This window comes from Pseudonocardia hydrocarbonoxydans, from assembly GCF_006539565.1.
In the GTDB taxonomy this organism is placed as follows: domain Bacteria; phylum Actinomycetota; class Actinomycetes; order Mycobacteriales; family Pseudonocardiaceae; genus Pseudonocardia; species Pseudonocardia hydrocarbonoxydans.
The window spans coordinates 1-56,328 of sequence record NZ_BJNG01000037.1; the positions used below are offsets into that span (position 1 = coordinate 1).

The window sequence follows — 56,328 nt, forward strand, 5'->3', positions numbered from 1 at the left end:
CCGGCGAGCAGGGCGCCGGGACCGGACGTCGGGACGTCGTCGCGGTCGGCCGGGCCGGCCTGGACGGGGATGAGGCCGGGGGGCTCACTGGGCAGCGACGGGCGGCTCGCGAGCTCGCTCACCACGTACCTCCCCGGACCATGATCGGCCGTTCCGCCCCGGGCACAGCCTACGTCAGCCGCGGGTCCCATGACGAGGAATCCGGCGCCCGGCGAGGCGTGACATCCGGGTGAACAGGCCGTCGACCTCGCGGACCCTGAGCAGCCGCATCGCGGCCAGCGTGGCGGGTGCGGCGACGAGCAGAGCGACGACCAGCGACGTCCACGCCGTGGCGGGGGCGGGCCAGCCTGCGGGCAGCGGCAGCACCGTCACGACCCCGAACGCGACGAGCGTGCCGAGCAGGGAGGCGACCGTGACCGACGCCATGCTGCCCAGCACCTCCAGGGTCGGCAGCCGGCCCAGGCGCCGCCGCAGCAGGACCTGCCCGAGCACCGCCCCGAACACGAACGAGGCGCTGTTGGCGGCGGACAGGCCGAGCACGACCTGCTCCGGCGGCAGCGCCACCCCGGCCAGCAGAAGCATCGGGATCTTGACGCCGACGGTGAACACCTGCACCAGCGTCGGGGTCCGGCTGTCGGCCAGTGCGTAGAACACCCGCAGCTGCAGCATCGTGATGGCGTAGGGCAGCAGGCCGAACGCGGAGACGGCCAGCGCGCCGCCGAGCACCTGGGCACCGGGCACGTTGTCGGGGTCCCAGGCGAACAGCGCCAGCGCGATCGACGTGCCGAACACCGTGATCAGGGCCGAGATCGGCAGCAGGAACACCGCGGAGAGGCGGCTGCCCAGCGCCAGGTCGGACACCACGTCGGCGGTGCGGCCCTCGGCCGCGGCGCGGCTCATCCGCGGCATCAGCGCGGTGAGCAGCGAGACGCCGAGGATGCCGTAGGGGACCTGGAGCAGCAGCCAGGCGTACGTGTACGTCGCAGGTCCGGACGCCGAGGCGCCGAATGCGATCCTGATGGTGATCGCCAGGCCGATCTGGCCGATCAGGACATAGCCGACGACCCATAGTGCAAGCCCGCCGGTCTCGGTGAGGCGGCGGTCCCAGCCCCAGATCGGGCGGTAGCGGAACCCGATGCGGGATATCGCCGGGATCAGCACGGCTGCCTGTACGACGATTCCCAGCGTGGTGCCGATGCCCAGGACCAGGAGCTTGGGTTCTCCCATCCGCACGGGGTCGACGCTGATCTCGCCCGGCATCAGCGCGAAGACCCCGAGAACGACGAGTACCACGACGTTGTTGAGGACGGGGGCCCACGCGAACGGGCCGAACACACCGCGACTGTTGAGGATGGCTCCGAGTAGCGCGCCCAGGCCGTAGAAGAAGATCTGGGGCAGCAGTAGGTAGGCGAACGCCATGGTCAGGGGCGAGGCCGCGGCATCGGACGAGGGGCTGACGTAAGCCCGGATGATCAGCGGGGCTGCTGCCATCGCCACAAGGGTGCCCAGCAGGAGGGCCGAGCCGGCCAGGGTCAACAGCCGGCGGGTGTAGGTCTCGCCGCCGTCGGCGTCCTCGGTCTGGGCTCGAACCAGCAGCGGGACCAGGACGCTTGACAGTACGCCGCCGATGAGGAGCTCGTAGACGATGTTGGGCAGAGTGTTCGCGACCGTGTACGAGCTGTTGACCAGCCCAAGTCCGAGCACACCGATCAGCACGATCTGGCGCAGGAACCCGGTGACCCGCGACACCAGGCTGGCGACCGCGATCAGGCTGCTGGACCGTCCGAGCGACGGAGCGGGCTCGGCGTCGGTGACCGGCGCGAAGATCTGCGTGATCTCGTCCGACGACGGGGGCGGCGCGTAGCGCGGGCGGATGATCCCGGTCGGCTGCTCGCCGATCGGGTCGGGCCGCGGGGCGCCGGGGCGGCGCGAGTCGGCCCACGGGGGCGGGACGCCGGGCAGCCCGGGCGGGGGGCCCTGCGGTCGGCGGATCGGCCCGCGCGGGTCGGGCCCACCCGGCCCGGCGACGGGCGGGTGCCCGTCCGCGCGGAACCGGTGCGGGCCCCCGGGGTGCCCACCGGGAGGTGGACCGCCGGGCTGGGGGTGACCGGCGGGGTGCGGGGGGCGCCCGGCCGGTGGGTGCGCGGGGGGACCCGACGGGGGACGGCCGGGCTGGGGACGGCCGGAGGGGCCCGGGGCGTGCCCCGGCCCGCCGGGTGGGACCGGGCCGGGTGGTGTGCGTCCGGGCGGCGGGGGCCGGTCGGCGTGCGGGCGTCCGGGTGGGGGTGCGGCGCCGCGCGGGGTGCCGTACGGGGGTGGTCCGGGCTGTGGGGGCCCGGGATGCGGGGGTCCGGTGTGGGGCGGCGCGCCGGGGCGCGGTGCGGCCCCGCCGGGCGGGACCGGGCCACCGGGGCGGCGTTCCACCGGCGGCGGCGCCGCAGCGCCCGCGGGCGGCGGACCGGGCGTGCGGGGACCCCGCGGCGCGTCGGGGCGGGCGGTCTCGTCGGGGCGGCGGTCGTCGGGGTACGGGTCGTCGGGGTACGGGGCCCCGTCCGGCCCACCGGGCTCTATCGGGACCCCGGCGGACGGACCGGCGGGCGACCGGGGGGCTGCGGGGCGGGCACCACCGGCGTCCGACCGGGGAAGTCCGGTCGCCGGGGTGGAGGCTCGGACGGTCCGGACCGGGCGGACGGCGCGGGTCGGTTCCGGCCAGTGGGCGGGCCAGCCGGGATCGGTCCGCTCGACGCCGGAGGACCGGTCGTCGACGTCGCGTTCGCCGGCGCCGCGCGGGTGGGCGTCGTGTCCACCGGCGTGGCGGCTCCCGGAGGCGGGTTCGGGAGCCGGTTCGGGGGCGGGCCGTCCGGTGGAGCCGTGCGCCGGGGCCGGGCCGGCACCGGTTGCGTCCGGGCGTCGACCGGCGCCAGGAGCCGGTCCGCCAGCACCACCGTCTCCGCCGTGTCCGGCAGGCTCTCCGGGGAGCCCGGGCGGGGCGGGCGGGGGGTGCTCCGGCCCGGTTCGCTGCGGACCCGTCGCAGGATCCGGCGTGCCGCCAGCACCACGAGCAGCACCCCCGCGGTTCCCGTCAGCCACAGGGTGATGGTGCCGTAGGCGGTGGACCGCACCTGCAGGCGGCTCGGCGTGCCGAGCAGGCCGCCGTCGACGGTCCGGACCGAGGCGTCGACGGTGAACACGCCGGAGCGCTGCACCTCCGCGCTCGCCTGGATCTGCCGCCGTCCGAACGGGGGGACGTCGACGTCCGGGATCGGGGCGACCCGCAGCCCGGTGGTGCTGGAGACCTCCACGCGCACCCGCACCGTCACCGGCAGCCCGTTCGCCACCGTCAGCAGCAGCGGCGAGGTGGAGGTCCCCAGGGAGAACGGGCTCGGGGGTTCGAGCACCTCGACGGTCCCGCGCAGGTCCCCGATCCGGCCGGCCAGTGCGGCGGCCGCGTCCGACGCGAGCCCGGGGGTGCCCCGCCACGACGACGATGCCGGCCGGACGGCCCCGAGGCGCAGGGGGTCGAGGACCTCGGCGGGGGCGAGACCGAGCTGGTCGTCGACGACGGAGGAGGCGAGGTCGGCGATGTCGTCGAGCGCCGGTCGGATGGCGTCGACGGCGGCGGGGGCGACCTCGCGCGCGCCGGCGTCGACCGGGTAGACGAGCTCCCGCTCCGTCGTGTCGGTGGGGGTCGTGAGCGTCGAACCGAGACCGCGGGCGGTGAGCAGGCCGTCGGCGACCAGCGTGCCGAGCCCCTCCAGCAGCCCGCGGCCGCCCGCCCCGTCGGCCGCCCAGCCGCGCGGCGGCGCGATCACCAGCGGGCCGCCTGCCGGGGCGTCCTCGGTGGCCCGGAACGCGACGGCGCCGAGCACGTCCTGCCCGGCGAGCGGGCCACCGGCCGGGGTGACGGCGGCCGCCCCGCCCCGCCCCGTCGGCACCGCGGTCGCCGTGGAGGCGCCCCCGGCGGCGAGCGTGACCAGCGGGTCGGTGACGACCGCGGTGGTGGCCGGTCCGGCGGTGGCGACCGGCAGCGTCCCGACGGGGTCGGCACTGGAGGGCAGGTCGAGCCCGTCGGCGGAGAGCACCAGCGAGCTCACCCCGGCCTCGGTCAGGGTGGCCAGCCCCGGCTCGTCGACGACGCCGTCGGCGGGCCAGGCGGTGGCGGGCAGCACCGGGGTGCCGAGCAGGTCGGTGACCAGGTCCCGCCCCGCGGTGACGGCGGTGACCGCCTTGGCGGCGAGGTCGCCGCGGGTGAGCGCGACGACGTCGGCGTCGGCGAACGGGAGGGCGAGCACGCACATGCCGCGCGCGGCGGCGGCGAACGCGGCGAGCCAGGCCCCCGCGGCCTCGGCGCCGCGTCCCGGGACGAGCCCGCCGTCGGGGCCGCGCACCTGGTAGCCCTGGCTCATCTGCTGCGCGGTCTGCAACAGGTCGGCGTCGGCGACGACGCAGGTGGCGGTGCGCACCGGCGATCCGGCCGGGGCCGCCTCGGCGAGCGCCGCCACGAGCCCGCCGAGCCGTCCGCCCGGGGCGAAGGAGTCGGCCAGGGTGTCGTCGGTGAGCTGCACCGGTTCGCCGGGGACCGTCGCCAGCCGCCGCGGGACGTCGACGACCGGGTAGAGCAGCGAGAACGGTGTGGCGGCCGGGGGTGGGGCGTCGGTCGTCGCCGTGCCGTCGAGGTCGGGCAGCCCGACCACCGGCAGCAGCATGCGCACGGCGGCGAGCCGGGCGCGGTCGCCGTCGCCGGGGACGCCGTTGACGTTGACCAGCAGCTCGTAGACCCCGCCCGTCCGCAGGGCGAGTGTCGTCTCGGGGGCGCCGCTCAGCGGCACCGTCAGCCGGACGGGCACCTGCTCCCCCACCTGCAGGGCGTCGGGCAGCTCCTGGAACTCCGGGGCGATGGCGTCGGTCGGGGCGCTGCCGCCGAGCGCGTCGCGGACGGCCCCCTCGGTGGTGAGCGGCCGGCCGCGCTGCAGCCGGACCCCGATGTCGGAGACGGTCTCGTCGCCGGTGTTGGTCAGGGTGCCGGTGACGGTGAGCACGGTCGGACCGTCCGCGGTGACGACGCGCGGCGCGAGCTCGTCGAGCCGCAGCGTCAGCGGGGCGGCGGCCGGCGGGGCAGGCTCGCGCGGTGCCGCGGACGCCGCGCCGGTGGCGGCGCCGGTGAGCAGCACGACGATGATCGCGACCAGAGCCGCGACCGGCTTCACGCGGAGTCCTCCAGCAGTTCGGTGGCGCGCCGGATCAGCCGCCGTTCGTCGGCGTAGGCCAGCCGCGACTCGAGCTCCCGCAGCGGCACCCACGCCACCTCGGAGACCTCGACGTCGGAGTCGGACAGCTCGCCGCCCAGCGCGCGCATGAGGAAGTGGTGCACGGTCTTGTGGACGCGACGGTCCTCGGCGACGAACCAGAAGTCGATGGTGCCCAGGGGTGCGACCACGGAGCCGATGATGCCGGTCTCCTCCTCGACCTCGCGCACCGCCGCCTGCTCCGCGGTCTCACCGGCCTCGATGTGCCCCTTGGGCAGCGACCAGAGCAACCGGCCGCGCCGGTCGAGGCGGCCGATGACGGCGGCGGTGCCGGAGGCGTGGTCGACGACGAGACCGCCCGCGGACGTCTCGTCGACGGTGCGCAGCCGGCGTCTCCGGTCCGGTGGGCCACCCGCGCGGCGCCCACCCGAGCGACCGCGGGATGTGGACATGTGGCGATGGTAACGAGCCGATCGCGACCGCACCGGTGACGCGCTGGCCGGTATCCCGGCACGCGCCCCCGGGGCGGCCCCTAGACTGACCGGTCGTGCCTCCCACCGACCTGCTGCGCGCCCAGCACAATGCGCTCGTGGACCTCGTGCCGATCCCGCCGGTGGCCGACGAGCTGGCCGAGCGGTTCGCCGCGGCCGGTCACCGGCTGTACCTGGTCGGCGGCAGCGTCCGCGACGCCCTGTTGGGCCGGGGGGTCAGCGATCTCGACTTCACCACCGACGCCCGGCCGCAGGACGTGCTGGCCGCGCTGTCCGGCTGGGCCGACGCGGTGTGGGACACCGGGATCGCGTTCGGCACCGTCGGGGCGCGCCGCCACGGCCACATCGTGGAGATCACGACGTTCCGCGCCGACAGCTACGACGGCGTCACCCGCAACCCGGTGGTCGCGTTCGGCGAGTCGATCGACGAGGACCTGGTGCGCCGCGACTTCTCCGTCAACGCGATGGCCGTCGAGCTGACCGGCACGCGCACGTTCGTCGACCCGCACTCCGGGCTCGCCGCGCTGCACGCCGGCACCCTCGACACCCCGGCCACGCCGGAGGAGTCGTTCTCCGACGACCCGCTGCGGATGCTGCGCGCCGCGCGGTTCGTCTCCCAGCTCGGCCTCACCCCCGCGCCCCGGGTCGTCGCGGCCATGACGGCGATGGCGGGCGAGCTGTCGCGGATCACCGCCGAGCGGGTGCAGACCGAGCTGTCCAAGCTGCTGCTCGGTGCGCACCCGCGACGGGCGATCGAGCTGCTCGTCGACACCGGGCTGGCCGAGATCGTGCTGCCCGAGGTGCCCGCGATGCGCCTGGCCGTCGACGAGCACATGCAGCACAAGGACGTCTACGTCCACTCGCTGGTGGTGCTCGAGCAGGCGATCGAGCGCGAGACCGACGGCCCCGACCTCGTCCTGCGCCTGGCCGCGCTGCTGCACGACATCGGCAAGCCCGCCACCCGGCGCAAGGAGGCCGACGGGCGCGTCAGCTTCCACCACCACGAGGTCGTCGGGGCCAAGATGACCCGCAAGCGGCTGCGCGAGCTGCGGTACCCGCGTGCGGTGATCGACGAGGTGGCCCAGCTGGTGTTCCTGCACCTGCGCTTCCACGGCTACTCGGGCGGCACCTGGACCGACTCCGCCGTGCGCCGCTACGTCACCGACGCGGGTCCCCTGCTGGATCGGCTGCACCGGCTCGTGCGGTCGGACTGCACCACCCGCAACCGCCGTCGCGCCGCCGCCCTGCAGCGCAGTTACGACGGGCTGGAGGAGCGGATCGCCGCCCTGCGCGAGCAGGAGCAGCTCGACTCCATCCGTCCCGACCTCGACGGCAACGCGATCATGGAGATCCTCGGCATCCCGGCCGGTCCGGCGGTGGGCCGGGCGTACAAGCACCTGCTGGCGGTGCGGATGGAGCAGGGCCCGCTGACGCGCGACGAGGCCGAGGCCGAGCTGCGGCGGTGGGCGGCGGAGCAGCAGTCCGTCTGAGGCGGTCCGAGTTCCTGCAGTTCAGGGGCGGGGGGCCCGGCGCAGCTGCCGGTCGTGCACCAGCAGGCCCACCACGTAGAGCAGCGCGGCCCCGGCCAGCAGGGCGGGCGAGCGGCCGTCGGGCGGGCTGAGCAGGGCCGTCACGGCGACGGCGATGACGTAGCCGACGTTGAACACGATGTCGTAGAGCGCGAACACCCGGCCCAGCACGCCGTCGCCCGCCTCGCCCTGCACCGCGGCGTCGGTGCACAGCTTCACCACCTGCCCGGTCATCCCGATCACGAACGCCGCCGCCATGACGGCGGGCAGGCTGAGCAGCGCGGCGAGGGCGAGCTGGGTGACTGTGGCGACGAGCAGGGCCAGCCGCACCGTCCGCGCCCGGCCGACGTGGTGCACCAGCCACGGCGTCACCAGCGCGGCGACGCCCAGCCCGGCCGCGGCCAGCACCACCGCCTCCCCCAGCCCGGCGAACCCGGCCCGCAGGACGCCCTGGTCGGTGAAGGCGTAGCGGAACAGCAGCAGCGTCGTGAGCGTGTTGACGCCGAACGCCAGCCGGTGCGCGGCGAGGGCGGCGAAGGACGCGGCGACCGACGGGGTGCCCGCGACCGCCCGCGCGCCGTCGACGAAACCCGTGGCGACCGCACGCGCGGTGGTGCGGGAGTCGTCGGTGCCGTCCGGGCCCAGCTGCCGCTTCCGGAAACCGGCGGCGAGCACCGCGGCCAGCACCGACCCGAGCACCGCGACGGCGACGGTGGCGGCCGAGCCGGCGTCGTCGGCGCCGAACAGGGCGCGCAGGCCGACCGCGCTCACCCCGCCCAGGGCGGAGACCGCGGCGCCCGCGGTGACGGCGAGGGTGTTGGCCTCCACGAGGTGGCGGCGCGGCACCACGTGCGGCAGGGCCGTCGACAGCCCGGCCAGCACGAACCGCGCCACCCCGGCCACCGACAGCGCGGCCACGTACAGGCCGGGCCCGGTGACCCCGCCCAGCACCACCCCGGCGACGACGAGCACCAGCGCGCCGCGCAGCAGGTTGGCGAACAGCAGGACCTGGCGGCGGTCCCAGCGGTCGAGGAGGGTGCCCGCGAACGGCCCGATCAGCGAGTACGGCAGCAGCAGCACCGCGAGGCCCGCGGCGACGGCGAGCGGGTCGGCCTGGCGTTCGGGGTTGAACAGCAGCGCGCCGCCGAGCGCGGCCTGGAACATCCCGTCGCCCCACTGCGCCGCGAACCGCAGGCCCAGCAGGCGGGCGTAGCCGGCGGTGGCGACGAGCCCGGCGAGGCCGAGCCGGTCCTCGGCGGGGGGCGTCGGCACGGGGGAAGGCTACGCACCGGCGGAGGGTGCGACGATGGGGCCGTGGTGGACGAGCGCTCCCCGGACCCGACGGGCATCGCGCCCGGGATGCTGCTCGTCGCCGCCCCCGGGCTGACCGACCCCAACTTCGCGCGCACCGTCGTCTACGTCATCGAGCACCGCCAGCAGGGCAGCCTCGGCGTGGTGCTGAACCGGCCGAGCGAGGTCACCGTCGCCGACGTGCTCCCGCGCTGGGCGACGCTGTCCTCGGCGCCGCCCGCGGTGTTCGTCGGCGGCCCGGTGGAGTCCGAGACCGCGCTGTGCCTGGCGACGCTGCGCGCCGGGCGCTCCGCCGAGGCCGTCGACGGGCTGGTCGCCGTCCGTGGCCCGGTGGCGCTGGTCGACCTCGACACCGACCCGACCGCCCTGGCCCCCCACCTGCGAGGTCTGCGCGTGTTCGCCGGGTACTCCGGATGGGACGCCCGCCAGCTCGCCGGGGAGATCGACCGCGGCGACTGGATCGTCGTCCCTGCCCTGCCCGACGACGTGGTGGCCGGTCAGGGCCCGCAGCTGTGGTCGCGGGTGCTGCGGCGCCAGGGCATGCCGGTGGCGCTGCTGGCCACCTTCCCGGCCGACGTCCGGCACAACTGACCCGCCCCGCCCGACCAACCGCGGCCCCGCCGCGCCCGCCCCGCCGCGCCCGTCCGGTGTCGCAGTGGGGTGGCTTCACTGCAACTCGGTTGAAGTAAAGCCACCCCACTGCAACCGGCCACGCCGCCACGCCGCCGCGCGGGGGCGTCGGCGCCGCGTCAGGATGGACGCATGCCCCGCCCCCGCCCCGACACCCCGGGCCCCGGCCAGGAGTCCGTCTGGGACTACCCCCGCCCACCCCGCGCCGAGGCCGACCACCGCCGCGCCGTGCTCCGCTACGGCGGCGTGGTCGTCGCCGACACCACCGACCTGGTCCGCGTGCTGGAGACCAGCCACCCGCCGACCTTCTACCTGCCGCGCATCGCGTTCGGGGAGTATCTCCGGCCGGTCGAGAAGACCACGTTCTGCGAGTGGAAGGGCGTCGCCCGCTACGTCGACGTGGTGGTCCCCGGCGCGGAGCCGCTGCGCGAGGTCGGCTGGTGGTACCCCGAGCCCGACCGCCGCTACCCGGAGCTGCTCGACCGGGTGGCCGTCTACGCGGCGCCGTTCGACGCGATCACGCTCGACGGCGTGCCCGTGCAGCCCCAGCCCGGCGGCTTCTACGGCGGCTGGGTGACCCCGGAGGTGGTGGGGCCGTTCAAGGGAGGTCCGGGCTCGTGGGGCTGGTAGGCCGGCAGCCGGCCACGAGCTCACAGCCCGCGCACACCCCGGCGCACGCGGGGGCCGGTTCCGGCAGCGCCGCGGCGGCCCGCTGACCCACCATCCCGCCGAACGCGCCGAGCACCAGCACGCCGACGAGCGTCACGGCGAGGACGACCACCGACACCGCCCCGGCGGGGCCCGCGGCCAGCACCGCCCCACCGGCGACGCCGACCGCCCCCGCGGCCCCGACCGGCGCCGCGGCGACCCTGTTGGCCAGGACGAACGCGGCGTCGGAGGCGAGGGTCTCGGCGGTGCGGACGCCGAGGCGGCGGTTGCGTGGGAGCCGCCCGCGGGCGCCCAGCACCGCGACGGCGAGCAGCGCCAGGCCGACGAGCACGAGCAGCGCGGCGACGACCAGGCGGGGCACGAGGGGCACGGGACCAGCGTAGGTCAACCCGATCGCGGCCCGGACGGCCCCGGCGCTACCCTGGACGAGTGGCCCGTCGCCTTCTTCTCGAGGCCGCGCCGGTCTGAACACGACCCCGGCGCGGTGACCCCTCCTGCCTCATGGCGGAGGGGTCGTCTGCTTTCCGGGCCAGACACGAACACTCCGGGATGGACATGAGCACCGACACCAGCACCGCCGTCGACACCGACGCCCCGCCGTTCCGCTACGGCGCCGCGCTGGCCACCGAGATCGAGCGCCGCTGGCAGGACCGCTGGGAGCGCGAGGGCACCTTCCACACGCCGAGTCGTCCCGGGCCGGACGCGGGCGAGAAGGTCTACCTGATGGACATGTTCCCGTACCCGTCCGGGTCGGGGCTGCACGTCGGGCACCCGCTGGGCTTCATCGGCACCGACGTCCTGGGCCGTTACCTGCGGATGAACGGCCGCACGGTGCTGCACACGATGGGCTTCGACTCCTTCGGGCTGCCCGCCGAGCAGTACGCCGTGCAGACGGGCACTCACCCGCGCACCACCACCGAGGCCAACATCCGGCGCTACAAGGAGCAGCTGCGCCAGCTGGGCCTGGCCCACGACGACCGGCGCTCGGTGGCGACCACCGACGTCGAGTTCTACCGGTGGACGCAGTGGATCTTCCTGCAGATCTACAACGCCTGGTACGACCCGGAGCAGCAGCGGGCGCGCCCGATCGCCGAGCTGGAGGCCGAGTACGCCGCCGGTCGGCGCGGGCCGTGGGCGGAGCTGTCGCGCGTCGAGCAGCGCCAGGTGATCGACGGCCACCGGCTGGCCTACATCTCCGAGGCGCCGGTGAACTGGTGTCCCGGGCTGGGCACGGTGCTGGCCAACGAGGAGGTCACCGCCGACGGCCGCAGCGAGCGCGGCAACTTCCCGGTGTTCCGGCGCAGCCTGAAGCAGTGGATGATGCGGATCACCGCGTACTCCGACCGCCTGGTCGCCGACCTGGACCGCCTGGACTGGCCCGACTCCGTCAAGGCCATGCAGCGCAACTGGATCGGCCGCTCCGAGGGAGCCGTCGTCCGGTTCGCCACGGCCACCGGCAGCGGCGCACTCGCCGACATCGAGGTCTTCACGACCCGTCCCGACACCCTGTTCGGCGCTACCTACATGGTCCTGGCGCCCGAGCACCCCCTGGTGTCGAGCCTGACGCCGCTGGAGTGGCCCGAGGGCACCGACGAGCGCTGGACCGGCGGTTCCTCCACCCCCGCGCTGGCCGTCGAGGACTACCGGTTCGAGGCCGGGCGCAAGACCGATCTGGACCGCCAGGAGAACAAGCAGAAGACCGGCGTGTTCACGGGCGCGTACGCCGTCAACCCGGTGAACGGCCGGGAGATCCCGGTCTTCGTCGCCGACTACGTGCTGATGGGCTACGGCACCGGCGCGATCATGGCCGTGCCCGGCCAGGACCAGCGCGACTGGGACTTCGCCGCGGCGTTCGGGCTGCCGATCGTGCGCACCGTCGACCCGGGTGACTGGGAGGGCGAGGCGTTCACCGGCGACGGCCCGGCGATCAACTCGGCGAACGAGGAGATCAGCCTGGACGGGCTGGGCGTCACCGAGGCCAAGCGCGCGATCACCGACTGGCTGGTGGCGCGCGGCGACGGCGAGGCGGTCACCCAGTACAAGCTGCGCGACTGGCTGTTCTCCCGCCAGCGCTACTGGGGCGAGCCGTTCCCGATCGTCTGGGACGCCGACGGCCTGCCGGTCGGGCTGCCCGACTCCGAGCTGCCCGTCGAGCTGCCGGAGATCGACGACTACTCCCCCAAGACCTACGACGCCGACGCGGCCGATACCGAGCCGGAGCCGCCGCTGTCGCGCAACGAGGAGTGGGTCGTCGCCGAGCTGGACCTGGGCGACGGCACGGCGAGCTACCGCCGGGAGACCAACACGATGCCGCAGTGGGCCGGCTCCTGCTGGTACCACCTGCGCTACCTGGACCCCGACAACACCGAGCGGTTCGTCGACCCCGACATCGAGAAGTACTGGCTGGGCGCCGACCCGTCGAAGCCCGGCGACCCGGGCGGTGTCGACCTGTACGTCGGCGGCGTCGAGCACGCCGTCCTGCACCTGCTGTACGCCCGCTTCTGGCACAAGGTGCTGTACGACCTGGGCCACCTGAGCTCCGAGGAGCCGTTCCGGCGGCTGTTCAACCAGGGCTACATCCAGGCCTTCGCCTACACCGACGCCCGCGGCACCTACGTGCCCGCCGAGGAGGTCGTGGAGGCGGCCGAGGGTGGTTTCACGTGGAACAACGAACCCGTGCGGCGTGAGTACGGGAAGATGGGCAAGTCGCTGAAGAACGTGGTGACGCCCGACGAGATGTGCGAGCGATACGGCGCCGACACGTTCCGGCTCTACGAGATGTCCACCGGCCCGATGGACGTGTCACGGCCGTGGTCGACGCGCGACGTCGTCGGCTCGCAGCGGTTCCTGCAGCGGGTGTGGCGCAACCTGGTCGACGAGCACACCGGTGAGACCCGGGTCGTCGACACCGAGCCGGACGTCGACACGCTGCGCGCCCTGCACAAGGCGATCGCCGGGGTGCACACCGACTACCGGGCGCTGCACTACAACACCGCCGCGGCGAAGCTGATCGAGCTGAACAACCACCTGACCAGGTCCGGCACCGCCGTACCGCGGTCGGTGGCCGAGGCGCTGGTCCTGATGATGGCGCCGCTGACGCCGCACGTCGCCGAGGAGCTGTGGTCGCGGCTGGGGCATCCGGAGACGCTGGCCTACGCGCCGTTCCCGGTGGCCGACGAGCGCTACCTGGTGGCTGACACCGTCGAGTACCCGATCCAGGTCAACGGCAAGGTGCGCTCCCGGGTCACCGTCGCCGCCGACGCCACCCCGGCCGAGGTCGAGGCGGCGGCGCTGGCCGACGAGAAGGTGGCGGCGGCGCTGGGGGGCAAGGACCCGCGCAAGCTGATCGTCGTGCCCGGGCGCCTGGTGAACGTCGTCGTCTGACGCCGGTCAGCGGCGCCTGCGCGGCGGCTTCGGCTTTGGGGCGCCGGGGGTGCCGCGGGCGATCGCGACGAAGTCGGAGTGCGTGAGCCAGGCCTCGACGGTGTCGACGACCGCGGTGGCGTCCTTGATCGCGTTGGGGCCCTCCGCGGTGGGCACCGTGCCGTCGGCGTGGGCGACCTCGGCGCGGTTGTGCAGCGAGCGCAGCAGGCGGCCCGCCTCCGCGTCGAGCCCGCGTTCGCGGACGACGTGCCGCACGAACGCGGTGACGACCGCGGCCGGCTCGGGCCCGGGCGCGCGACCCAGCTCCAGCAGTGCGGCCTCGGCGGCGGCGAGCGCGGCCCGGAACGCGAGCGCCACGGTCTGCGCCGCGAACCCGGTGGTGCCGAGCAGGTGCGCGGCGAACAGCTCGTCGCGCGCCCGCGCGACACCCGTCCCGGGGGTCATGCGACCACCCGTGCCTCGGCCGCGACCCGCGCCAGCAACGACGTGCCCGGCGCGGCCAGGTCGGCGGCGCTGACCGGCACCGCGGTCACGGTCAGCCCGGACCGCTCGGTGTGCCGCCACAGCACCTCGTCCATCCGGTGCAGCTCCTCCCACGGCGAACGCAGGTCGGCCAGCACCACGGCGAGCTGCAGGTCGGACTCCCCGGGGCCCTCGCCGCGCACCCACGACCCGAACACCAGCACCTGCTCCAGCCGGTCGCCGTAGAGCATCCCGAGGTCGACGGCGACGGCGGCGGGCAGGTCCTCGTCGCCCGCCGTCGGATCCGGGAAGGTGCTCGCGAGGCGCTCGGCGTCGGCGCGGGTGATCAGGTCGACGTCGGCGAGCCAGTGCACGGCGCGGCGCCGCCCGCGGGCGCCCCGGTAGCGGAACCACTGGTCGCGCAGCTCGGGGAACTCGAACAGGGTGTCCTTGAAGCGGCGGAACGCACCCGGACCACTGATCGCGCGGTCGAGCAGGTCGGCCGCCCGGCGGTGGTGCACGGCGGCGACGAACTGCGCCATGTCCTGGTAGCTCTCGCGCGACTCGGTGCGCCGGATCCGCACGCCCGTGGGCTTCGGGCCGCCGACGTCGGCCAGGTGCGAGGTGATCGCGCCGGACTCGGGGTCGATCCACCAGGAGACGCCGGCCGTGCGGTCCTCGAGGGCCGCGTACAGCTCGTCGATATCAACCGACGCCGGATCGAGCATCCGTCAACGGTACCGCCGCGGGGCTCAGCACGACCCCTGCGAACGGCCTCCGAGCGCCGAAGCGAGCAGAATCGCGCCCCAGATGCCGAGCGGGAACATCGGCCAGAAGAACAGCAGGGTGCCCGAGGCGACGGACGTGATGCCCCAGATGGTGATCAGCACGATCGCGGTGCCGCCCCAGGAGCGCCACTCGTCGTACCACTCGGCCTTCTCGACGGCCCCGCGGTCGGGGACCGCGGGCGCGGCGGGGGCGGGGGCCGGCAGGTCGGCGACGAGCTTCTCCAGCTCGCCGTAGGTGCGGGCGGCGTAGGCGTCGCGCAGGCGCTCGTCGAAGTCGGTCAGGTCGAGCCTGCCCTCGTCGACGGCGTGCTGCAGCCGCTGCGCCACCGCGGCCCGGTCGGCGTCCGAGGCCCGCAGCTGCGCCCGATCCTTCTGGGCCCGTTCCGTCTGCGCCAGATCCTTCTGGGCCCGTTCGATGTCCCCGCTCACGGCAGCCAGGGTAGGCGCGCCGGGGCCGCCCGCGCATCGGTCGTGCGGAGGATCGTGACAAGTGTCAGACGGCTCCGGTGGGCCGCAGCACGAGCTCGGTGAGCGCCGCGTCGGGCGGTGCGGTCACGGCGAGCAGGACCGCCCCGGCCACCGACTCCGGCCGCAGGTACTCCCTGGGGTCGTAGACGCCGCCCTCGTGGGCGACGACGGCGCGTTGCATGTCGGTGTCGACACGGCCGGGGTGCACGGAGGTGACCCGCACCCCCGCGTCCGCCTCCTCGGCGCGCAGCGCGTCGGCGAAGGCGCGCAGTGCGAACTTGCTGGCGGCGTAGGAGCCCCAGCCGGGACGGGCGGCGAGCCCCGCACCGGAGTTGACGAGCACGACCCGGCCGCGGGCCGCGCGCAGTGCGGGCAGCAGCAGCCGGGTGAGCTCGGCGACGGCGACGACGTTGACCTCGAACTGGCGGCGCCAGGTGGCCGCCGGCGTCGCCTCCACGGTGCCGAGGAGGCCGACGCCGGCCGAGTGCACGAGCACGTCGAGCCGCTCGATGCCCGCGGTGGCCTCGGCCAGGGCCGCGGTGTCGGTCAGGTCCACCGGCCACGCCCGCGACCCGGGCAGCTCCGCCGCGAGCGTCGCGAGAGCGGCGTGGTCACGCCCGCCGAGCAGCAGGTCGTGGCCGGGGGCCAGGATCCGGGCGACGGCGGCACCGATGCCCCGGGACGCCCCGGTGACGAGCGCGACGGGCTTCATGCCGCCGCACCCTAGCGTGATCAGATCCGGCGGGCCGAGTTGTACTGGCGCCCGTCGATCGAGGCCACCGCGACCGGCTTGCCGGAGGTGCTGGCGTGCACCATCTGGCCGTCGCCGATGTAGATGCCGACGTGGCTGACCGGGGAGTAGAAGAACACCAGGTCGCCGGGCTGGAGCTGGTCGCGGGAGACCGGGGTGCCGGTCTGCGACAGGGCGCGCGAGGTGCGCGGCACGTCGATGCCGGCCTTGCCGAAGGCCCAGTTGACCAGACCCGAGCAGTCGAAGGCCGACGGGCCGGTGGCGCCCCAGCGGTACGGGGACCCGACCTTGGACAGGGCGAGCGCGACCGCCGTGGTCCGGGCGGCGGAGGCGGCGGTCGGGGCGGGGGCGGCCGCGGGCGCCGAGACGGCGACCTGCGCGATCCGGGTGTCCGCGACGACGGGAGCGGCCGGTGCGGCCGGCGCGGTCGCCGCTGCGAGCAGCGCGGCGGTGTCGACGGCCGGGGTGGTCTGCACCGACGCGGCGGGGGCGGCGGCGGTCGCGTCGGCGGGGGTCTGCGCGCCGGCGGGGATGACGGCCAGGACCGCGGCCGCGGCGGTGGAGGTGGCCACGACCGCGGCACGGGTCGCGTACGTGCGGAAGCGGGGCCGGGCGTGCGACGGGGTGGTCGCGACGTGGGGTGTGACGGGGTGGATCGGCACGGATGGGGTCCTCAGGGTGCGCACCGTCCGACGGCGATCGCGGGCCGGGGAGCACGCGGCGGTCGTACGGGGAACTCGGAGGTGCGTGCCGCAGGCCGTGGGCCGGGCGCGCCGTTCCCCGCCCGTCCGGACGGTGACCCCGCGCCCTCCGCTCCGGGTGAGCGGTGGTGTCGCGAGGCCGGGCGCCACATTACGAACGCATTTCACCAAAAGGAATGACCAAGGTCTCTTTACCTCTGGTCCATTCTCGTGATCGTCGTCACCGCGATTTCGCCACGGAAAGACGAGTTACACGTCCGGAACTCCTGGCGTCCGGTGCTGGGAGGCGTCAGGCAGGTGACCTGCGTCGCAGATCCGACCGATATCGGGTCGTGATCAGGCTGAACGAGTGAAAGCATTTCCGGATCGGTAGTACGGCGCCGATCTGGAAAGGTTGCAGAACCGAAGCGATATCAGTGGGGCCAGGGCCCGGGCCGACGCTGCGCGGGCGGCGGCGGCCACGACTGCGGCCCGGCCGCGGGCGGTGGCGGCGGACCGGGGGGCGGCGGGGTCCAGTTCTGCGGGCCGCGGTGCGCCATGGCCACCGTCAGCGCCTCCGGGTGCCCGACGGCCGCGGCGCGGGCCCGCCGCAACGTCGACAGGGCCTGCTCGTGCCAGATCGGGGCCGACGACCCGACGGTGCCGCGCGCGATCCGCGCCCGCAGGAAGGCGAGCTCGGTGACCGCCGCCTGGTACTCGACGACGGCCTTCGCGGTGGCCCGGCCCGAGCGGCGTCGCACTGCGGCCTGCCACCCCCGGCGTCCCGCGAGGCTCGACAGCAGCGTCACCTCGCTCGGCGCGATCCAGCCGGCCTGCGCGAACAGCGGCAGCTGCTCGGCCACGGTGCGCTGCTCCCGGCGACGCTGCCAGACGACCACGCCGATCATGGCGACGAACAGCGGCAGCATCACGAACGCGTAGACGCCGAGGAACGCCGCCCCGCCCCCGACGGTGGCCGAGCCGTTCCACAGCGCGTGCAGCAGCACCGCCGCGAGGTAGCCCACGGCGATGGCGGCGACCCGCACCGCGGGGTTGCGGTGCCGGGCCGCGATCCCCGCACCGATGCCGATCATCGCGGTGAACAGGGGGTGCGCGAACGGGGAGAGCACGCCGCGCACGAGCAGGACGCCGAGCACCGCGCCGCTCTGCCCGGCCATCGAGTCCTCGGCGAAGGCCCGCCCGATGTAGAGGATGTTCTCGGTGAAGGCGAATCCGGCGGCCACCAGACCGGCGTAGACGATGCCGTCCACGATCCCGTCGAACTCGCGGTACCGGAACAGCAGCAGCCCGACGAGGAACGCGCCCTTGAACGCCTCCTCGACGATCGGGGCGACGACGACGGCCCCGTAGACGTCGCCCGCGCCGGTCAGCTCGTCGATCAGCAGGGCGGCGCCGGAGTTGATGAGCAGCGCCGACAGGGTGGCGAAGCAGGCCCCCCACAGGAACGCGAACAGCAGCAGCCGGGGCGGCTCGGGCTCCCAGCGGTCGATCCACAGGAACGTGGCGACGACCGGCCCGACGGGCAGCAGCGCGCCCAGCGCCCCGACGATCACCCCGCCCGGCCCGATGCTGCCGGCGACGAGCCCGATCACCACCAGGCCACAGATCCCCAGCGCCACCAGGCCGACGACCGGCCCCAGCACGAACCGCCGCTGGCGCCCCGGCGTCGGCAGTGGCGGCGGAGCCCCCCACCCCTGTGTCAGCTGCGTCATGCCCCGGGAGCCTACGGATTCCCCGCGGCCACCGCCGATCACCGGGCGCGGTCGGGCCGCTCGTCGTCGGGCGTGCGGCAGCAGCGCTCCAGCCACAGCGCGCCGCCCACCAGCACCAGCGCGCAGACCAGACCGATCACCGCACCGGCCGAGTCCCCTGCCGCCGCGACGACCTCCGCGGCCCGGGGCAGGACGTGCAGCGCCAGCCCGGCCCACGCCCCGGCCACGATCGCCCCGCCCAGCGCCGAGGCCTGCGCCACGAGCACCGCCCGCGCCGCGACCAGCGGCGGCACCGGGGTGGTGCCCGGGCGCCGCTCGATGCGGGCCCGCAGCGCGCTGCCCGCGATCGCCTCGGCCACACCGAGCACCCCCAGCGTCACGCCCGCGAACGCGGGGATCGCGGGGAGCGAGCCGTAGGTCAGCCGCACCGCCAGGTTCACCACGACGGCGGTGACGAGCGCGGCGACCAGCAGGTCGCGCGGGCGGGTCGCGGTCACGTCCGCCCCCGGGCACGGGCGCTCACAGGGCCGGTCCCGGACGCAGGCCGTCCTCGGCGCCGGGCCCGAGCGCCGCGAGCAGCGCCGCGACCGGCCCGTGGCCGGGCAGCACGGCGTCGGGTTCGACGTCGAGCCAGGGCCGCAGCACCGTGGCCCGCTCGGGCGTGCCGGGGTGCGGGAGCAGCAGGACGGGGTCGTCGCTGAGCACCGGACCGCCCTCCCCCGTCACCGTCACCACGTCGACGTCGAGGGTCCGCGGCCCCCAGCGCACCTCGCGCACCCGCCCGGCCGCGTCCTCCAGGGCCTGTGCGCGGCGCAGCCACTCCCACGCGTCGGCGCCCGGGTCGTCGACGACGATCACGGCGTTGAGGAAGTCGGCCTGCTCGACCCCGCCCCACGGCGCCGTCTCGTACACCGGCGAGACCCCGACCAGCACGTCGGCGAACCCGGCGACCGCGGCCCGCAGGTGGGCGGCCCGGTCGCCCAGGTTGGAGCCCAGCGACAGCACGGCGCGGGTCACGGCCGCGACCGCCGCACCACCACCGCGACGTCGGCGAACTCCAGCGGGATCGGGGCCTGCGGTTTGTGCAGCACCACCTCGACCTCCCGCACGCGCGCGTCGGTGAGCACGTCGGCCGCGATCCGCCCGGCGACGGTCTCGATCAGGTCGCACGGTTCGCCCCCGACGATCCCGGCGGCCCGCTGCGCCAGCTCCCCGTAGTGCAGGGTGTCGGCGAGGTCGTCGGACGCGGCGGCGGGCGCGAGGTCCATCCACACGGTGACGTCGACGACGAAGTCCTGCCCGTCGCGGCGCTCGTGGTCGAACACGCCGTGGTGGCCGCGCACGCGCAGGCCCCGGAGCTCGATGCGGTCGGTCACGTGTTCGGCGGGCCGGTCCGGGCCCGGGACGCCCCGAGCTGCCACGCGGCCGCGACCGCCACCGCGTCCATGCTGCCGTCGACGTCGTGCACCCGCACCCCCCACGCCCCGGCGTGCGCGGCCAGCGCGGTGATCGCCGCGGTGGCGCCGTCGCGGCCGGGGGTGGGACGGGGCGCGCCGTCGACGTCGGCCAGCAGCTCGCCGAGGAAGCGCTTGCGCGAGGCCCCGACCAGCACCGGGAAGCCGAGCGCGACGAGCACGTCGAGCCGGCGCAGCAGCGCCCAGTTGTGCGCCGCGGTCTTCGCGAACCCCAGTCCGGGGTCCAGCACCAGCAGGCCGGGGTCCACCCCGGCCAGCACGGCGGCGTCGGCGCGGGCCACCAGCTCGGCGCGGACCTCGCCGATCACGTCCTCGTAGGACGCCAGCTCGGACATCCGGTCGCTGTGCCCGCGCCAGTGCATGAGGATCCAGGGCACCCGCGCCGAGGCGACGACGGCCGCCATCCGCGGGTCGGCCAGGCCCCCCGACACGTCGTTGACGACCGTGGCCCCGGCCTCGACGGCGGCCTCGGCCACGGCGGCCCGGGTGGTGTCGACGCTGACCCGGACGCCCTCGGCCACCAGGTCGCGGATCACCGGGACGACCCGGTCCCGCTCGGTGGACGGGTCGACGCGACCGGCGCCCGGACGGGTCGACTCGCCACCGACGTCGACGAGGTCGGCCCCCGCGTCGCGCATCGCGACCCCGTGCGCGACGGCGTGCTCGCGGTCGACGTAGCGGCCGCCGTCGGAGAAGGAGTCGGGCGTGACGTTCAGGACGCCGAGTACGGCGCAGCGGCCGGGGTGCGGCAGGTACGGCATGGCCGTCAGGTACCCCGGATCAGGGAGTACGCCTCGGCCCGTGACGAGGGCGACGTCTGGAACTGGCCGCGCACCGCCGAGGTCATCGTGCGTGACCCGGGCTTGCGGATGCCGCGCATCCCCATGCAGAGGTGCTCGGCCTCCATCACGACGATGACCCCGGTCGGGGCGAGCTTGCGCACCAGCGCGTCGGCCACCTGCGCGGTGAGCCGCTCCTGCACCTGGGGGCGCCGGGCGTAGAGGTCGACGACGCGCGCGATCTTCGACAGGCCGGTGACGCGCCCGCTCACACCCGGGATGTACCCGACGTGGGCCATCCCGTGGAAGGGCACCAGGTGGTGCTCGCAGGTGGAGAACATCGGGATGTCGCGGACCAGGATCAGCTCCCGGTGGGACTCGTCGAAGGTCTTCTCCAGCACCGTGTCGGGATCGGTGTAGAGCCCGGCGAAGATCTCCTCGTAGGCCCGCGCCACCCGGGACGGGGTCTCGCGCAGCCCCTCGCGGTCGGGGTCCTCACCGATCGCGATCAGCAGTTCCCGGACGGCGGCCTCGGCACGCGGGCGGTCGACCGCCGGGCGGCCGTTCGGGCCGGCAGGCGTGGTGACGGTGCCTCCGGGGGCCCCCGCGCTCAGCGGGACCCACCCTGTTCGTCGTCCCCGGCGGTCCCGCCGGTGCGGCCGTCGGCCTCCGGGGGGTGCCCGTTGCCGGCGGCGGGGCCGCCGTTGCCGTTGCCCGGCGTCCCGCCGTTGCCCGGGGTGCCGTTGCCGGGTGCGCCGCCGTTGCCGTTGGCGCCGGTGGGGCGTTCCCACGGCGGGGTGACCGGCTGGCGCGGGGGCTGCCACTGGCCGGCGGGCGGCCAGGTGCTGCCGGACGGGGTGGTGGCCGGGCGCCAGTCCGGCGGGGCACCGTAGTTGTGCGGCACCGCGGTGGGCCGCGGGTCCTGCGGGGCGGGGGTGCCCCAGCTCTGCTGCGGGCCCGTGGGCTGGTGCGTCGGGACGGCACCGGGGTAGCCGCCGTGCGGCCCGGGCACCGGCACGTCGTGCGCGCCGCCGGGGAAGGACCCGACCGGGGTGGGCTCGCGGGCGGGCTCGGTGTGCGGCGGCCACGGCTCGCCGCGCTCCTTGGCGCGCTCCGCCGGGGTGAGGATCGGCGGCTTGTCCGACGGGGTGCGCCCGCCGAAGTCGTTGAACGCGGTGATCCGCGGCCGCTTCTCGACCCGGTCGAAGATCCGCTCCAGGTCCGTGCGAGTGAGCGTCTCCTTCTCCAGGAGCTCGAACACCAGCGCGTCGAGGACGTCGCGGTAGGTGTTGAGGATCTCCCACGCCTCGGTGTGCGCGGCCTCGATGAGCTTGCGCACCTCCTCGTCGATCTCGTGGGCGACCTCGAGCGAGTAGTCGGCCTTGTTGCCCATCGAGCGGCCCAGGAACGGGTCGCCCTGCTCCTGGCCGTAGCGGACGGCGCCGAGGCGGGCGCTCATGCCGTACTCGGTGACCATCGCGCGGGCGATCTTGGTGGCCTGGTCGATGTCGGAGGACGCGCCGGTGGTGGGCTCGTGGAACACGAGCTCCTCCGCCGAGCGGCCACCCATGGCGAACACCAGCCGGGCGATCATCTCCGAGCGCGTCATCAGGCCCTTGTCGTCCTCGGGCACGACGAGCGCGTGGCCGCCGGTGCGACCGCGCGGCAGGATCGTGAGCTTGTAGACCGGCTCCAGGTCGGGCATGGCCCACGCGGCGAGCGCGTGCCCGCCCTCGTGGTAGGCGGTGATCTTCCGCTCCTGCTCCGAGATGATCTTGCCCTTGCGGCGCGGCCCGCCGACGACGCGGTCGACCGACTCCTCCAGCGCGGCACCGTTGATCAGCGTGGCGTTCTCGCGCGCGGTGAGCAGCGCCGCCTCGTTGATGACGTTGGCCAGGTCGGCACCGGACATGCCGACGGTGCGCTTGGCCAGGGCGTCGAAGTCGACGTCCGGGGCGAACGGCTTGCCCGTCGCGTGCACCTGCAGGATCGCCCGGCGGCCCGCCATGTCGGGGGCGCCGACCGGGATCTGGCGGTCGAACCGCCCCGGGCGCAGCAGTGCGGGGTCGAGGATGTCGGGCCGGTTGGTGGCGGCGATGAGGATGATGCCGCCGCGGGCGTCGAAGCCGTCCATCTCGACGAGGAGCTGGTTGAGCGTCTGCTCGCGCTCGTCGTGGCCGCCGCCCAGCCCGGCGCCGCGCTGGCGGCCGACCGCGTCGATCTCGTCGACGAAGATGATGCAGGGGCTGTTCTGCTTGGCCTGCTCGAACAGGTCGCGCACCCGGGAGGCGCCGACGCCGACGAACATCTCGACGAAGTCGGAGCCGGAGATCGTGTAGAACGGCACGCCCGCCTCGCCCGCGACCGCGCGGGCCAGCAGCGTCTTGCCGGTGCCGGGCGGGCCGTAGAGCAGCACACCCTTGGGGATCTTCGCGCCGAGCGCCTGGTAGCGCTGCGGGTTCTGCAGGAAGTCCTTGATCTCGTAGAGCTCCTCGACCGCCTCGTCGGCGCCTGCGACGTCGCCGAAGGTGGTCTTGGGCATGTCCTTGTTGAGCTGCTTGGCCTTGGACTTGCCGAAGCTCATGACGCGGTTGCCGCCGCCCTGGGCGTTGTTCATCATCCAGAACAGGACGAGCAGCACCAGGCCGAGCGGGATCAGGTAGATCAGCATCGTGGTCAGGAACGAGTCCTGCCGCACGGCGACGTCGAACGAGGGCGCGTTGGGCGCGGTCTGCAGGGCCTGCACGATCCGGTCGCTGGTCTGCGCCGGGTACTGGCTGAGGATCTCGGTGCTGCCGTCGACGGGCTGGGCCAGGGTGAGCCGCAGCCGCTGCTCGCGGTCCTCGACCAGCGCCTCGGTGACGTTGCCGGACTCGATCTGGGCGAGCGCCACGGAGGTGTCGACGCGGGTGTAGCCGCGCGTGTCGTCGAAGAGCAGGCTGAAGGTGAAGTAGACCAGGACCGCGACGAGGATCCAGATCAACGGGTTGCGGAGCAGACGCTTGCGGTCCATGCAGCTACGGCCTGAGTCGGCCTTCACCCTCCCTGGTGAGAAACTCCCTGCCGAGGGAGCCACGCCCACGTCCTTCCGCGGCGCGACCGGCCCTGATCCGACCAGGGTAGCGGTCGGACGGGCGCGGTGCGCCGTGGCTGTCGGCGGCGGACACCGGCGGGCTTGCCTGTCGTGAACGAACCGTGCACGGACGATGTTCCCGCGTAACCCGACAGGGGGGTAACGCGCGCCACTGTCCCGTCGTTAACCTGCCGCGGGCACCGACGTGCGGCCCGCCGAAGACGGGGGTTCGTGCATGAAGGTCAGCAAGCGTGGTCTGGCGTCGCTCGCGGCGGCGTCGGCGGTGGTGGCGAGCGCGGTCGTCGTCGCTCCCGCGGCGACGGCTGCACCCCCGGCCGCTCCCGCGCAGCCCGCCGCCTCCGCCGACTGGGCCCCCGCCGACACCGCGGCGATCCGCCCGGGCGTGGTGACCGACAGCGCCGGCGGCGGTGCGTGCACCAGCAACTTCGTGTTCACCAGCGGCGACCGCACCTTCCTCGGCCAGGCCGCCCACTGCGCAGGCACCGGCGAGGCCACCGAGACCAACGGCTGCGACTCGGGCACCGGCCCGCTGGGCACCGTGGTCACGATCCGGGCCGCCGACGGCACCGACCGCGTCGGGACGCTGGCCTACAGCTCCTGGGTCGCGATGCAGGCCAACGGCGAGGCCGACCCCGACATCTGCCAGTTCAACGACTTCGCCCTCGTCGAGATCGCGCCGGAGGACGTCGCCGACGTCAACCCGAGCATCCCGTTCTTCGGCGGCCCGGTCGGCCTCGACACCGACGGCCTCCCCGCGGGCGAGCAGGTCTTCTCCTACGGCAACTCGCCGCTGCGCATGGGCGTCGCGGAGCTCAGCCCGAAGGTCGGCGTCAACGCGGGCGACACCGGCGGCGGCTTCAGCCACGACGTCTTCACCGTCACCCCGGGTGTCCCCGGCGACTCCGGCAGCGCCTTCCTCGACAGCGACGGCGACGCGTTCGGCCTGCTGTCCACGCTCAACCTGGCCCCCCTGCCGGTGAGCAACGGCGTCACCGACCTCGCCCGGGCCCTGGCCTACGCCAACGAGTTCGGCGATCTCGGTGAGATCGAGCTGGTGCTCGGCACGGAGGCGTTCACCGCGTTCCCCGCCGGCGTCCCGCTCACGGCGGTCGCCCCGCCCGCGGGCCCGCCCGTCACCGGCTGACCCACCGGGCCCGCGCGGGTCCCCCTCCCGAGTCCCTGCCCCGCCCCGCGGGGTGGGGACTCAGGCGTAGACGGAGGGGTCGAGCGTGCCGATGTAGGGCAGGTCGCGGTAGCGCTCGGCGTAGTCCAGGCCGTAGCCGACGACGAACTCGTTGGGAATGTCGAAGCCGACGTAGCGCACCGGCACCTCGACCTTCACCGCGTCGGGCTTGCGCAGCAGCGTGCAGACCTCCAGCGACGCCGGCCCGCGCGACTCCAGGTTCTTCAGCAGCCACGAGAGCGTCAGGCCGGAGTCGATGATGTCCTCGACGATGAGGACGTGACGGCCCGCGATGTCGCGGTCGAGGTCCTTGAGGATCCGGACGACGCCCGAGGACGACGTCGACGACCCGTACGAGCTGACCGCCATGAACTCCAGCTGCACCGGCAGCGGCAGCGCCCGCGCGAGATCCGTCATGAACATCACGGCGCCCTTGAGCACGCCGACGAGCAGGAGGTCGGAGTCGCGGCCCAGACCGGCGCAGCTCTGCGCGTAGTCCTTGCCGACCTGCGCGGCCAGCTCCGCGGTCTTCTCGCGGATGGCCTGCTCGGTGACCAGCGTGGATGCGATGTCACCGTCGTACACGGCGGGGAGCCTCCTGCGTCGGGGTCAGCCGGTCTGGGACCGTCGCGGCCAGTTCGCCGGCCGCACCACGAGCCTGCCACGCGCGCGGACCAGCTCCAACCCGCCCGGCAGCGCCGTACCCGTTCGATCGGGCCCGCGGACGGCGAGCGCGTCGGCCCCGTGCAGGTGTTCGGCGGTGAGACCGGTGACGCCCAGGCCGTGCAGCCACGCCCGCAGGACCCGCCTGCGCACCGCGACGGGCTGCCCCGCGAGCGCGTCGTGGGCGACGCCCCGGTCGTCGGCGGCACCGGCGAGCACGGCGTCCGCGACCGCCGTGAGGGCCTCGTCGTCCTCGCGCAGCTGCGCGGCCGTGCGGGCCAGCGCACCGGCCACGCCGCCGGCGAGGACGTCCTCCAGCAGCGGGAGCACCTCGTGGCGCAGGCGCACGCGGGTGAAGCGGGGATCGGTGTTGTGCGGGTCGTCCCAGACCGGCAGGTCCAGCGCGGCGCAGGCGGCGCGGGTGGTCGCGCGGCGCACGTCGAGCAGCGGGCGCAGCCACGGGTCGTCCCAGGTGCGCATGCCCGACAGCGACCGCGCCCCGGACCCGCGCCCCAGCCCCAGCAGCACCGTCTCCGCCTGGTCGTCGAGGGTGTGGCCGAGCAGCACCGGCGACCGGGGGTGCGGGCGGGCCGCGCGCAGGGCGGCGTAGCGGGCCGTCCGGGCGGCCGCCTCGATGCCGCCGGGCCCGTCGACCTCGACGCGGTGCACCGTCGCGGCGACCCCCATCCGCCCCAGCAGGTCGACGGTCGCGGCGGCGTGGCGCGCCGACCCGTCCTGCAGGCCGTGGTCGACGACGGCCGCGTGCACGTCGGTGCGCAGGTGGGCGGCCGCGGCCACCAGCGCGAGCGAGTCGGCGCCCCCCGAGCAGGCGACGAGCAGCGGGACGTCGCCGAAGGGCGTCAGCGCGACCCGCACGGCCCGTCGCACCTGCGCGACGGCGGGATCGGGACCGGACACCGGCACACGGTCCCACGGCCCCGCCCCGGGGACTCGCGGACGGGATCCGGGGGACTCGCGGACGGGATCCGGGGGACTCGCGGACGGGATCCGGGGGACTCGCGGGTCAGGGACCGACGCGGCGCAGCCAGGCGGCCGGGTCCTCCAGCTCGGAGCGCAGCGGGAGGGTGTCGGGGTTCGTCCAGACCGTGTTGAAGCCGTCCATGCCCGCCGCGAGCACCACGTGCCGGGTGAACGCCGCCCCCACCGCGTACTGGCGGACCTTCGCCTCGACGCCGAGCAGCGCGCGCAGCACCCGGTCGATCAGCCCGCCCCCGCGGCGGCGGGCGGTGAAGCGGCGCCGGATCGTGACGACGCTGGGCACGACCTCGGGCCCGGCCGCGTCCATGACGTGGTCGGCGTGGCCCTCCAGCAGCGTGGTCAGGGCGAGCAGGCGGTCGAGCACCAGGCGCTGCTCGGGCCCCTGCAGCAGCTCGACGAGCGCGAGCGCGTCGCCGCGGGAGTCGCGCAGGGCGCGCAGCGCCTCAGGCAGCCGCTCGGCCAGCCCCTCGGGCTGCGCGATCGACAGCAGCGAGCCCACCTCGGCGGCGAAGTGCTCGCGCAGCCACGGCACCGCGGTGAACTGCAGGCGGTGCGTGGCCTCGTGCAGGCAGACCCACATGCCGAAGTCGGTGGACGGCACGTCGAGCGCCTGCTGGGCGGCGTGCACGTTGGGCGCGACGAGCAGCAGCCTGCCCTGGCGGTCGGCGCCGCCGAAGGGGTCGTACTGGCCCAGCACCCGGCCGCCGAGGTAGGCGAGGACCCCGCCGATCTGCAGTCCGGCGGTGCGGGCGGTGACGGCCCGGGCCAGCCGCGGGGTGGCCGGCAGCCGGGCCCCGTCGGTGAGCGAGCGCATGCCGTCGACGGCCGCGGACGCCCACGCGGGCCGGTCGACGACGTCGGCGGGCAGCAGCGGCAGCCCCGCCCCGAGCCCGGTGACGTCGCGGACGTGCCCCTCGGCGACGGCGGCGTCGGACCGCAGCCGGGCCACCAGCTCGGCCGCCTCGGCGACGGTGGCGGGCGGCCCCGACGACGTCAGCCGGGCCGCGGTGCGGGCCGCCAGGCCCCAGTCGACGGGCAGGCCGTGCTCGACGGGGAGGTCCTCGATGGTCTGCCGCACCCGGCCCACGCTACGCACCGTCAGCGACAGCCGCAGCCGCCCAGCTCGGCGGCCATGGCGTCGAGCCGGGGCCGCACGGTGGCGGGCGAGGCCCCGTTCGACATGAACGCGAAGACGAGCAGCCGTCCGTCGGCATCGGTGACCAGACCGGCGAGGCTGCTGACGTTCGTCAGCGTGCCGGTCTTGGCCCGCACGGTCCCGCGCCCCGGCGCGGACGGGGCGTCGATCCCGAAGCGGTCGTCCAGGGTGCCGTCACCGCCCGCGACGGGCAGCCCGGTGATCAGCGGCCGGAGGAAGTCGGTGTCGCGCTCGCCCTCGGCCGGGGTGGCCGCGGCCGCGAGCAGGGTGCCCAGCAGCCTCGCGGGCACCTCGTCGTCGGTGGACAGCCCGCTGCCGTCGACCAGGACCGCGCCCGCCGGGTCGAAACCGGCCTGGGTGAGCGCCCCGATGGTCTGCTCGGCGGCACCGGCGAAGCTCGGCTGGCCGTTGCGCGCGATCGCGACCTCGCGGGCGAGCGCCTCGGCGAGCACGTTGTCCGAGGTGCGCATCGTGTGCTCGACGAGCTCGCTGAACGGTGCCGACGTCACCGACGCCAGGCGCTCGCCCTCACCGGGCGCGGTGCCCGTCTCGACGTCGTCGGCCCCCAGCAGCTCGGCGAACACCTGACCGGCCTCGAGCGCGGGCTCGGACGTGCGCGGGGTGTCCTGCACCGTCGGGTCGAGCCGCCCGCCGTCGAGCATCAGCGGTTCGATCGGCGTGACGAAGCCCGCGGCGACGTCGGAGGGGTCCCAGCCGGGCGCCGAGGTGGGGCCGGAGTACCGGCTCGTGTCGACGACGACCGTGTCGATCGGGCCCGGGACCTTCTCCCGCACCTCCCGCACCAGCTCGTCGAGCCGGGCCGGGCCGGGGTAGACGCCGTCCTCGCCCTCGGGGAGTGCGGTGAGCGTCGGGTCGCCGCCGCCGACCAGCACGACCGTGCCCGGCTGCGTCCCGGCGACGACGCGGGTGACGAAGCCGTCGGTGGGGTTGAGCGTGAGCAGCGCCGCGGCGGCGGTGAGGACCTTCGCGGTCGACCCCGGGACGAGCGCGCGGTCGGCGTCGGAGGCCCAGAGGACCTGGCCGGTGGCGGGGTCGACCACGGTGCCGGCGAAGCGCCCGGGCATGTCCTCCACGGCCGGTCCGAGCACCGCCTCCAGGCCCGCGGTGGTGGGCGTCGGGGCGGTGGCGGCCAGCGGGCCCAGCGCGGGGACCGGCGCGGGCGGCCCCTCCGCGGCGGGTGCACCCGTCAGGCCGAGATCGGCGACGAGGGTCGGGGCGGTCAGCGAGACCGCGCTGCCGACCCCGGCGGCCAGCACCAGCACGGTGAGGACCGTGACGAACCGCCGCAGACCCCGACCGGGCACGCGCAACGTGTCACCGATCCGCTCGCCGAACCCCACGCCGATCCTCCTCGCCGGCCTCACCCGGTAGGGGTGCGCAACGGCACTGTCGGCCGACGACGAGCACGGGGAGGCGGTCCCCCACACTAGAGGGGCACCAGCACCGCACGTCCCCGAACCTCAGGAGAGCACCCCAGTGGACTTCGACGTCACCATCGAGATCCCCAAGGGCGGGCGCAACAAGTACGAGGTGGACCACAAGTCCGGCCGCATCCGCCTGGACCGCACGCTGTTCACGGCCACCCAGTACCCCGCCGACTACGGGTTCATCGACGACAGTCTCGGGGAGGACGGCGACCCCCTCGACGCACTCGTCCTGGTCCGGGAGCCCACGTTCCCCGGCTGCATCATCCAGTGCCGCGCCATCGGCATGTTCCGGATGAAGGACGAGATGGGCGGCGACGACAAGGTCCTCTGCGTCCCGTCGAACGACCCGCGCCAGGAGCACCTGCGCGACATCCACCACCTCGCGGAGTTCGACCGCCAGGAGATCCAGCACTTCTTCGAGATCTACAAGGAGCTGGAGCCGGGCAAGAGCGTGGAGGGTGCCACCTGGGTGGGACGCGCCGACGCCGAGCGCGAGATCCAGGCGTCCTGGAAGCGGGCGCAGGTCGCCGAGGCCGAGGCCGCCGAGGCCGGGGGCGAGCCCACGGAGCACTGAGCGTCCGGGCGGGTCTCACTCCGCCGCGTGCGCCCCGCGCCCGTGGTCCTCGTCGCCGGTGAGGCCGAGCAGCTCCCGCACCTGGTGCCGGCTCAGGCCCTGGGCGACGAGCTCCTCGGTGGCCCCGTCGAGCTCGGCGATGCGTTCCTCCAGCTCGGAGTGCGCCCTCCGGACCGCGTCGCGGGCCCGCTCGGCCTCCGTCACGACCGACAGCGCGCGCTCCGGGTCGGGCAGCAGCATGGCCAGCAGCCGGTCGCGGGCGTCGGCACCGGCCGGGGCCGCGGCCGGTTCCGCCCGTGTCCCGGCCAGCACCCCGACCCCGGACGAGCCGTTGAGCTGCAGGGCGGCCTCGCCGTTGCGCTCGGCGGGGACGCCGCCGTTCCCGCCGCCCGGAACGGACCCGGGGCCCGCACCGGCCGGTGGCGCCGTCGTGACGGTCGCCGGGGCCGACCCGTTCGACGTGCGGGGGGCCGGGAGCGCGTCGGGCCCACCCTCCACCGCGGCGGCCGCGGCGGCGGTGGTGTCCTCGGCGTTGCGGGCGTCGACGCCGGACTGGGTGCGCAGCGGCACCTCCTTCATCATGATCACCGCGAACAGCCCGATGACGAGCACCGCGGCAGCACCGAGGAACACGATGCTCATCGAGCCGGCGAAGGCCTCCAGGATCGGGCGGGCCAGGGTCGGGTCGGCGGCGGCGAGGAACGACGAGTCGTCGAGCGACACCGCCCCGCCACCCTGCAGGCCGGCCAGGATCGGCGCGTTGGCGGGGTCGCCGAGCACGGCCGGGTCGGCCAGCGCGGCCTGGAACGCCGGGGTGCCCGCGGCGGCGCGGAAGTTGTCGGCCACCTGCCCGCCCAGGGAGCTGAACAGCACCGAGAGGAACACCGCGGTGCCCAGCGTGCCGCCCATCTGCCGGAAGAACGTGGCGGACGCCGTGGCGACGCCCATGTCGCGCGGGGCGGCCGCGTTCTGCACGGCCAGCGTCAGCGGCTGCATGTTCCCGCCGAGCCCCCAGCCGATCACGACCATGATCAGGGCGACCTGCCAGTACGGGGTGTCGACGCCGATGAACGACAGCGCGCCGATCCCGAGGATCATCAGGGAGAGCCCGACGATCGGCCAGATCTTGTAGCGCCCGGTGCGGGAGATCATCTGCCCGGAGAACACCGACATGCTCATGATGCCCAGCACCAGCGGCAGGGTCTGCAGGCCGGCCTCGGTGGGCGTGGAGCCCTTGACGATCTGCAGGTAGAGCGGCAGCAGCGCGAGCGCGCCGAACATGCCCATGCCCGCGACGAACCCGGCGATCGAGCCCCAGCTGAACACGCCGCTGCGGAACATCCGCAGGGGCAGCAGGGCGTCGTCGCCGATGCGGCGCTCCAGCAGCAGGAACACACCGATGCCGAGCACGCCGATGCCGTAGCAGGCCAGGGCGCGCGGGGAGTCCCAGCCCCAGATGCGCCCCTGCTCGGCGACGATCAGCAGCGGCACCAGCCCGACCACCAGCGCCAGCGCGCCGGGCCAGTCGATGCGGTGCTCGCGCTTGGTGTGCGGGACGTTGAGCACCCGGGTGACGACGACGAGCGCGAGGATCCCCAGCGGCACGTTGATCAGGAAGACCCAGCGCCAGCCGGTGATGCCGAGGATGTCGGCCTGGCCGGCGAAGAACCCGCCCGCCACCGGTCCGAGCACGCTCGAGGTGCCGAACACGGCGACGAAGTAGCCCTGGTACCTGGCGCGTTCGCGGGGCGCGACGATGTCACCGATGATCGTGAGGGCGAGCGAGAACAGGCCGCCCGCGCCGAGTCCCTGGACGGCCCGGAACGCGGCGAGCTGGTACATCGACGCGGCGAAGGTGCAGGCGATCGAGCCGAGCACGAAGATGCCGATGGCGGTGAGGAACAGCGGCTTGCGGCCGTAGATGTCGGAGAGCTTGCCGTAGAGCGGCGTGGTGATGGTGGCCGTGATCAGGTAGGCGGTGGTGGCCCAGGCCTGCAGGCTCAGCCCGTCGAGGTCGTCGGCGATGGTGCGGATCGAGGTGGCCACGATCGTCTGGTCGAGCGCGGCCAGGAACATGCCGATCATCAGCCCGGCGAAGATGGTGAGGATCTGCCGGTGGGTCAGCAGTCCGGCGGGGGGTGCGGCCTCCGCGGAGGGGGCGGACATGGGTGTTCTCCTCAGGACCGGGTCGCCGCGGCGGCGACCTCGGTGTCGAAGGCGGCGGTGAAGCGGGCGAGCAGGTCGGCGAACAGGTGCCGGTCGGCGGGGTCCCAGTCGGCGACGAGTGCGGCGATGCGCTCGTTGCGGGAGCGGCGGTTCTGCTCGAACACGCGGCGGCCCTCGGCCGTGGCGGCGAGCAGCGTGGCCCGGCCGTCCTCGGGGTCGGCGGTGCGCTCGACGAGCCCGAGCCGCACCAGCTGCGCGACCTGGCGGCTGATCGTCGAGGGGTCGGAGTGCACGGACTCGGCGAGCGTGCCCGCGCGCTGCGGCCCGTCCTTCACGAGATGGACGAGCAGGATGTAGGTGGCGCGCTCGACGGCGTCGGGATGGTCGGCCTGGTACTGGGCGTGCTTGCGCTCCAGCAGCCGGACGAGCCGCATGAGCTGGGTGCCGACCATGTCGGCGGTGGCCAGCTCGTCATCGGAGGGCACGGTCTTTACCTCGGGTTTGCATGTGGCACACAACAAGTTGTCGGGTGCAAGCATGTACCCGGTACGGGGTGGCCGGCAAGCCGGCCGGGTGTGACCTACGCGGAGGTGAGCCGGGCGCGGCCGGCGGGGGTCAGCGCCGCGGGGGCCAGCGGCACGCGCGGGTCGGGGATCTCGACGAGCCCGCACTCGACCAGCCGCCGGGCCACCGACCAGTCGGCGCAGGCCAGTCCGTCGACCAGCAGCACCGGCTCACAGCCGCCGCGGAACTGGCAGCGACCGGCCGCCACCGCCCGCAGCAGCGCCCGTTCTCGTCCGCTCACCGTGACCGCGACCGGCATGTCCGTCATCTCCCCGACTCCCCGTGGGCCGATTCCCCGTGGCTGCATCCGCTACCGGAGTAATCGCCCTGGGCCGTCCGGGTGTTTCAGGTCACGACACCCTCCGTTCACCCGTCAGGGTGCGGAGAACACCGCCGCGAGGCCCTGACCGCCGCCGATGCACATCGTCTCCAGCCCGTAACGGGCGTCGCGACGGGCCATCTCGCGCGTCAGCGTGGCCAGGATGCGGCCCCCGGTGGCGCCGACGGGATGGCCCAGCGAGATGCCCGACCCGTTGACGTTGACGCGCTCGAGGTCGGCCTCGCCGAGCTTCCACTCGCGCGTGCACGCGAGCACCTGCGCGGCGAACGCCTCGTTCAGCTCGATCAGGTCGATGTCGGCGAGGGTGAGCGCCGCCGCGTCGAGGGCCTTCGCGACGGCCGGGACCGGGCCGATCCCCATCGTCGCGGGGGGCACGCCGCCGACACCCCACGAGACCAGCCGGGCGAGCGGGCGCAGGCCGAGCTCCTGCGCACGGGCGGGGTGGGTGACGACGCAGACGGCCGCGCCGTCGTTCTGGCCGCTGGCGTTGCCCGCGGTGACGGTGGCGTCGGGGTCGTCCCTGCCCAGGATCGGGCGCAGCGTCGCGAGCTTGTCGACCGAGGAGTCGGCACGGATGTGCTCGTCGGTGTCGACGACGGTGTCGCCCTTCCGGCCGCGCACCGTGACGGGCACGATCTCGTCGGCGAACCGGCCGGCGTCGCGGGCGGCGGCGGCACGGTGGTGGCTGCGCACGGCGTACTCGTCCTGCTCCGCCCGCGGGATCGCGTACTCGCGGCGCAGGTTCTCGGCGGTCTCCAGCATCCCGCCGGGCACCGGGAAGTTCACCCCGCCCGCCGTGACCCGGCCGCGCGCGAGCGAGTCGTGCAGCAGCACCCCGGGGCCGGCCTTCGCGCCCCAGCGCATCGACGTCGAGTAGAACGACGCGTTCGACATCGACTCCGCGCCGCCGGCCAGCACGACGTCGGACGCGCCCGCCTGCACCTGCATCGCCGCGTAGAGCACGGCCTGCAGGCCCGAGCCGCAGCGCCGGTCGAGCTGCAGCCCGGTGACGCTCACCGGCAGCCCGGCGTCGAGCGCGGCGACGCGCCCGATCGCCGGGGCGTCCATCGTGGGGTAGCAGTGGCCCAGGACGACGTCGTCGACGGCGTCGGGGGCGAGCCCCGTCCGGTCGAGCAACCCGCGGATGACGGTGGCGGCCAGCTCGTGGGCCGGGACGTCGCGCAGGGAGCCGCCGAAGCCGCCGACCGGCGTCCGCAGCGGCTCGCAGATGACCGCCTCGCGCATCAGACGTACCGGCGGGTGAGCCACTCGGCGACGAGCGCGGGGCGCTCGGAGCCCTCGATCTCGACGGTCACGTTCGTGACGACCTGCACGCCGCCCGCGACGTCGGTGACCTCGCCCAGCTCCACGTTGGCGCGCACCTTGCTGCCGACCGGCACCGGGGAGGTGAAGCGCACCTTGTTGAGCCCGTAGTTGACGCCCATCTTGGTGTTCTGCACCTCGAAGATCCCGGCCACCAGCGACGGCAGCAGCGACAGCGTCAGGAAGCCGTGCGCGATGGTGGTGCCGAAGGGGCCCTCCTTCGCCTTCTCGGGGTCGACGTGGATCCACTGGTGGTCGTCGGTGGCGTCGGCGAAGGTGTCGATCTGGCCCTGTTCGATGGTCACCCACTCACCCACCCCGAGCTGCGTGCCCGCCGCCGCCCGCAGGTCGTCCACTCCGTCGAAGACGCGCATCCGTGCTCCCGATCTCTCGTCGTCCGGTTTCCGGGGGTCACCCTGCCACGCTCCGCACTGCTGCGCGGTGCGACGGCGGTTACTGTCCGCCGGTCGGCTCGACGGGGGGTGGGGATGGACAGCTCGGCGGCCGGCCCCGTGGACCATCTGGCCGTACCCTTCGCCTCCCCCGACGAGCTGGCGGCCCGGCTGGAGCCCGCGCTGCGCGCCGCGCTGGCGGCGGGTGACCGGGTGCTCGCGGTGTTGGCCGATGCCGAGCGCGACGCCGTCACCGCACGGCTCGGTGCCGCCGCGGCGGACGTCGAGTTCGCCGATCCGCTCCGGGTGCACGCCGTGCCCGCGTTCACCGTCGCGGTGCGCTGGGCCCGGCTCGCGCACGACGCCCCGGCGGGCCGGGTGCTGGTCGTCGGCCAGCACCTGGAGCTGCCCGACCGGGACGCCGAGCACTGGCCGCGCCTGGACCTCGCGATCGACGTGGCCATCGCGGGCCTGCCGATCACGGTGCTCTGCGCGTGCCCGGCCGACGACCCGGCGACCGGCCGCACCCATCCCCGGGTGCTCACCGCGGACGGCCCGCAGCCGGGCCCGGGCTACCGGCCGCCGCCGGAGGCGGTGGTCGAGTACCCGCCGCCCCCGCCGCCCGATCTCGGCCCGGCCGACGTCGACCTGGCCTTCGGACTCGCCGACCTGTCGGCCGTCCGGCGCCGCGTCGCCGCGGCCGCCGCCTCCGCGGGCCTGTCCGGCGACCCGGCCGACGACCTCGTGCTCGCCGTCAACGAGCTGGTCAGCAACAGCGTCGAGCACGGCCCCGGGGAGGGTCGGCTGCGGATGTGGGCGGGCCGCGGGGCGATCACCGCGGAGGTCGCCGACCGGGGCCGGATGGACGTGCCGTTCCCCGGGCTGGTGCGCCCGCCGCCGACCGGGGTGCGGGGCCGCGGCCTGTGGCTGGCCTCGGAGCTGACCGACGTGCTCCAGGTCTGGAGCGACGACACCGGCACCGTCATCCGCGCCCACACGGGCTAGCCGATCTGCAGGATCAGCTTGCCGGTGTTCTCGCCGCGGAACAGCCGCAGCAGGGTGTCGGGGAAGTCGGCGACGCCGCCGCGCACCACGTCCTCGCGGCTGCGCAGCTTCCCGTCCCGCAGCCAGCCGCCCAGCTCCGCGGCGGCCTCGGCGTAGCGGTCGGCGTAGTCGAAGACCACGAACCCCTCCATCCGCGCCCGGTTGACCAGCAGGGACATGTAGTTGGACGGACCGGCCGGGCGCCCGGTGGCGTTGTAGGTGCTGATCGCGCCGCAGATCACCACGCGGGCGCCGCGGCGCAGGCGGGCGAGTGCGGCGTCGAGGATGTCGCCGCCGACGTTGTCGAAGTACACGTCGATGCCGTTGGGGGCGTGGGTGCGCAGGGCCGTGCCGACGTTCTCGGCGCGGTAGTCGATCGCGGCGTCGAAGCCCAGCTCGTCGACGATCCAGGCGCACTTCTCCGGACCGCCGGCGATCCCGACCACCCGGCAGCCCTTGATCTTCGCCAGCTGGCCGACGACGCTGCCGACGGCCCCGGCCGCCCCCGACACCACGACCGTCTCGCCCTCGCGCAGCGCGCCGACGTCGAACAGGCCGAAGTAGGCGGTCATCCCGGTCATGCCCAGCACCGCGAGGTAGGTGGACAGCGGCACCACCGACGGGTCGACGACGAGCACGCCCGTACCGTCGGACTCGGCGTACTCCTGCACCCCGAAGATGCCCGTGACGTGCGCGCCCTGCGGGAAGTCGGGGTGCCGCGAGGCCACGACCTCCCCGGCGCCCAGCGCCCGCATGACCTCCCCGATCCCGACCGGCGGCACGTAGGAGCGGCCGGCGTTCATCCAGCCGCGCATGGCCGGGTCGAGGCTCAGGTGCGAGACGCGGACGACGAACCGGCCCTCGGCGGGCTCCGGGACGGGCTCGGTGGTGTGCTCCCACACCTCGGGGGTCGGGAGGCCCTCGGGGCGGGCGGCGAGACGGACCTGGTGGTTGTCGGTCATGGCACCTGTCTACAGGGCGGGCTGTGCGGCGGCCCCGCGCGTTCCTCCTCCGGGGCCTCGACTCGCGGTGGGGTCCGGCGCAGGATGGGAGAGTGGACGCCGTGCAGCGGTTCGGCCGGGTGGTCGCTGTGCCCGACCCCCCGCTGGACCGGGCCGCCCTCGCGCTCGCCGGGGGCTCCGATCCGGAGCTCGACATCGACCGCTGGCTGCGCGAGCTCGACCGCCTCGCCGCGGGCGTCAGCTCGCTGGAGGGTCTGCGGCAGCGGCTGTTCGTCGAGGAGGGGTTCGGCGGCAACGCCGGGGACTACACCGACCCGCGCAACTCGCTGCTGCACCACGTGCTGCACCGCCGCCTCGGCATCCCGATCACGCTCGCCGTCGTCACGATGGAGGTGGGGCGGCGGGCGGGGGTGCCGATCGAGGGCGTCGGGATGCCCGGGCACTTCCTCGTGCGCCCGACGGGCACCTCCCGCTACCTCGACGTGTTCGCCGGCGGGGCCGAGATCAGCGGCGCCCGCTGCGAGCAGCTGTTCCGCGGGGCCACCGGGGCCGGCCCGGAGGTGCCATTCGGCCCGCACCTGCTCACCGCCGCCCCGACGCGCGCGATCCTGGTGCGGATGCTGGAGAACCTGCGCGCGGTCTACGGGGCCCGCCGCCGGCCCGCCGACCTCGAGTGGGTGCTGCGGATGCGGCTGCTGCTGCCCGGCGTCCGGCTCACCGACGTGCTCGACCTCGGCACCGCGCTCGGCGACCAGGGGCGGTGGCTGGAGGGCGCGAAGCTGCTGGAGGACCGCGTGCCCGCGGCGTCGGCGGCCCACGCCGACCGGCTGCGGAACGCGGCGAGGAGCCTGCGGGCGCACCTCAACTGACGCGCGTCAGGTGCGGAAGCCCGGGTCGGGACGGTTGACGGCCCGGTCGCCGGGGCGCAGCAGCCTGCCGACCAGCAGCACCGGCCAGAGCAGGAACTCCAGGGCCGAGAACAGCACCAGCCCGACGACGACGGCGACCGCCGGCAGCGCCACCACCGGCAGCGCGACGAGGGTGACGGCGAGGACGGCCGGCAGGTCGCGCAGCCACCCCGGACGCCCGTCGCGGTCGGTGAGCGAGCCCAGCCGCACCGCGGCCCACATGAACCAGCGCAGCAGGAACGGCACCCCGAGCTCGCGCATCGCGCGGCGGAACAGGCCGTCGGCGTCGACCGCGCTGATCCGCCCGGCCGGCCGCTCCACGCGCACGAGGTGGTCGTGCAGCACCGCGGCGGCGGTGTAGCGGCCGAACTTCGGCACCAGCCAGACGAACACACGCGGCACCGAGGCGAAGTCGGTGAGGGTGCCCCGCGGCACGACGAAGGTATCGGTGCGGCCCTGGTAGACCAGCTGCTCCTCCAGCGTCCAGTCCTGCGCGGTCGCCTGCCGGACGAGCACCTTGGGGCCGTCGAGGAAGGTCATCGGGGCGAGATCCCCCAGCGGCCCGTCCAGGTCTCCCCCGGCGCGACGACCAGCAGCCCGGTCCCGGAGTTGAGCGCGTCGGGCGGGCAGGTCATCGGCTCGACGGCCACGGCGCGCCCGCGGCCGGGGTGGTCGTCGGGGGTGAAGACCTGCACCCAGCCGAAGTCGGGGTCGGCCCACAGCTCCACGTCGCCGTCGGGGCCGGACAGCCGGTGGCGCACCAGGCCGTCGGTCGGCTCGCAGCCGCCGAAGGCGTGGTCGAGCTCGGCGCCGCGCAGCGTGATCTCCGGTGACCGGACGGGCGCGGCGGGCGCGACCGGCAGGCCCCCGCCCAGCGGCAGCGCGGTGGTCGCGGCCAGGTGCAGCGTGCAGTCGTCGGTGGCGGCGTCACCCGCGCGCAGGTAGGGGTGCGCGCCGACGCCGAACGGCACCGCGGCCGTCCCGACGTTGGTGACGGTGTGGGTGACGGTCAGGCCACCGGCGTCGACGGCGTAGCGGACCGACGTCGCCAGCGGGACCGGCCACCCCGGCTGCGGCGCGACGACGGCGCCGAGCGTGACGGAGTCCGGCGCCCGCTCCTCGACCCGGTAGAAGGTGTGCCGCAGCAGGCCGTGGATCGCGTTGCCCGCCGCGGGCTCGGACAGCGCGAGCTGCTGCGGCCCGCCGTCCCAGAGCCACTGGCCGCGGGCGGTGCGGTTGGGCCACGGCACCAGCACGCACCCCGACCCGCGGGGCGGGCGGGCGTCGACGGAGAAGGTCTCGACGTAGGGGCGGCCGTCCACGGAGAACGCCCGCAGCCCGGCCCCCACCTCGGTGACGACGGCCTGCGCGGCCCCGGAGCGGATCTCGAACTGCTCGCCCGTCGGCGGCATCGGCATGAGCACGCCGGGAGGCTACCGGCGCGTCCGGGTGCGCGCCGTCGCCGCGCCACGCCGAGGTCGCCCCGCTCGCCTACCGTGGAGCCGTGGCCTCCTCACGACGACTCCCGGCGACCGGCCTCAGGGCCCTGATCACCAACGACGACGGCATCGACTCGCCGGGGCTGTGGGCCCTCGCGGCCGGGGCCGTCGAGGCCGGGTTCGACGTGACGGTCGCGGCGCCGCACGTCGACGCGAGCGGGGTGGGCGGCTCGGTGCTCGCCGTGCGCGAGGGCGGGCGGGTCCGGCTGCACCCGCGGGAGCTGCCCGGGCTCGACGGGGTGCCGGCGTTCGCGGTGGAGGGCCACCCGGCGTTCATCGTGCACTCGGCGGCGCGCGGCTGGCTCGACCCGGCCCCCGACGTCGTGCTCTCCGGGATCAACCTGGGCTCCAACGTCGGGCGCGCGGTGCTGCACTCGGGCACCGTCGGCGCGGCGCTGACGGCCGGGATCCACGGCTGGCGGGCACTGGCCGTCTCGCTCGACAGCGGGTGGGACCCGCCCGAGGAGCCCCGCTGGGACGCCGTGCGGCACGTCCTGCCCACCGTGCTCGACCTCCTGCTCGGCGAGGACGAGGGCGCCGTGCTCAACCTCAACGTGCCCGACCGCGCCCCCGCCGAGCTGGGCGAACTGCGGGAGGCGCGGCTGGCCGCGTTCGGCGCGGTGCAGGTGCGGGTCGACCAGCGCTCCGGCGACGACGGGCACGGGCTGCACATGAGCTTCGGCGAGGGCACGCCCCCGGAGCCGGGCACCGACACCGCGCTGCTGGTCGAGGGACACCCCACGGTGACGCGCCTGGAGTCGATCGGTGCCCGCCCCGGCGTCCTCGGTACGGCTGTGACCACTGGGAGATGAGTGACCCCGGTGACGACGTGATCTGAATCACACGTCATGATCTCACGATGCGTGACGGTGAGACCAGCTCCGAGTGGTGCACCCACTTCGCCCGGACAGTGGCCGACGAGATCCGGGCCGGGGTGCAGACCGGCGCCCTGACCTTCGCCGAAGCCGATCAGCTGCTCGCCCGCATGCGGGTGCTGCTGGAGCAGGCCCTCGACCTCTCGCCGCAGCCGGTGTGACCCTCAGTGTTCGTCGGCCCCGGTGAGCGCGTGCTCCATCCGGTCGGCCACGCCGACGACGAGGTGGAACGAGCGGTCGAAGCCGTCGAGCGCGGTGTCGTGCAGCGGGATCGAGTGCCGGAACAGCAGCAGGCCGTCCTCGACGACCAGCCCCCCGGTGACGGGCTCGGCCGCCATCTCCAGCGCCTTCGGCAGGTCGACCTGCCCGGCACGCCCCACCGGAGAGGTGATCTGCGCCCACGGGTGTGCGTCCTCGCCGGTGACCAGCCGGACGGCGACGACCTGCGTGCGCTCCCCGGTGGTGGGGAGGTTGAACCACAGCTCGCCCTCGCGCTGGCGCATGATCTCGTAGCGCACCCGCACGAAGGAGCCCAGGTCGTCCCAGCTGGCCATGCCGGGGACCGTACCGCCCTCAGGTGTGCAGGTGGTCGACGGGCGCGCGGTCGTCGGTGAGCACGGGTGCGTCGCCGGCCAGCGCGCGGGTCGCGGCGTCGTCGAGCACCGAGCCGGGCTCGCCGCGCCCGGCCGCCGAGGCGGCGAGGGCGGCCAGGTCGGGTGCGCTGTCCGACGCCACGAGCACCGCGTTGCCCCCGCCGCCGGGCGCGAGCTGGTCGGGCCGGATCAGCAGCGCGACGGTGACGAACCGTTCGGCCACCGTGGCCGTCTCGGCGGCCAGCAGGGTCAGCGGGTCGCGGTCGATGACGTTGAGGACGTAGAGGCCACCGGGGCGCAGGACGCGGCGCACCTCGTCGACGAACTCGGTGGTGGCCAGGTGCCAGGGCACCGAGCGGGCGCCGAACGCGTCGCCGACGACGAGGTCGGCCGAGGCGTCGGGCAGCTCGGCCAGGGTGGTGCGGGCGTCGCCGACGCGGACGTCGAGGTCGGGGATGTCGTCGACGCCCAGCTCGCGGCGGCCGAGGTCGACCACCCCCTGGTCGACCTCCAGCACCGTCGAGGTGCTGCCCGGCCGGGTGGCGGCGAGCCAGCGCGGCATGGTGAACCCGCCCCCGCCCAGGTGTACCGCCTCCAGCGGGGCGCCGGCCGGGAACGCGGCGTCGATCGCGTCGCCGAAGCGCCGGGTGTAGGCGAACTCCAGGTGCGCGGGGTCGGCGCGGTCGACGTAGGAGTGGCGCAGGTCGTCGAGGACCAGCACCTGCGCGCCCGGCCGCTCGGGGGCGGTGTCGACCCGGGCGCAGTAGTAGACGGTGTCGGCGTCGCAGCGGCCCGGCACGGCCACCAGCGCGACGGCCAGCAGCACCGCGGCCGCACCGCCCCTGGCCAGCGCCGACCGCCGGGCGTCCTCGACGACCAGCAGCGCGAGCAGCAGGCACGCCGCCGCGGTGATGAGCAGGATCGCGGTGACGGGCAGGAACGCGACCAGCACGAACCCGGTGAGGAACGTGCCGGCGAGCGACCCGATCGTGCCCGCCGCGGACAGCTCGCCGATCACGCTGCCCGAGCCGTCGACGGAGGTCAGCCGTGCCCGGGTGATGGCCGGGGTCACCATCGCGAGCGCGGTGACCGACACCAGGGTCGACGCCGCGACCAGCAGGATCGCCGCCACCGGACCGGGCCCGAGCACCGGCCCGAGCAGCCGCACCAGCGGCCGGACGGCCAGCACCCCCAGACCACCGACGACCAGCGCACCCGCCGCCACGCGCCGCGGCGGGAACACGTCCGCCCACCGGCCGCCCAGCGACGCCCCGACCGCGATCCCGGCCAGCGCCACGCCGATGACCGCGGTCGTCGACTCCAGGGTCAGGCCGACGTAGGGCGCGACGAGGCGCGTCGCCAGAGTCTCGACGACCAGGATCGCCGCCCCGCTGACGAGCACGACGATCCGGGCGAACCGTGCATTCACCCGACCATCCTCGCCGGTGGCCCCGGGTGTGTCGCGGCCGGGCCGCCGCCCTGCGGTCAGAGGCCCAGCTGGCGGGCGATGAGCATCCGCTGGACCTCCGAGGTGCCCTCGCCGATCTCCAGGATCTTCGCGTCGCGGTAGAACCGGCCGACCGGGTACTCGTTCATGAACCCGTAGCCGCCGAAGACCTGGGTGGCGGCGCGGGCGTTGTCCATCGCCGCGTTGGACGACACGAGCTTGGCGATGGCCGCCTCCTTCTTGAACGGCTCGCCCTTGAGCATCTTCGCCGCGGCGGCGTAGTAGGCCAGCCGAGCGGTGTGCGCGCGCACCTCCATGTCGGCGATCATGAACTGCACGGCCTGGTAGTTGCCGATCCTCTGGCCGAACGCCTCGCGCTCGTGGGCGTAGCGCACCGACTCGTCGACGCAGCCCTGCGCGAGCCCGACCGACAGCGCCGCGATCGCGACGCGCCCCTCGTCGAGGATGGACAGGAACTGGGCGTAGCCGCGGCCGCGCTCGCCGACGAGGTTCGCCGCGGGCACGCGCACGTCGTCGAAGAACAGCTCGCGGGTGTCGGAGCTGCACCAGCCAACCTTGGAGTACGGCTTCGCGACCCGCAGCCCCGGCGTCCCGGCCGGGATCATGATCGCCGAGATCTCCTTCTTCCCGCCGTCGCGCTCACCGGTGATGGCGGTGACGGTGATGACGCTGGTGATGTCGGTGCCGGAGTTCGTGATGAACGCCTTCGACCCGTTGATCACCCACTCGTCGCCGTCGAGCTTCGCGGTGGTGCGGGTGGCGCCGGCGTCGGAGCCGCCGCCGGGCTCGGTGAGCCCGAACGCGCCCAGCTTCTCCCCCGCGGCCAGGGCCGGGAGCCACTCCTGCTTCTGCTCGTCGGTGCCGAAGCGGTAGATCGGCATCGCGCCGAGGGAGACCCCGGCCTCCAGCGTGATCGCCACCGAGGAGTCGACGCGGGCCAGCTCCTCCAGGGCCAGGCACAGCGCGAAGTAGTCGCCGCCCATGCCGCCGTACTCCTCGGACACGGGCAGGCCGAACAGGCCCATCGCGCCCATCTTGGCGACGATCTCGTACGGGAACTCCTCGCGCTCGTAGAGGTCGCCGATGACGGGGGCGACCTCCTTGCGCGCGAAGTCCTCGACGGTGGCGCGCAGCGCCTCGTGCTCCTCGCTCAGTGACAGGTCCATGCTTCAGTCCCCTTCGACGATCAGGAGCGCGGCGTCCCGCGCGACGGTCGCGCCCGCACGGGCGCGCAGTTCCCGGACGACCCCGTCGACCGGTGCGGTGAGGACGTGCTCCATCTTCATCGCCTCGACGACGACCAGCCGGTCGCCCGCGGCGACCCGCTGGCCCTCGGTGACCTCGACGACGGTGACGGTGCCCGGCATCGGCGACAGCACGGGCCCGCCGCCGCCCGCGTCGGCGGTGGCGGCGGCCTCCAGCGGGGCCTGCTCGCGCACGCCCCAGGCGTGCCCGTCGCGGCCGATCCAGAGCGTGTGCCCGTCGACCGCGCACGCGTAGGTCCGCGTGACGCCGTCGACCGCCACCCCGATCTCCCGCGAACCGGGAGATCCGTGCGACCGAGATGTGCCCTGCATGCGGGCCCGGACCGGCTCGGCGTCCCCGACGGCGACGACGGCGTCGGCGGCCCGCCCGCGGATCCGGACGTCGACCGGCTCGTGACCGGCGACGACCATCCGCCACGTCGCCCACGCCCGCTCCCCGACCCGCCAGCCGCCCGGCACGGAGAACGGGTCCACCACCGGCCCGGCGGGCTCGAGCGCGTCGACGGTGTGCACCGCGGCGGCCGCGAGGACGTCGGCGGGCAGCTCGGCGCTCGTCCAGTCGTCGACGCGGCGGCCGACCAGGCCGGTGTCGAGCCGTCCGGCGCGCACGTCGTCGTCGGCGAGCAGGGCGCGCAGGAACCCGATGTTGGTGCCGACGCCGAGCAGCACGGTCTCGCGCAGCGCGGCGTCGAGCCTGCGCAGCGCCTCGCCCCGGTCGGCGCCGTGGGCGATGACCTTGGCGAGCATCGGGTCGTAGTCGGACCCGACGACGCCGCCCTCGGCGATCCCGGAGTCGACCCGCACCCCGGCCGGCGGGCGCCAGCGCAGGATCCGCCCGCCGGTGGGCAGGAAGCCCGCGGCCGGGTCCTCGGCGTAGACGCGCACCTCGACGGCGTGCCCGTCGAGGCGGACGTCGTCCTGACCGATCGGCAGCGGCTCACCCGCGGCGACCCGCAGCTGCAGCTCGACCAGGTCGAGCCCGGTGACCAGCTCGGTGACCGGGTGCTCCACCTGCAGGCGGGTGTTCATCTCCATGAAGAAGAACTGGTCGGGATCGTCGGCGCCGACGATGAACTCGACGGTGCCCGCCCCGACGTAGCCGCAGGCCCGCGCCGCCTCGACGGCCGCGGCGCCCATGCTCGCCCGTTGCGCGGGGGTGAGCAGAGCGGAGGGGGCCTCCTCGACGATCTTCTGGTGACGGCGCTGGAGGCTGCACTCCCGCTCACCGAGGTGGATCACGGTGCCGTGGGTGTCGGCCAGCACCTGGATCTCGATGTGCCGGGGCGTGGTGACCAGCCGTTCGACGAGCAGCGTGTCGTCGCCGAAGGACCCGCGGGCCTCGCGGCGGGCGGCCGTGATCGCGTGCGCCAGGTCCTCCGCGCGGTGCACCTCGTGCATGCCCTTGCCGCCGCCGCCCGCGCTGGGCTTGAGCAGCACCGGGTAGCCGACCTGTTCCACGGCGAGCGCGAGCGCGGCGTCGTCGAGGCCCGACCCGTCGGAACCCGGGACGACCGGCACCCCGGCCTTCGCGACCGTCTGCTTGGCCCGGATCTTGTCGCCCATCGCCTCGATCGCCGAGGCGGGCGGGCCGACGAACACGATCCCGGCGTCCGCGCAGGCCGAGGCGAACGCGGTGTTCTCGGACAGGAACCCGTAGCCGGGGTGGATCGCCTGCGCGCCCGTCGCCAGGGCCGCCCCGACCACCTTCTCGATGGACAGGTAGCTCTCGGCGGCCGCGGCCGGGCCGATGCGCACGGCGACGTCGGCGGCGGCGACGTGCGGGGAGCCGGCGTCGGCGTCGGAGTACACGGCGACCGACCGGATGCCGAGCGCGCGCAGCGTCCGGATCACCCGGACGGCGATCTCGCCGCGGTTGGCGACGAGCACGGTGTCGAACATGTCTGTGCCTCTCACGTCCGGGCCTCTCACATCCGGAAGACGCCGAAGTGCGGCGTCTCCAGCGGGGCGTTGGCCGCGGCCGTCAGGGCCAGGCCGAGCACGGTGCGGGTGTCCTTCGGGTCGATCACGCCGTCGTCCCACAGCCGGGCGGTGGAGTAGTACGGGTGGCCCTGGGTCTCGTACTGGTCGCGGATCGTCGTCGGGTCCGCCCCGACCGTCCCGAGGACGGTGGCCGCCTGCTCCCCGCCCATGACGGAGATGCGGGCGTTGGGCCACATGAACAGGAACCGGGGCGAGTAGGCCCGCCCGCACATCGCGTAGTTCCCGGCCCCGAACGACCCGCCGATGATGATCGTGATCTTCGGGACGCGGGTGGACGCGACGGCCGTGACCATCTTGGCGCCGTTCTTCGCGATGCCGCCCGCCTCGTACTCGCGGCCGACCATGAACCCGGTGATGTTCTGCAGGAACACCAGCGGGATGCCGCGCTGGTCGCACAGCTCGACGAAGTGCGCGCCCTTGAGCGCGGACTCGGAGAACAGGATGCCGTTGTTCGCGACGATCCCGACCGGGTGCCCGTGCACGTGCGCGAACCCCGTGACGAGCGTGGTGCCGTACTCGGCCTTGAACTCGTGGAACCGCGACCCGTCGACGACGCGGGCGATCACCTCGCGCACGTCGTAGGGGGTGCGGCTGTCGGTGGGGACGACCGAGTACAGCTCGGCGGGGTCGACGACCGGCTCCTCGGTGGGGCGCACCTCCCAGGGCCGCGGCGCGCGCGGGCCGAGCGTGCCGACGATCGAGCGGACGATGGACAGCGCGTGGGCGTCGTCGTTCGCGAGGTGGTCGGTGACCCCGGAGATCCTGGTGTGCAGGTCGCCGCCGCCGAGCTCCTCCGCGGTGACGACCTCACCGGTCGCGGCCTTCACCAGCGGCGGCCCGCCGAGGAAGATCGTGCCCTGGTTGCGGACGATCACGGCCTCGTCGCTCATCGCCGGCACGTACGCCCCGCCCGCGGTGCACGAGCCGAGCACCGCGGCGATCTGCGGGATGCCCTTCCCGGACATCTGCGCCTGGTTGTAGAAGATCCGCCCGAAGTGCTCGCGGTCGGGGAACACGTCGTCCTGCTGCGGGAGGAAGGCGCCGCCGGAGTCGACCAGGTACACGCACGGCAGCCGGTTGTGCAGGGCCACCTCCTGCGCGCGCAGGTGCTTCTTGACCGTCATCGGGTAGTAGGTGCCGCCCTTGACGGTGGCGTCGTTGGCGACGATCACGCACTCGCGCCCGGCCACCCGCCCGACGCCGGTGATCATCCCGGCGCCCGGGGCGTCGCCGCCGTACATGTCGTGGGCGGCGAGCGGGGACAGCTCCAGGAACGGGCTCGACGGGTCGACGAGGGAGTCGACGCGGTCGCGCGGCAGCAGCTTGCCGCGCTCGAGGTGCCGGGCCCGCGAGCGCTCCGACCCGCCCAGGGCGGCCGTGGCGAGCCGGGTGCGCAGGTCGTCGACGAGTGCACGGTGGCCGGCCTCGTGCCGCTCCCCCGCGGACGGGTCGGCGGTGCCGGTCAGCACGGTGCCGGTCAGCACTGCGGTCACGTCTCCTCCTCGGTTAGCGATTGTTAACAAGGTTAGCGCTCATTAACCGCCGGCGCTAGGCTGTGCCGATGTCGGTGGTGCGGTCGAGGCGGGAGCAGATCCTCGACGTCGCCGCGCAGCTGTTCGCCAGGCACGGCTTCCACGGCGTGAGCATCGCGGACCTGGGCGCCGCGGTCGGGGTCAGCGGGCCCGCGCTCTACCGGCACTTCCCTGGCAAGGAGGCGCTGCTCGCGGAGCTGCTCGTCGGGATCAGCGAGCACCTGCTGGCCGGCGGGCGGGAGCGCGCCGCGGCGTCGGAGGACCCGCGGGAGGTGCTGGCCGCGCTGGTGGAGTTCCAGGCCGCGTTCGCGTTGCGCGAGCCCGAGCTGATCGTGGTGCAGGACCGCGACCTCGCGAACCTGCCGACCGCCGCGCGCCGCCGCGTGCGCCGGCTGCAGCGCACCTACGTCGAGATCTGGGTCGACACGCTGCGCCGGATCCATCCCGCGCTGACGGTCGAGTCCGCCCGCGTCGCCGCCCACGCCGCGTTCGGGCTGCTCAACTCCACCCCGCACACCGCCCGCACCCCGGACACGGCGGCCCTGCTCCGACGGATGGCACTGGCCGCGCTCGACGACCTCTGAGCCCGTCCGGGCCCTAAGGTCCCCCTGTGGACGCCTGCTCGGTGCTCGACACCGCTCTCACCACCGCCGTCGACGCCGCCCGGGCCGGGGGTGCGGTGCTCGCCGCCACCGACCGCACGCGGGTCGACGTCACCCGCAAGGACGCCCGCGTCGACGTCACGACCTCGGCCGACCTGGCCTCGCAGGCCGCGGTGGTGCGGGTGTTGCAGGGGGCGTTCCCGGAGCACGTGGTCGTCGGGGAGGAGGGCACCGAACCCGGGTCCGACGGGGACCACGTCTGGTACGTCGACGGGCTCGACGGCACCTCCAACTTCACCCACGCCATCCCCTGGTACTGCGTGTCCGTGGCGCTGCGCTGCCGGGGCGAGGTGGTGGCGGGCGCGGTGTACGACCCGGTCCACGACGAGCTGTGGGCGGCCGGGCGCGGTCGCGGGGCCACCGGGAACGGGGTGCCGCTGCGGGTCGCCGCCACCGACGGGCTGGCCCGCGCGGTCGTCGTCAGCCAGATCCAGTCCTCGGACGCGGAGCGGATCGCCGAGTTCGTCGCGATGTTCGAGCGGCTGATGAACGCGGCGGGCGGCGTGCGGTTCGTCGGCGCGCCGGCCCTGATCCTCAGCCACATCGCGGCCGGGCACCTGACCGCCTACGTCGAGCGCGCGATGCCGCCGTGGGACATCAGTGCAGGTCAGCTGATCCTGGAGGAGGCGGGCGGGCGGCTGACCGACCTCGCGGGCGTGCGGCCGGCGGGCGCGGACGTCACCGACGTGGTGGCCAGCAACGGTGCCGTGCACGACGAGCTGCTGGCCGTCCTGGGGTCGTAGGATGAGCCGATCCAGTCGTTCCCAGCGGTGCGGGCGGCCTCTCGGCCGATCGCGGAGGACCCTGTGACCGAACTGCTGGCCCCGAACTCCCTCGCCGCGCACGCGGGCGTCACGTCCACCTCGGGCCACGACGCGCTGCGCGCCGACATCCGCCGCCTGTCCACCATGCTGGGCCGCACGCTCGTGCACCACGGCGGACCGGAGCTGCTGGACCTCGTGGAGCAGGTGCGCAAGCTCGCCCGCGACGGCGGCCCGGAGATCACCGCGCTGCTGTCCGGGCTCGACGCGGGCACCGCGGTGGCGCTGGCCCGCGCGTTCTCCCAGTACTTCCAGCTGGCCAACATCGCCGAGCAGCGCCACCGCGCCGCCGAGCTCGCGGCCACCCATCCCGACGGCCACGGCCCGCTGCGGCGGCTGATGGGCCGGCTGGCCGGGTCGGCGGACACGCAGGAGGTGCAGGACGTCCTGGCCCGCGCCGAGCTGCGCCCGGTGTTCACCGCGCACCCCACGGAGTCGTCGCGGCAGTCGGTGCTGGCGATCCTGCGCCGCGTCGCCGACGGGCTGGACCGCGGCGCCTCCGACGACGACCTGGAGTCGCTGGTCGAGCTGCTCTGGCAGACCGACGAGCTGCGTCCCGGCAAGCCCACCGTCGCCGACGAGGCGCGCGCGATCGGCTGGTACATGGAGCAGCTGGGCCGCGGCGCGGTGCCGGAGCTGCTCGCCGAGTTCGAGCGGGAGGTGCGCGCGGCCGGGTTCACCGTGCCGCCGGACGCCCGGCCGCTGGTGCTCGGCTGCTGGGTCGGCGGCGACCGGGACGGCAACCCCAATGTCACCCCGGCTGTCACGCGCGAGGTGCTGGAGCTGTACTCCGACCGCGCGCTGCGCATCCACGAGGGGCTGGTCGAGGAGCTGATCGGTGAGCTCAGCATCTCGACGCGGGTGATCGGGGTGTCCGAGGAGCTGCGCGCCTCGCTGGCCCGCGACCGCCGCGCGCTGCCGGAGGTGCACGACCGCTTCATCCGGCTCAACGCGAACGAGCCCTACCGCCTGAAGCTCAGCTACGTCCAGGCGCGGCTGGCGCACACCCGCACCCGGTCCGAGCACGTGCCCGGGCGCGACTACCTGGGCCCCGACGGCTACGTCGAGGACTTGGCCGTGATCGACCGCTCCCTGCGCGGCCACCTCGGTGCCCGCATCGCCGACGGCACGCTGGCCCGCGCCCTGCGCACCGCCCGCGCGCTCGGGCTCCATCTCGCCGAGCTGGACGTCCGCGAGCACAGCAGGCGCCACCACGAGGCCCTCGGCGCGGTGTACGACGCGCTGGGCGAGCTGGACCGGCCGTACGCGGAGCTGACGCGGGAGGAGCGGACGGAGCTGCTCTCCCGTGAGCTCGACCACGGCCGCCCGCTGATCCGCCGCCGCTACGGGCTGCCCGCGGAGGCCGTCGACGTCCTGGGCGTGTTCGACCTGCTCCACGAGGTGCAGCACCAGTACGGGCCGCAGGTGGCGCGCACCTACATCGTGTCGATGTGCCAGGGTGTCGACGACCTGCTCGCCGTCGCCGTGCTGTCCCGCGAGGCGTTCATGGTGGAGCTGCGGCACGACCCGCGCAGCTCGATCGACCTGGTGCCGCTGTTCGAGACGGTGGAGGAGCTCTCGCAGGCGGGTCCGCTGCTCGACGGGCTGCTGTCGGTCCCCGGGTACCGGCAGCACGTCCGCAACCGCGGCGACCTGCAGGAGGTGATGCTCGGCTACTCCGACTCCAACAAGGGCGCCGGCATCACCACGTCGCAGTGGGAGATCCACCGCGCGCAGCGCCAGCTGCGCGACGTCGCGGCCGGGCACGGGGTGCGGCTGCGGCTGTTCCACGGGCGCGGCGGGTCGGTCGGGCGCGGCGGCGGGCCGTCGGCGGAGGCCGTGGCGTCGGCGCCGTACGGGTCGGTGGACGCGACGATGAAGGTCACCGAGCAGGGCGAGGTCGTGTCCGACAAGTACTCGCTGCCCGCGCTCGCCCACGACAACCTGGAGATCATGCTCGCGGCGATGCTGGAGGCCACGCTGCTGCACCAGTCGAGCCGCTGGGACGACGCCACCCTCGAGCGCTGGGACGAGGCGATGACGGTCGTCAGCGACGCCGCCCGCACCGCGTACGCGGGGCTGGTCTCGCGGCCGGGGCTGCCGGAGTTCTTCACCGCCGCCACCCCCGTCGACGAGCTGGGCGAGCTCAACGTCGGCTCCCGCCCGTCGCGGCGCCCCGGCTCGGGCGACCGCACGCTCGACGACCTGCGCGCCATCCCGTGGGTGTTCGGCTGGACGCAGACCCGGATGGTCGTGCCCGGCTGGTACGGCCTGGGCAGCGGGCTGGCCGCCGCGCGTGCGGCGGGTTACGGGGAGCAGCTCGACGAGATGCGCGAGTGGGCCTTCTTCACCAACCTGCTGGGCAACGTCGAGATGACGCTGGCCAAGACCGACCTGCGGATCGCGCGGTTCTACGTCGAGGAGCTGGTGGACCCGGCGCTGCATCCGGTGTTCGACGACATCGTGGCCGAGCACGCGTCCACGCTGCGGGAGGTGCTGCGGCTGACCGGGTCGCCGACGCTGCTCGCCCGGCACCCGGTGCTGCGTCACACCCTCGCGGTGCGCGCGTCCTACCTGGAGCCGCTGCACCACCTGCAGGTGGAGCTGCTGTCCCAGCGCCGCCGCACCTCCGAACCCGACGCCGACCTGCAGCGCGCCCTGCTGCTGACGATCAACGGCATCGCGGCGGGACTGCGCAACACCGGCTGACGCCCCTCCCCGTTGCAGTGGGGTGGCTCTACTCCGACCCGGTTGCAGTAAAGCCACCCCACTGCAACCCCGGGCGGAGTTACCGGGCCGCGTGGACTGCTGCCGGCGCGTGCGTGTGGGACGGCTCGACGCCTGGGGCCGGCCATCCCGGCCACACCAGCAGGCGCAGCCCGTTGAGGCAGACCAGCACGGTCGACAGCTCGTGTCCGGCGACCCCGACGGCCAGCGGGAGCGTGCCGACCAGGTCCCACGTCACCAGCCCGGCGATGACGGCCGCGGCGAACGCCAGGTTGGCCCGCGCCACCCGCCGCGCCCGCCGGGTGAGGGTGATCAGGGGGACGAGCGAGCCGAGCGGGTCGCGCAGCAGCACGCCGTCGGAGGCCTGGACGCTGAGCGCGCCGGCCCCCTCGCCGACCGCGAGCCCGACCGCGGCGGTGGCCAGCAGCGGGGCGTCGTTGATGCCGTCGCCGACGGCGAGCACCGTGCCGGGGTGGGCGGTCGCGACGGCGGCCTTGTCGGCGGGCAGCAGGCCGGGGCGCACGTCGTCGATGCCCAGGGCGCCGGCCACCGCGGCGGCGGGGCGCGGGGCGTCGCCGGTGAGCAGGGCCGGTGCGGTGCCGAGCAGCGCGGTGAGCTCGGCGACGGCCGCGGCCGCACCGGGGCGCAGCTCGTCGGACAGGGCCAGGACGCCGACCGGCCGCCCGTCGACGGAGACGACCACCGCGGTGCGCCCTGCGCCCTCGTGCCGCGCCACGGCCTCCCCGACCGCGTCGCCCCCCGTCCCCGCATCGCAGTGGGGTGGCTTCACTGCAACGGGATCGGAGTGGAGCCACCCCACTGCAACGGCGGGGCGGGGCGGGCGGCCCACCCGGATCGTCGCCCCGTCCAGCTCGGCGCGGACCCCCTCGCCGGGCTCGGCGGCGAAGCCCGTCACGGCCGGGACCGGGAGCCCGGCCGCCGCGTCGCGGACCGCCCGGCCCAGCACGTGCTCGCTGCCCGCCTCGGCCGCGGCGGCGAGGACGAGCACGTCGTCGCGCGTGCGGGACGGGTCGAGCACGTCGACGGCCACCACCTCGGGCCGTCCGCGGGTGACGGTGCCGGTCTTGTCCAGCACCACCGCGTCGACCTCGGCCAGGGTCTCGACCACCCCGGCGTCCTTGAGCAGCACCCCGCGCCGGCCCGCCACGGCGATCGCGGCCAGCAGCGGCGGCATCGTGGCGAGCACGATCGCGCACGGCGAGGCGACGATCATGAATGTCATCGCGCGCAGCAGCGTCGGCTCGAACTCCGCACCCAGCAGCAGCGGCCCGGCCAGCAGCGCCACGGTGGCCGCCACGACGACCACCGAGTAGCGCTGCTCGATCCGCTCGATCCACAGCTGCCGCCCCGACTTGGTCTCCGTGGCGTGCCGGACCTGGGTCGCGATCCCGGCGACGACGGACTCGGCCGGGTCGCGCCCGACGCGCACGCGCAGCGTCCCGGTGCCGTTGACGGTGCCCGCGTGCACGTCGTCGCCGCGCCGGCGGGCGACGGGCAGCGGCTCGCCGGTGAGCCCCGCGGTGTCGACGTCGCTCGCGCCGTCGAGCACGCGGCCGTCGGCGGGGATCTGCTCGCCGGGCCGCACCAGCACCTCGTCGCCGACGGACAGCTCGGCCGCGCGCACGGTGCACTCCCCGTCGGGGGTGAGCAGGGTGGCCGTCTCGGGGGCGAGGTCGAGCAGCGCCTCGATGCTGCGGCGGGTGCGGGCGGTCATCACGGCCTCGAGGGCCCCGGACCCGGCGAAGATGACGATGAGCAGCCCGCCGTCGAGGTGCTGGCCGATGGCCGCGGCGGCCAGGGCGGCGACGACCATCAGCAGGTCGACGTCGAGGCGGCGCTCCCCCAGCGCCCGGACGCCCTCGACCGCGGGCTCCCACCCGCCCGCGAGGTAGCAGGCCGCGTAGAGCAGCGCGACCAGCGCGGCCGGCGCGCCGAGCAGATCGGCGGGCACGGCCAGCGCGAACGCGGCGAGGGAGAGCAGGGCCCAGCGGACCTCGGGCATCGACCACATGCGCGTCACCATAGCTGCGTATGTATGAAGGTATGCAGGTTAGGCCCTCGGGTATCCTGCGTCCGTGCACGACGGCATCCCCGGCTTCGCGATGCCGCACCCGGACGACGTCCGGCGGGCGGCCGAGTCGCTGCGCCTGCTCGCCGACCCCACGCGCATCAAGATCCTCTGGGCCCTGCTGCACGGCGAGGAGTCGGTCGCGTGCCTGGCCGAGCTCGTCGGCGCCGCCCCCACCGCCGTCAGCCAGCACCTGGCCAAGCTGCGGCTCGCGGGCCTGGTCGAGGGCCGCCGCGAGGGCACGTTCATCTACTACTCGGCGGGCGACGGCGTCCGCGCCCTGCTCACCGAGGCCCTGCGCGCCGGCGCGCCCGCGGCGAGCAGCCGGTAGCCGGCGGGCGCACCGCCGGCCGGGGTGATCACCGGCGCCTGATCACGACTGCTTCGCCGCCAGCTCGGCCACCGCACGGCGGGCGGCCATCGGGTCCGGCGCGGCGCAGGCGGCGGTCGCCCGCTCGCGGCAGTCCTCCAGCGTGGCGGCGGCGAGGCTCGCGCCCACCCCGGCCAGCGCCCCGGCGCCCATCGACAGCGTCGCCATCCCGAGCCCGACGAGCACGGGGGCAAGCGTCGGGTCGGCCGCGGCCTCGCCGCACACGCCGACCGGGGTGCCGGTCGCCGCGGACGCCTCCCCGAGCAGGCGCAGCAGCCGCAGCAGCCGCAGCAGTGCGGGCTGCCACGGGTCGTTGAGGGCGGCGACCGGCCCGGACTGGCGGTCGGCCGCGAACAGGTACTGCGCCAGGTCGTTGGTGCCGACGCTGGCGAAGTCGACCTCGGCCAGCACCTCGTGGGCGGTGAGCACCGCCGCCGGCACCTCGATCATGACGCCCGCCGACCGGATCCCGTGGGCCCGGCAGCGCTGTACGAACCAGCGCGCCTCCTCGGCCGTCGCGACCATCGGGGCCATCACCTTCAGCTCCGCGCCCGTCTCCGCCGCGGCGGCGGCGAGGGTCGCGAGCTGGCGGTCGAGCACGTCGGAGCCGGGGCCGGGGACCCGCGCGACCCGCAGCCCGCGGACGCCGAGCGCGGGGTTCGGCTCGCCGTCGAGGGTGAGGAAGGGCAGCGGCTTGTCGGCGCCGGCGTCGAGGGTGCGGGCGGTGACCGGCCGAGTCGTGCCCCCACCGCCGGCGGGCGGGCCGGAGAACGCGGAGAGCACCCCCGCGTAGACCGCCTGCTGGGTCGCGACCGGGGGCTCCTCGGCCGCGGAGAGGAAGGTGAGCTCGGTGCGGAACAGCCCGACGCCCTGCGCGCGCAGCCCCGCGGCCTTCTCCGCGCCGGGCGTGTCGCCGACGTTGGCCAGCAGCGGCACCACGTGCCCGTCGGACGTCCGCCCGACGCCGTCCCACTCCGCCGCGACCGCGGCGCCGTCCGTGAGCACCAGGACCTCGGCCACCTCCTCGACCGCGCCGGTCGCGCCGTCGACGACGACCGCGGACCCCTCGACCAGCGACGTCGCCCCCGCGCACCCGACGACCGCGGGGATGCCGAGCGAGCGGGCCAGGATCGCGGTGTGGCTGGTCGGGCCGCCCTGCTCGGTGACGAGCGCGAGCGCGATGCCCGGCCGGAGCCCGGCGGTGTCGGCGGGGGCGAGGTCGGCGGCGACCAGCACACACGGCGCGTCGAGGTCGGCGACGCCTGGCGCGGGCAGCCCGAGCAGCTCGGCGACGATCCGGTCGCGCACGTCGTGGATGTCGCGGGCGCGCTCGGCCATGTAGCCGCCCATGCCGGTGAGCAGGTCGGCGAACGCGCCGGCCGCCTCGTACACGGCGCGGGCGGCGGTGCGGCCGCCGCCGGTGACCAGGTCGCGGGCGTTGTCGAGCAGGGCGGGGTCGGTGACCATCGCGACGGTCGCCTCCAGCACGTCGCGGGCGTCGCCGGACACCGTCGCGGCCCGGGCCTCCAGGCGCGCGGCCACGACGCCGACGGCGGGGGCGATGCGGTCGGCCTCCGCGGCGGGGTCGGTGGGAGCGGGCCCGGCCGGGGGCTCGCCCGGTGCGTCGGCGACCCGGACGACCCGTCCGCTCGCCCGTCCCGGACTCGCCGGGATCCCGCTCAGTGTCCGCATGTCCGCTCCAGATGACTTCGTCGTGACCCGTTGACAAACACAGTAAAACCCACATACTCGGTAACAAGCAAGCACAAACACAGGAGCAAACAAAGATGTACGCAGCGGAGCGGCAGCAGTGGTTGCTCAACCGGACCCGCGAGGCGGGCCGTCTCGACGTGGCCGTCACGGCCGAGGAGCTCGACGTCTCGGCCGAGACGATCCGGCGCGACCTCGACGCCCTGGAGCGCCAGGGCCTGCTGCGCCGCGTGCACGGTGGCGCCATCCCGGCCGACCTGCTCGGTTTCGAGCCCGGCATCTCCGCCCGCGACTCGGTGGCCGCGCAGGAGAAGGAGCGCATCGCCAAGGCCGCCCTCGAGGAGCTCGACGGTGCCACCACCGTGTTGCTCGACGCGGGCACCACCACCGCCCGCCTCGCCGCGCTGCTGCCGACCGACCGCGAGCTGACCGTCGTCACCAACGCCCTGCCGATCGCGTCCATGCTCGCCGCGCGACCGAACATCACGCTGCTGATGCTCGGCGGCCGCGTCCGCGGCACCACGATGGCCACCGTCGACGAGTGGGCGCTCGACGTGCTGGGCGACCTCACCGCCGACGTCGCCTTCCTGGGCACCAACGGCTTCTCCGCCGAGCGCGGCCTCACCACCCCCGACCGCGCCGAGGCCGCCGCCAAGAAGGCCATGCTCGGCGCCGCCCGCCGCGCGGTCGTGCTGGCCGACTCCGCCAAGCACGGCGCCGACCAGTTCGTCCGCTTCGGCCGGCTCGACCAGGTCGACGCGCTGATCACCGACACCGGCCTGACGCCGGACACCGCGGCCGCGCTGTCGGCCGCCGGACCGAGAGTGGTGCGCGCCTGATGATCATCACGGTCACCCCCAACCCCAGCCTCGACCGCACGATCGAGCTGCCGCACCTCCTGCGCGGTGAGGTCCACCGGGCCACCTCGGTGCGCCTGGACCCGGGCGGCAAGGGCGTCAACGTGGCCCGCGCGCTCACCGCGGCCGGCCTCGACACGATCGCCGTCCTGCCCTCGGGCCGGGCCCCGGGCGGGCGCCTGACCGGCCTGCTGGACGTGCACGGCGTGCGGGCGGCCACCGTCGTCATCGACGGCGCCACCCGCACCAACATCACCCTCGTCGAGCCGGACGGCACCACGACCAAGATCAACGAGATCGGTCCGGTGCTCACCGAGGACGAGGTGACCCAACTGGCCGACACGGTCGGGTCCCTGGCGGCCGGGGCGAGCTGGGTCGTCACCTGCGGGTCGCTGCCCGCCGGGATGCCGGACGACTTCCACGCCGAGCTCGTCCGGCGCACCCGCCGGGCCGGGGTCCGGGTCGCGGTCGACGCGAGCGACGCCCCGCTGCGGGCCGCCTGCGCCGCGGGCCCGGACCTGATCAAGCCGAACCACGAGGAGCTGGCCGAGCTCGTCGGGCGCCCGCTGGCAAGCCTCGGCGACGTCCTCGACGCGGCCCGTGAGCTGCGCGCCTCCGGTGTCGGGGCGGTGCTCGTCAGCCTCGGG

At 75.0% G+C, this 56,328-nt stretch carries 52 protein-coding genes (1 of these 52 only partly in view); 16 read left to right on the top strand and 36 right to left on the bottom strand.

Features of this window, described 5'->3' with window-relative positions; all coding sequences use genetic code 11:
• Positions 1 to 174: 174 nt before the first annotated feature.
• From murJ to PHY01_RS20025, 3 genes are all read right to left on the bottom strand, one after another.
• Positions 175 to 1,749, bottom strand: a complete 1,575-nt coding sequence (gene murJ / locus PHY01_RS20015) for a murein biosynthesis integral membrane protein MurJ (protein ID WP_246086023.1) — start codon at positions 1,747 to 1,749, stop codon at positions 175 to 177.
• A gap of 818 nt (positions 1,750 to 2,567) precedes the next feature.
• On the bottom strand, positions 2,568 to 5,207 hold the full coding sequence (locus PHY01_RS20020; protein WP_141280655.1) for a DUF6049 family protein: 2,640 nt from the start codon (positions 5,205 to 5,207) through the stop codon (positions 2,568 to 2,570).
• Positions 5,204 to 5,698 carry an NUDIX hydrolase gene (locus tag PHY01_RS20025; protein WP_141280657.1) on the bottom strand — a complete coding sequence of 165 codons (495 nt, stop codon included), beginning with the start codon at positions 5,696 to 5,698 and terminating at the stop codon, positions 5,204 to 5,206. The genes PHY01_RS20020 and PHY01_RS20025 overlap by 4 nt, the downstream gene beginning before the upstream one ends.
• Before the next feature lie 95 nt (positions 5,699 to 5,793).
• Between PHY01_RS20025 and PHY01_RS20030 the strand changes: the two genes are divergently transcribed.
• Positions 5,794 to 7,227, top strand: coding sequence for a CCA tRNA nucleotidyltransferase (locus tag PHY01_RS20030; protein ID WP_141280659.1), 1,434 nt, complete (start codon positions 5,794 to 5,796; stop codon positions 7,225 to 7,227).
• 21 nt (positions 7,228 to 7,248) lie between these two features.
• On the opposite strand, the gene PHY01_RS20035 is transcribed toward PHY01_RS20030, so the two are convergent.
• Complete coding sequence (locus tag PHY01_RS20035) at positions 7,249 to 8,538, bottom strand: MFS transporter (protein WP_246086024.1); 1,290 nt, start codon at positions 8,536 to 8,538, stop codon at positions 7,249 to 7,251.
• A gap of 42 nt (positions 8,539 to 8,580) precedes the next feature.
• Between PHY01_RS20035 and PHY01_RS20040 the strand changes: the two genes are divergently transcribed.
• Positions 8,581 to 9,168 (top strand): YqgE/AlgH family protein, encoded by a 588-nt coding sequence (locus PHY01_RS20040; protein WP_281283679.1) that lies wholly within the window; start codon positions 8,581 to 8,583, stop codon positions 9,166 to 9,168.
• Positions 9,169 to 9,339: 171 nt separating this feature from the next.
• Entirely contained in the window at positions 9,340 to 9,837 is a 498-nt protein-coding gene (locus tag PHY01_RS20045) for a DUF427 domain-containing protein (protein WP_141280661.1), read from the top strand.
• Here PHY01_RS20045 and PHY01_RS20050 read toward each other — a convergent pair.
• Positions 9,806 to 10,246: an SdpI family protein gene (locus PHY01_RS20050; protein ID WP_141280663.1), complete on the bottom strand. Its 441-nt coding sequence runs from the start codon at positions 10,244 to 10,246 to the stop codon at positions 9,806 to 9,808. The genes PHY01_RS20045 and PHY01_RS20050 overlap by 32 nt on opposite strands.
• Positions 10,247 to 10,431: 185 nt before the next feature.
• On the opposite strand from PHY01_RS20050, the gene leuS reads away from it, so the two are divergent.
• Positions 10,432 to 13,260 carry a leucine--tRNA ligase gene (gene leuS, locus PHY01_RS20055; protein WP_141280666.1) on the top strand — a complete coding sequence of 943 codons (2,829 nt, stop codon included), beginning with the start codon at positions 10,432 to 10,434 and terminating at the stop codon, positions 13,258 to 13,260.
• 6 nt (positions 13,261 to 13,266) lie between these two features.
• On the opposite strand, the gene PHY01_RS20060 is transcribed toward leuS, so the two are convergent.
• From PHY01_RS20060 to ftsH, 12 genes are all read right to left on the bottom strand, one after another.
• Entirely contained in the window at positions 13,267 to 13,704 is a 438-nt protein-coding gene (locus tag PHY01_RS20060; RefSeq protein ID WP_141280668.1) for a hypothetical protein, read from the bottom strand.
• Positions 13,701 to 14,450, bottom strand: a complete 750-nt coding sequence (locus PHY01_RS20065) for a UPF0158 family protein (protein WP_141280670.1) — start codon at positions 14,448 to 14,450, stop codon at positions 13,701 to 13,703. Before PHY01_RS20065 ends, PHY01_RS20060 begins: the two co-directional genes overlap by 4 nt.
• A 24-nt stretch (positions 14,451 to 14,474) precedes the next feature.
• Complete coding sequence (locus PHY01_RS20070; RefSeq protein WP_246086025.1) at positions 14,475 to 14,939, bottom strand: DUF1707 SHOCT-like domain-containing protein; 465 nt, start codon at positions 14,937 to 14,939, stop codon at positions 14,475 to 14,477.
• A gap of 64 nt (positions 14,940 to 15,003) precedes the next feature.
• Positions 15,004 to 15,690, bottom strand: a complete 687-nt coding sequence (locus PHY01_RS20075) for an SDR family oxidoreductase (RefSeq protein ID WP_141280672.1) — start codon at positions 15,688 to 15,690, stop codon at positions 15,004 to 15,006.
• 20 nt (positions 15,691 to 15,710) lie between these two features.
• Positions 15,711 to 16,391, bottom strand: a complete 681-nt coding sequence (locus tag PHY01_RS28275) for an NlpC/P60 family protein (protein WP_370467295.1) — start codon at positions 16,389 to 16,391, stop codon at positions 15,711 to 15,713.
• Between the two features lie 452 nt (positions 16,392 to 16,843).
• On the bottom strand, positions 16,844 to 18,142 hold the full coding sequence (locus PHY01_RS20085; RefSeq protein ID WP_141280674.1) for a PrsW family intramembrane metalloprotease: 1,299 nt from the start codon (positions 18,140 to 18,142) through the stop codon (positions 16,844 to 16,846).
• A gap of 38 nt (positions 18,143 to 18,180) precedes the next feature.
• Positions 18,181 to 18,639: a DUF3180 domain-containing protein gene (locus tag PHY01_RS20090; protein WP_141280676.1), complete on the bottom strand. Its 459-nt coding sequence runs from the start codon at positions 18,637 to 18,639 to the stop codon at positions 18,181 to 18,183.
• 22 nt (positions 18,640 to 18,661) lie between these two features.
• A complete protein-coding gene (gene folK, locus PHY01_RS20095) occupies positions 18,662 to 19,159 on the bottom strand; it encodes a 2-amino-4-hydroxy-6-hydroxymethyldihydropteridine diphosphokinase (protein ID WP_141280678.1) in 498 nt (165 codons plus the stop codon).
• Complete coding sequence (gene folB, locus PHY01_RS20100) at positions 19,156 to 19,518, bottom strand: dihydroneopterin aldolase (protein ID WP_141280680.1); 363 nt, start codon at positions 19,516 to 19,518, stop codon at positions 19,156 to 19,158. The genes folK and folB overlap by 4 nt, the downstream gene beginning before the upstream one ends.
• Positions 19,515 to 20,378, bottom strand: coding sequence for a dihydropteroate synthase (gene folP, locus PHY01_RS20105; protein ID WP_141280682.1), 864 nt, complete (start codon positions 20,376 to 20,378; stop codon positions 19,515 to 19,517). Before folP ends, folB begins: the two co-directional genes overlap by 4 nt.
• A gap of 5 nt (positions 20,379 to 20,383) precedes the next feature.
• Positions 20,384 to 21,010, bottom strand: a complete 627-nt coding sequence (gene folE, locus PHY01_RS20110) for a GTP cyclohydrolase I FolE (protein ID WP_141280894.1) — start codon at positions 21,008 to 21,010, stop codon at positions 20,384 to 20,386.
• The gene (gene ftsH / locus PHY01_RS20115) at positions 21,007 to 23,409 is read right to left on the bottom strand and encodes an ATP-dependent zinc metalloprotease FtsH (RefSeq protein WP_141280684.1); all 2,403 of its coding nucleotides are present in this window, start codon (positions 23,407 to 23,409) and stop codon (positions 21,007 to 21,009) included. The genes folE and ftsH overlap by 4 nt, the downstream gene beginning before the upstream one ends.
• A 295-nt stretch (positions 23,410 to 23,704) precedes the next feature.
• On the opposite strand from ftsH, the gene PHY01_RS20120 reads away from it, so the two are divergent.
• Positions 23,705 to 24,634, top strand: coding sequence for a serine protease (locus tag PHY01_RS20120; protein ID WP_174824142.1), 930 nt, complete (start codon positions 23,705 to 23,707; stop codon positions 24,632 to 24,634).
• A 60-nt stretch (positions 24,635 to 24,694) separates the two neighbouring features.
• On the opposite strand, the gene hpt is transcribed toward PHY01_RS20120, so the two are convergent.
• The 4 genes from hpt to dacB all read right to left on the bottom strand — a co-directional run bounded on the left by hpt (position 24,695) and on the right by dacB (position 28,852).
• Positions 24,695 to 25,258 (bottom strand): hypoxanthine phosphoribosyltransferase, encoded by a 564-nt coding sequence (gene hpt, locus PHY01_RS20125; RefSeq protein WP_141280687.1) that lies wholly within the window; start codon positions 25,256 to 25,258, stop codon positions 24,695 to 24,697.
• 24 nt (positions 25,259 to 25,282) lie between these two features.
• On the bottom strand, positions 25,283 to 26,254 hold the full coding sequence (gene tilS, locus PHY01_RS20130) for a tRNA lysidine(34) synthetase TilS (protein WP_141280689.1): 972 nt from the start codon (positions 26,252 to 26,254) through the stop codon (positions 25,283 to 25,285).
• A gap of 106 nt (positions 26,255 to 26,360) precedes the next feature.
• The gene (locus PHY01_RS20135; protein WP_246086026.1) at positions 26,361 to 27,413 is read right to left on the bottom strand and encodes an Rv3626c family coenzyme F420 biosynthesis-associated protein; all 1,053 of its coding nucleotides are present in this window, start codon (positions 27,411 to 27,413) and stop codon (positions 26,361 to 26,363) included.
• 20 nt (positions 27,414 to 27,433) lie between these two features.
• The gene (dacB, locus tag PHY01_RS20140) at positions 27,434 to 28,852 is read right to left on the bottom strand and encodes a D-alanyl-D-alanine carboxypeptidase/D-alanyl-D-alanine endopeptidase (RefSeq protein WP_141280691.1); all 1,419 of its coding nucleotides are present in this window, start codon (positions 28,850 to 28,852) and stop codon (positions 27,434 to 27,436) included.
• A 136-nt stretch (positions 28,853 to 28,988) separates the two neighbouring features.
• Between dacB and PHY01_RS20145 the strand changes: the two genes are divergently transcribed.
• Complete coding sequence (locus PHY01_RS20145) at positions 28,989 to 29,513, top strand: inorganic diphosphatase (protein ID WP_141280693.1); 525 nt, start codon at positions 28,989 to 28,991, stop codon at positions 29,511 to 29,513.
• A 15-nt stretch (positions 29,514 to 29,528) separates the two neighbouring features.
• Here the strand turns inward: PHY01_RS20145 and PHY01_RS20150 are convergent, their stop codons facing one another.
• From PHY01_RS20150 to PHY01_RS20170, 5 genes are all read right to left on the bottom strand, one after another.
• Positions 29,529 to 31,679 (bottom strand): MDR family MFS transporter, encoded by a 2,151-nt coding sequence (locus PHY01_RS20150; protein ID WP_141280695.1) that lies wholly within the window; start codon positions 31,677 to 31,679, stop codon positions 29,529 to 29,531.
• A gap of 11 nt (positions 31,680 to 31,690) precedes the next feature.
• On the bottom strand, positions 31,691 to 32,164 hold the full coding sequence (locus tag PHY01_RS20155) for a MarR family winged helix-turn-helix transcriptional regulator (protein WP_246086027.1): 474 nt from the start codon (positions 32,162 to 32,164) through the stop codon (positions 31,691 to 31,693).
• 95 nt (positions 32,165 to 32,259) lie between these two features.
• Complete coding sequence (locus PHY01_RS20160) at positions 32,260 to 32,511, bottom strand: hypothetical protein (RefSeq protein WP_141280699.1); 252 nt, start codon at positions 32,509 to 32,511, stop codon at positions 32,260 to 32,262.
• A 105-nt stretch (positions 32,512 to 32,616) separates the two neighbouring features.
• A complete protein-coding gene (locus PHY01_RS20165) occupies positions 32,617 to 33,828 on the bottom strand; it encodes an acetyl-CoA C-acetyltransferase (RefSeq protein ID WP_141280701.1) in 1,212 nt (403 codons plus the stop codon).
• Entirely contained in the window at positions 33,828 to 34,280 is a 453-nt protein-coding gene (locus PHY01_RS20170; protein WP_141280703.1) for a MaoC family dehydratase, read from the bottom strand. The genes PHY01_RS20165 and PHY01_RS20170 overlap by 1 nt, the downstream gene beginning before the upstream one ends.
• Positions 34,281 to 34,394: 114 nt before the next feature.
• Between PHY01_RS20170 and PHY01_RS20175 the strand changes: the two genes are divergently transcribed.
• Positions 34,395 to 35,303, top strand: a complete 909-nt coding sequence (locus PHY01_RS20175; protein WP_141280706.1) for an ATP-binding protein — start codon at positions 34,395 to 34,397, stop codon at positions 35,301 to 35,303.
• On the opposite strand, the gene PHY01_RS28020 is transcribed toward PHY01_RS20175, so the two are convergent.
• Positions 35,300 to 36,304, bottom strand: coding sequence for an NADP-dependent oxidoreductase (locus tag PHY01_RS28020; RefSeq protein ID WP_141280708.1), 1,005 nt, complete (start codon positions 36,302 to 36,304; stop codon positions 35,300 to 35,302). The two genes, PHY01_RS20175 and PHY01_RS28020, sit on opposite strands and share 4 nt — an antisense overlap.
• A gap of 92 nt (positions 36,305 to 36,396) precedes the next feature.
• Between PHY01_RS28020 and PHY01_RS20185 the strand changes: the two genes are divergently transcribed.
• On the top strand, positions 36,397 to 37,173 hold the full coding sequence (locus tag PHY01_RS20185) for a SirB1 family protein (RefSeq protein WP_170183900.1): 777 nt from the start codon (positions 36,397 to 36,399) through the stop codon (positions 37,171 to 37,173).
• Between the two features lie 6 nt (positions 37,174 to 37,179).
• Here PHY01_RS20185 and PHY01_RS20190 read toward each other — a convergent pair whose 3' ends face one another.
• Positions 37,180 to 37,752: a DUF1353 domain-containing protein gene (locus PHY01_RS20190; RefSeq protein ID WP_141280712.1), complete on the bottom strand. Its 573-nt coding sequence runs from the start codon at positions 37,750 to 37,752 to the stop codon at positions 37,180 to 37,182.
• Complete coding sequence (locus PHY01_RS20195) at positions 37,749 to 38,630, bottom strand: aldose 1-epimerase family protein (protein WP_174824144.1); 882 nt, start codon at positions 38,628 to 38,630, stop codon at positions 37,749 to 37,751. Before PHY01_RS20195 ends, PHY01_RS20190 begins: the two co-directional genes overlap by 4 nt.
• Positions 38,631 to 38,716: 86 nt before the next feature.
• Here PHY01_RS20195 and surE point away from each other — a divergent pair, with 86 nt between their 5' ends.
• Complete coding sequence (gene surE / locus PHY01_RS20200; RefSeq protein ID WP_141280716.1) at positions 38,717 to 39,523, top strand: 5'/3'-nucleotidase SurE; 807 nt, start codon at positions 38,717 to 38,719, stop codon at positions 39,521 to 39,523.
• 47 nt (positions 39,524 to 39,570) lie between these two features.
• A complete protein-coding gene (locus tag PHY01_RS26655; protein ID WP_170183901.1) occupies positions 39,571 to 39,747 on the top strand; it encodes a hypothetical protein in 177 nt (58 codons plus the stop codon).
• 3 nt (positions 39,748 to 39,750) lie between these two features.
• Here the strand turns inward: PHY01_RS26655 and PHY01_RS20205 are convergent, their stop codons facing one another.
• Genes PHY01_RS20205 through PHY01_RS20225 form a run of 5 tightly spaced genes read right to left on the bottom strand, consistent with a single transcriptional unit; the run spans position 39,751 to position 46,394 of the window.
• Complete coding sequence (locus PHY01_RS20205) at positions 39,751 to 40,140, bottom strand: hypothetical protein (RefSeq protein WP_141280718.1); 390 nt, start codon at positions 40,138 to 40,140, stop codon at positions 39,751 to 39,753.
• 19 nt (positions 40,141 to 40,159) lie between these two features.
• Positions 40,160 to 41,608 carry a fused MFS/spermidine synthase gene (locus PHY01_RS20210; RefSeq protein WP_141280720.1) on the bottom strand — a complete coding sequence of 483 codons (1,449 nt, stop codon included), beginning with the start codon at positions 41,606 to 41,608 and terminating at the stop codon, positions 40,160 to 40,162.
• 56 nt (positions 41,609 to 41,664) lie between these two features.
• Positions 41,665 to 42,813 (bottom strand): acyl-CoA dehydrogenase family protein, encoded by a 1,149-nt coding sequence (locus PHY01_RS20215; protein ID WP_141280722.1) that lies wholly within the window; start codon positions 42,811 to 42,813, stop codon positions 41,665 to 41,667.
• A gap of 3 nt (positions 42,814 to 42,816) precedes the next feature.
• Positions 42,817 to 44,811: an ATP-binding protein gene (locus PHY01_RS20220; protein ID WP_141280724.1), complete on the bottom strand. Its 1,995-nt coding sequence runs from the start codon at positions 44,809 to 44,811 to the stop codon at positions 42,817 to 42,819.
• 26 nt (positions 44,812 to 44,837) lie between these two features.
• A complete protein-coding gene (locus PHY01_RS20225; RefSeq protein WP_141280898.1) occupies positions 44,838 to 46,394 on the bottom strand; it encodes a carboxyl transferase domain-containing protein in 1,557 nt (518 codons plus the stop codon).
• An 80-nt stretch (positions 46,395 to 46,474) separates the two neighbouring features.
• Between PHY01_RS20225 and PHY01_RS20230 the strand changes: the two genes are divergently transcribed.
• The 3 genes from PHY01_RS20230 to ppc all read left to right on the top strand — a co-directional run bounded on the left by PHY01_RS20230 (position 46,475) and on the right by ppc (position 50,637).
• On the top strand, positions 46,475 to 47,029 hold the full coding sequence (locus PHY01_RS20230) for an SACE_7040 family transcriptional regulator (protein ID WP_141280726.1): 555 nt from the start codon (positions 46,475 to 46,477) through the stop codon (positions 47,027 to 47,029).
• Positions 47,030 to 47,055: 26 nt separating this feature from the next.
• Positions 47,056 to 47,850, top strand: coding sequence for an inositol monophosphatase family protein (locus PHY01_RS20235; RefSeq protein ID WP_141280728.1), 795 nt, complete (start codon positions 47,056 to 47,058; stop codon positions 47,848 to 47,850).
• Positions 47,851 to 47,913: 63 nt separating this feature from the next.
• Positions 47,914 to 50,637: a phosphoenolpyruvate carboxylase gene (gene ppc / locus PHY01_RS20240; RefSeq protein WP_246086028.1), complete on the top strand. Its 2,724-nt coding sequence runs from the start codon at positions 47,914 to 47,916 to the stop codon at positions 50,635 to 50,637.
• 79 nt (positions 50,638 to 50,716) lie between these two features.
• Here the strand turns inward: ppc and PHY01_RS20245 are convergent, their stop codons facing one another.
• Positions 50,717 to 52,687 (bottom strand): heavy metal translocating P-type ATPase, encoded by a 1,971-nt coding sequence (locus PHY01_RS20245; RefSeq protein WP_246086029.1) that lies wholly within the window; start codon positions 52,685 to 52,687, stop codon positions 50,717 to 50,719.
• 91 nt (positions 52,688 to 52,778) lie between these two features.
• Between PHY01_RS20245 and PHY01_RS20250 the strand changes: the two genes are divergently transcribed.
• Positions 52,779 to 53,075 carry an ArsR/SmtB family transcription factor gene (locus PHY01_RS20250; protein WP_370467298.1) on the top strand — a complete coding sequence of 99 codons (297 nt, stop codon included), beginning with the start codon at positions 52,779 to 52,781 and terminating at the stop codon, positions 53,073 to 53,075.
• Between the two features lie 42 nt (positions 53,076 to 53,117).
• On the opposite strand, the gene PHY01_RS20255 is transcribed toward PHY01_RS20250, so the two are convergent.
• Entirely contained in the window at positions 53,118 to 54,806 is a 1,689-nt protein-coding gene (locus PHY01_RS20255; protein WP_141280734.1) for a putative PEP-binding protein, read from the bottom strand.
• Positions 54,807 to 54,901: 95 nt separating this feature from the next.
• Here PHY01_RS20255 and PHY01_RS20260 point away from each other — a divergent pair, with 95 nt between their 5' ends.
• Complete coding sequence (locus tag PHY01_RS20260; protein ID WP_141280736.1) at positions 54,902 to 55,663, top strand: DeoR/GlpR family DNA-binding transcription regulator; 762 nt, start codon at positions 54,902 to 54,904, stop codon at positions 55,661 to 55,663.
• On the top strand, positions 55,663 to 56,328 hold the 5' portion of the coding sequence (gene pfkB, locus PHY01_RS20265; protein ID WP_141280738.1) for a 1-phosphofructokinase. Its footprint extends 282 nt past the window's final position; only the first 666 of its 948 coding nucleotides appear in the window; it begins with the start codon at positions 55,663 to 55,665; its stop codon lies beyond the right edge, outside the window. Before PHY01_RS20260 ends, pfkB begins: the two co-directional genes overlap by 1 nt.

Bases quoted from the DNA above. Each gene is read 5' to 3' on its own strand.
- PHY01_RS20025 (WP_141280657.1), bottom strand. From the start codon at position 5,698: ATGTCCACATCCCGCGGTCGCTCGGGTGGGCGCCGCGCGGGTGGCCCA.
- PHY01_RS20045 (WP_141280661.1), top strand. From the start codon at position 9,340: ATGCCCCGCCCCCGCCCCGACACCCCGGGCCCCGGCCAGGAGTCCGTC.
- leuS (WP_141280666.1), top strand. From the start codon at position 10,432: ATGAGCACCGACACCAGCACCGCCGTCGACACCGACGCCCCGCCGTTC.
- PHY01_RS20060 (WP_141280668.1), bottom strand. From the start codon at position 13,704: ATGACCCCCGGGACGGGTGTCGCGCGGGCGCGCGACGAGCTGTTCGCC.
- PHY01_RS20065 (WP_141280670.1), bottom strand. From the start codon at position 14,450: ATGCTCGATCCGGCGTCGGTTGATATCGACGAGCTGTACGCGGCCCTC.
- PHY01_RS20075 (WP_141280672.1), bottom strand. From the start codon at position 15,690: ATGAAGCCCGTCGCGCTCGTCACCGGGGCGTCCCGGGGCATCGGTGCC.
- PHY01_RS20085 (WP_141280674.1), bottom strand. From the start codon at position 18,142: ATGACGCAGCTGACACAGGGGTGGGGGGCTCCGCCGCCACTGCCGACG.
- folP (WP_141280682.1), bottom strand. From the start codon at position 20,378: ATGCCGTACCTGCCGCACCCCGGCCGCTGCGCCGTACTCGGCGTCCTG.
- ftsH (WP_141280684.1), bottom strand. From the start codon at position 23,409: ATGGACCGCAAGCGTCTGCTCCGCAACCCGTTGATCTGGATCCTCGTC.
- PHY01_RS20120 (WP_174824142.1), top strand. From the start codon at position 23,705: ATGAAGGTCAGCAAGCGTGGTCTGGCGTCGCTCGCGGCGGCGTCGGCG.
- PHY01_RS20150 (WP_141280695.1), bottom strand. From the start codon at position 31,679: ATGTCCGCCCCCTCCGCGGAGGCCGCACCCCCCGCCGGACTGCTGACC.
- PHY01_RS20160 (WP_141280699.1), bottom strand. From the start codon at position 32,511: ATGACGGACATGCCGGTCGCGGTCACGGTGAGCGGACGAGAACGGGCG.
- PHY01_RS20165 (WP_141280701.1), bottom strand. From the start codon at position 33,828: ATGCGCGAGGCGGTCATCTGCGAGCCGCTGCGGACGCCGGTCGGCGGC.
- PHY01_RS20170 (WP_141280703.1), bottom strand. From the start codon at position 34,280: ATGCGCGTCTTCGACGGAGTGGACGACCTGCGGGCGGCGGCGGGCACG.
- PHY01_RS20175 (WP_141280706.1), top strand. From the start codon at position 34,395: ATGGACAGCTCGGCGGCCGGCCCCGTGGACCATCTGGCCGTACCCTTC.
- PHY01_RS28020 (WP_141280708.1), bottom strand. From the start codon at position 36,304: ATGACCGACAACCACCAGGTCCGTCTCGCCGCCCGCCCCGAGGGCCTC.
- PHY01_RS20190 (WP_141280712.1), bottom strand. From the start codon at position 37,752: ATGACCTTCCTCGACGGCCCCAAGGTGCTCGTCCGGCAGGCGACCGCG.
- PHY01_RS20195 (WP_174824144.1), bottom strand. From the start codon at position 38,630: ATGCCGATGCCGCCGACGGGCGAGCAGTTCGAGATCCGCTCCGGGGCC.
- PHY01_RS26655 (WP_170183901.1), top strand. From the start codon at position 39,571: ATGCGTGACGGTGAGACCAGCTCCGAGTGGTGCACCCACTTCGCCCGG.
- PHY01_RS20205 (WP_141280718.1), bottom strand. From the start codon at position 40,140: ATGGCCAGCTGGGACGACCTGGGCTCCTTCGTGCGGGTGCGCTACGAG.
- PHY01_RS20215 (WP_141280722.1), bottom strand. From the start codon at position 42,813: ATGGACCTGTCACTGAGCGAGGAGCACGAGGCGCTGCGCGCCACCGTC.
- PHY01_RS20220 (WP_141280724.1), bottom strand. From the start codon at position 44,811: ATGTTCGACACCGTGCTCGTCGCCAACCGCGGCGAGATCGCCGTCCGG.
- PHY01_RS20230 (WP_141280726.1), top strand. From the start codon at position 46,475: ATGTCGGTGGTGCGGTCGAGGCGGGAGCAGATCCTCGACGTCGCCGCG.
- PHY01_RS20245 (WP_246086029.1), bottom strand. From the start codon at position 52,687: ATGTGGTCGATGCCCGAGGTCCGCTGGGCCCTGCTCTCCCTCGCCGCG.
- PHY01_RS20250 (WP_370467298.1), top strand. From the start codon at position 52,779: ATGCCGCACCCGGACGACGTCCGGCGGGCGGCCGAGTCGCTGCGCCTG.
- PHY01_RS20255 (WP_141280734.1), bottom strand. From the start codon at position 54,806: ATGCGGACACTGAGCGGGATCCCGGCGAGTCCGGGACGGGCGAGCGGA.
- PHY01_RS20260 (WP_141280736.1), top strand. From the start codon at position 54,902: ATGTACGCAGCGGAGCGGCAGCAGTGGTTGCTCAACCGGACCCGCGAG.